The 57,671-nt window shown below is 63.8% G+C and carries 48 protein-coding genes (2 of these 48 cut by a window edge); 26 read left to right on the forward strand and 22 right to left on the reverse strand.

The features are described 5' to 3' along the window. Both EAH73_RS08355 and EAH73_RS08360 read right to left on the reverse strand, forming a co-directional pair. Window positions 1-1,440, reverse strand: partial view of a glycoside hydrolase family 3 N-terminal domain-containing protein gene (locus EAH73_RS08355; RefSeq protein WP_140466043.1) — the 5' portion only. It extends 1,146 nt beyond the left edge of the window; only the first 1,440 of its 2,586 coding nucleotides appear in the window; the start codon lies at window positions 1,438-1,440; the stop codon falls past the left edge of the window. A gap of 337 nt (window positions 1,441-1,777) precedes the next feature. Further along, the gene (locus EAH73_RS08360) at window positions 1,778-2,602 is read right to left on the reverse strand and encodes a polyphosphate kinase 2 family protein (RefSeq protein WP_140466044.1); all 825 of its coding nucleotides are present in this window, start codon (window positions 2,600-2,602) and stop codon (window positions 1,778-1,780) included. Window positions 2,603-2,800: 198 nt separating this feature from the next. Here EAH73_RS08360 and EAH73_RS08365 point away from each other — a divergent pair, with 198 nt between their 5' ends. The 4 genes from EAH73_RS08365 to mutM all read left to right on the forward strand — a co-directional run bounded on the left by EAH73_RS08365 (window position 2,801) and on the right by mutM (window position 7,425). After that, on the forward strand, window positions 2,801-3,733 hold the full coding sequence (locus tag EAH73_RS08365; RefSeq protein WP_140466045.1) for a membrane-binding protein: 933 nt from the start codon (window positions 2,801-2,803) through the stop codon (window positions 3,731-3,733). A 71-nt stretch (window positions 3,734-3,804) separates the two neighbouring features. After that, window positions 3,805-5,976: a S9 family peptidase gene (locus EAH73_RS08370; RefSeq protein WP_240047187.1), complete on the forward strand. Its 2,172-nt coding sequence runs from the start codon at window positions 3,805-3,807 to the stop codon at window positions 5,974-5,976. 68 nt (window positions 5,977-6,044) lie between these two features. Further along, entirely contained in the window at window positions 6,045-6,482 is a 438-nt protein-coding gene (locus EAH73_RS08375) for a hypothetical protein (protein ID WP_140466046.1), read from the forward strand. Window positions 6,483-6,573: 91 nt separating this feature from the next. Continuing rightward, a complete protein-coding gene (mutM, locus tag EAH73_RS08380; protein WP_140466047.1) occupies window positions 6,574-7,425 on the forward strand; it encodes a DNA-formamidopyrimidine glycosylase in 852 nt (283 codons plus the stop codon). A gap of 150 nt (window positions 7,426-7,575) precedes the next feature. Here mutM and EAH73_RS08385 read toward each other — a convergent pair whose 3' ends face one another. The 7 genes from EAH73_RS08385 to EAH73_RS08415 form a co-directional block, all read right to left on the reverse strand. Continuing rightward, the gene (locus EAH73_RS08385; protein WP_240047188.1) at window positions 7,576-9,753 is read right to left on the reverse strand and encodes an alpha-N-acetylglucosaminidase; all 2,178 of its coding nucleotides are present in this window, start codon (window positions 9,751-9,753) and stop codon (window positions 7,576-7,578) included. A 97-nt stretch (window positions 9,754-9,850) separates the two neighbouring features. Next, entirely contained in the window at window positions 9,851-10,174 is a 324-nt protein-coding gene (locus EAH73_RS08390; protein ID WP_140466049.1) for a hypothetical protein, read from the reverse strand. A gap of 23 nt (window positions 10,175-10,197) precedes the next feature. Continuing rightward, window positions 10,198-10,488, reverse strand: a complete 291-nt coding sequence (locus tag EAH73_RS08395; RefSeq protein WP_140466050.1) for a hypothetical protein — start codon at window positions 10,486-10,488, stop codon at window positions 10,198-10,200. Window positions 10,489-10,806: 318 nt separating this feature from the next. Beyond that, a complete protein-coding gene (locus EAH73_RS08400; RefSeq protein ID WP_140466051.1) occupies window positions 10,807-12,210 on the reverse strand; it encodes a radical SAM protein in 1,404 nt (467 codons plus the stop codon). A 72-nt stretch (window positions 12,211-12,282) separates the two neighbouring features. Next, entirely contained in the window at window positions 12,283-13,410 is a 1,128-nt protein-coding gene (locus EAH73_RS08405; protein ID WP_140466052.1) for an acyltransferase family protein, read from the reverse strand. 147 nt (window positions 13,411-13,557) lie between these two features. Beyond that, window positions 13,558-14,328 carry a prolipoprotein diacylglyceryl transferase gene (locus EAH73_RS08410; RefSeq protein ID WP_140466053.1) on the reverse strand — a complete coding sequence of 257 codons (771 nt, stop codon included), beginning with the start codon at window positions 14,326-14,328 and terminating at the stop codon, window positions 13,558-13,560. Window positions 14,329-14,639: 311 nt separating this feature from the next. Next, window positions 14,640-15,719, reverse strand: a complete 1,080-nt coding sequence (locus EAH73_RS08415) for an SDR family NAD(P)-dependent oxidoreductase (RefSeq protein ID WP_140466054.1) — start codon at window positions 15,717-15,719, stop codon at window positions 14,640-14,642. A 201-nt stretch (window positions 15,720-15,920) separates the two neighbouring features. Here EAH73_RS08415 and EAH73_RS23015 point away from each other — a divergent pair, with 201 nt between their 5' ends. The 9 genes from EAH73_RS23015 to EAH73_RS08460 all read left to right on the forward strand — a co-directional run bounded on the left by EAH73_RS23015 (window position 15,921) and on the right by EAH73_RS08460 (window position 30,296). Next, window positions 15,921-16,382, forward strand: a complete 462-nt coding sequence (locus tag EAH73_RS23015) for a hypothetical protein (protein ID WP_161599481.1) — start codon at window positions 15,921-15,923, stop codon at window positions 16,380-16,382. A 229-nt stretch (window positions 16,383-16,611) separates the two neighbouring features. Then, window positions 16,612-18,567 (forward strand): 7TM diverse intracellular signaling domain-containing protein, encoded by a 1,956-nt coding sequence (locus EAH73_RS08425; protein WP_161599482.1) that lies wholly within the window; start codon window positions 16,612-16,614, stop codon window positions 18,565-18,567. A gap of 591 nt (window positions 18,568-19,158) precedes the next feature. Further along, entirely contained in the window at window positions 19,159-22,323 is a 3,165-nt protein-coding gene (locus EAH73_RS08430) for a SusC/RagA family TonB-linked outer membrane protein (protein WP_140466056.1), read from the forward strand. Window positions 22,324-22,350: 27 nt separating this feature from the next. Continuing rightward, window positions 22,351-23,901 carry a RagB/SusD family nutrient uptake outer membrane protein gene (locus EAH73_RS08435; protein WP_140466057.1) on the forward strand — a complete coding sequence of 517 codons (1,551 nt, stop codon included), beginning with the start codon at window positions 22,351-22,353 and terminating at the stop codon, window positions 23,899-23,901. A 33-nt stretch (window positions 23,902-23,934) separates the two neighbouring features. After that, window positions 23,935-24,741 carry a PKD domain-containing protein gene (locus EAH73_RS08440; protein ID WP_140466058.1) on the forward strand — a complete coding sequence of 269 codons (807 nt, stop codon included), beginning with the start codon at window positions 23,935-23,937 and terminating at the stop codon, window positions 24,739-24,741. Between the two features lie 44 nt (window positions 24,742-24,785). Next, complete coding sequence (locus EAH73_RS08445) at window positions 24,786-25,685, forward strand: family 16 glycosylhydrolase (protein ID WP_140466059.1); 900 nt, start codon at window positions 24,786-24,788, stop codon at window positions 25,683-25,685. A 261-nt stretch (window positions 25,686-25,946) separates the two neighbouring features. Further along, the gene (locus EAH73_RS08450; protein ID WP_140466060.1) at window positions 25,947-28,013 is read left to right on the forward strand and encodes a cellulase family glycosylhydrolase; all 2,067 of its coding nucleotides are present in this window, start codon (window positions 25,947-25,949) and stop codon (window positions 28,011-28,013) included. A gap of 102 nt (window positions 28,014-28,115) precedes the next feature. Continuing rightward, window positions 28,116-29,168 (forward strand): bile acid:sodium symporter family protein, encoded by a 1,053-nt coding sequence (locus EAH73_RS08455; RefSeq protein ID WP_140466061.1) that lies wholly within the window; start codon window positions 28,116-28,118, stop codon window positions 29,166-29,168. 72 nt (window positions 29,169-29,240) lie between these two features. Beyond that, on the forward strand, window positions 29,241-30,296 hold the full coding sequence (locus EAH73_RS08460) for an LLM class flavin-dependent oxidoreductase (protein ID WP_140466062.1): 1,056 nt from the start codon (window positions 29,241-29,243) through the stop codon (window positions 30,294-30,296). On the opposite strand, the gene EAH73_RS08465 is transcribed toward EAH73_RS08460, so the two are convergent. Further along, the gene (locus tag EAH73_RS08465) at window positions 30,184-31,050 is read right to left on the reverse strand and encodes a sulfite exporter TauE/SafE family protein (RefSeq protein WP_140466063.1); all 867 of its coding nucleotides are present in this window, start codon (window positions 31,048-31,050) and stop codon (window positions 30,184-30,186) included. The two genes, EAH73_RS08460 and EAH73_RS08465, sit on opposite strands and share 113 nt — an antisense overlap. A gap of 195 nt (window positions 31,051-31,245) precedes the next feature. After that, window positions 31,246-32,883, reverse strand: a complete 1,638-nt coding sequence (dnaB, locus tag EAH73_RS08470) for a replicative DNA helicase (RefSeq protein WP_205012982.1) — start codon at window positions 32,881-32,883, stop codon at window positions 31,246-31,248. A gap of 203 nt (window positions 32,884-33,086) precedes the next feature. Between dnaB and EAH73_RS08475 the strand changes: the two genes are divergently transcribed. Beyond that, window positions 33,087-34,493, forward strand: a complete 1,407-nt coding sequence (locus EAH73_RS08475; protein ID WP_140466064.1) for a UDP-N-acetylmuramate--L-alanine ligase — start codon at window positions 33,087-33,089, stop codon at window positions 34,491-34,493. Window positions 34,494-34,595: 102 nt separating this feature from the next. Further along, window positions 34,596-35,360 carry a hypothetical protein gene (locus tag EAH73_RS08480; RefSeq protein WP_140466065.1) on the forward strand — a complete coding sequence of 255 codons (765 nt, stop codon included), beginning with the start codon at window positions 34,596-34,598 and terminating at the stop codon, window positions 35,358-35,360. A 56-nt stretch (window positions 35,361-35,416) separates the two neighbouring features. Here the strand turns inward: EAH73_RS08480 and EAH73_RS23875 are convergent, their stop codons facing one another. Genes EAH73_RS23875 through EAH73_RS08490 form a run of 3 tightly spaced genes read right to left on the reverse strand, consistent with a single transcriptional unit; the run spans window position 35,417 to window position 36,921 of the window. Beyond that, window positions 35,417-35,539: a hypothetical protein gene (locus tag EAH73_RS23875; RefSeq protein WP_262711077.1), complete on the reverse strand. Its 123-nt coding sequence runs from the start codon at window positions 35,537-35,539 to the stop codon at window positions 35,417-35,419. 10 nt (window positions 35,540-35,549) lie between these two features. Continuing rightward, entirely contained in the window at window positions 35,550-36,095 is a 546-nt protein-coding gene (locus EAH73_RS08485; protein ID WP_140466066.1) for a hypothetical protein, read from the reverse strand. A gap of 34 nt (window positions 36,096-36,129) precedes the next feature. Then, window positions 36,130-36,921 (reverse strand): M48 family metallopeptidase, encoded by a 792-nt coding sequence (locus EAH73_RS08490; protein WP_140466067.1) that lies wholly within the window; start codon window positions 36,919-36,921, stop codon window positions 36,130-36,132. Window positions 36,922-37,090: 169 nt separating this feature from the next. Here EAH73_RS08490 and EAH73_RS08495 point away from each other — a divergent pair, with 169 nt between their 5' ends. The 5 genes from EAH73_RS08495 to EAH73_RS08515 all read left to right on the forward strand — a co-directional run bounded on the left by EAH73_RS08495 (window position 37,091) and on the right by EAH73_RS08515 (window position 42,399). Next, a complete protein-coding gene (locus tag EAH73_RS08495) occupies window positions 37,091-37,705 on the forward strand; it encodes a fumarylacetoacetate hydrolase family protein (protein ID WP_140466068.1) in 615 nt (204 codons plus the stop codon). A 70-nt stretch (window positions 37,706-37,775) separates the two neighbouring features. Beyond that, window positions 37,776-39,812, forward strand: coding sequence for a M23 family metallopeptidase (locus EAH73_RS08500; RefSeq protein ID WP_161599483.1), 2,037 nt, complete (start codon window positions 37,776-37,778; stop codon window positions 39,810-39,812). Between the two features lie 26 nt (window positions 39,813-39,838). Further along, window positions 39,839-40,288 carry a thioredoxin-dependent thiol peroxidase gene (gene bcp, locus EAH73_RS08505; RefSeq protein WP_140466070.1) on the forward strand — a complete coding sequence of 150 codons (450 nt, stop codon included), beginning with the start codon at window positions 39,839-39,841 and terminating at the stop codon, window positions 40,286-40,288. A gap of 148 nt (window positions 40,289-40,436) precedes the next feature. Beyond that, the gene (locus EAH73_RS08510; RefSeq protein WP_240047189.1) at window positions 40,437-41,849 is read left to right on the forward strand and encodes a vWA domain-containing protein; all 1,413 of its coding nucleotides are present in this window, start codon (window positions 40,437-40,439) and stop codon (window positions 41,847-41,849) included. Window positions 41,850-41,868: 19 nt separating this feature from the next. After that, on the forward strand, window positions 41,869-42,399 hold the full coding sequence (locus tag EAH73_RS08515) for a GldL-related protein (protein ID WP_140466072.1): 531 nt from the start codon (window positions 41,869-41,871) through the stop codon (window positions 42,397-42,399). A 38-nt stretch (window positions 42,400-42,437) separates the two neighbouring features. On the opposite strand, the gene EAH73_RS08520 is transcribed toward EAH73_RS08515, so the two are convergent. Further along, window positions 42,438-43,034, reverse strand: coding sequence for a hypothetical protein (locus tag EAH73_RS08520; RefSeq protein WP_140466073.1), 597 nt, complete (start codon window positions 43,032-43,034; stop codon window positions 42,438-42,440). Between the two features lie 160 nt (window positions 43,035-43,194). Between EAH73_RS08520 and EAH73_RS08525 the strand changes: the two genes are divergently transcribed. The 4 genes from EAH73_RS08525 (at window position 43,195) to EAH73_RS08540 (ending at window position 46,201) form a co-directional block, all read left to right on the forward strand. After that, a complete protein-coding gene (locus EAH73_RS08525) occupies window positions 43,195-43,740 on the forward strand; it encodes an RNA polymerase sigma factor (protein WP_140466074.1) in 546 nt (181 codons plus the stop codon). Between the two features lie 52 nt (window positions 43,741-43,792). After that, complete coding sequence (locus EAH73_RS08530; RefSeq protein WP_140466075.1) at window positions 43,793-44,269, forward strand: hypothetical protein; 477 nt, start codon at window positions 43,793-43,795, stop codon at window positions 44,267-44,269. Between the two features lie 15 nt (window positions 44,270-44,284). Then, window positions 44,285-44,794 (forward strand): hypothetical protein, encoded by a 510-nt coding sequence (locus EAH73_RS08535; protein ID WP_140466076.1) that lies wholly within the window; start codon window positions 44,285-44,287, stop codon window positions 44,792-44,794. A gap of 201 nt (window positions 44,795-44,995) precedes the next feature. Next, the gene (locus tag EAH73_RS08540; protein WP_205012983.1) at window positions 44,996-46,201 is read left to right on the forward strand and encodes an aspartate aminotransferase family protein; all 1,206 of its coding nucleotides are present in this window, start codon (window positions 44,996-44,998) and stop codon (window positions 46,199-46,201) included. 3 nt (window positions 46,202-46,204) lie between these two features. Here EAH73_RS08540 and EAH73_RS08545 read toward each other — a convergent pair whose 3' ends face one another. The 4 genes from EAH73_RS08545 to EAH73_RS08560 form a co-directional block, all read right to left on the reverse strand. Then, window positions 46,205-46,942: a LytR/AlgR family response regulator transcription factor gene (locus EAH73_RS08545; protein ID WP_140466077.1), complete on the reverse strand. Its 738-nt coding sequence runs from the start codon at window positions 46,940-46,942 to the stop codon at window positions 46,205-46,207. Continuing rightward, on the reverse strand, window positions 46,921-48,048 hold the full coding sequence (locus tag EAH73_RS08550) for a sensor histidine kinase (protein ID WP_161599484.1): 1,128 nt from the start codon (window positions 48,046-48,048) through the stop codon (window positions 46,921-46,923). The genes EAH73_RS08545 and EAH73_RS08550 overlap by 22 nt, the downstream gene beginning before the upstream one ends. A gap of 136 nt (window positions 48,049-48,184) precedes the next feature. Continuing rightward, on the reverse strand, window positions 48,185-50,620 hold the full coding sequence (locus EAH73_RS08555) for an outer membrane beta-barrel protein (protein WP_140466079.1): 2,436 nt from the start codon (window positions 50,618-50,620) through the stop codon (window positions 48,185-48,187). A 198-nt stretch (window positions 50,621-50,818) separates the two neighbouring features. Beyond that, window positions 50,819-51,265, reverse strand: a complete 447-nt coding sequence (locus EAH73_RS08560; protein WP_140466080.1) for a TerB family tellurite resistance protein — start codon at window positions 51,263-51,265, stop codon at window positions 50,819-50,821. A 233-nt stretch (window positions 51,266-51,498) separates the two neighbouring features. Here EAH73_RS08560 and pfkA point away from each other — a divergent pair, with 233 nt between their 5' ends. Continuing rightward, window positions 51,499-52,470, forward strand: coding sequence for a 6-phosphofructokinase (pfkA, locus tag EAH73_RS08565; protein ID WP_140466081.1), 972 nt, complete (start codon window positions 51,499-51,501; stop codon window positions 52,468-52,470). A 101-nt stretch (window positions 52,471-52,571) separates the two neighbouring features. Here the strand turns inward: pfkA and miaA are convergent, their stop codons facing one another. The 3 genes from miaA to EAH73_RS08580 form a co-directional block, all read right to left on the reverse strand. Beyond that, window positions 52,572-53,504 (reverse strand): tRNA (adenosine(37)-N6)-dimethylallyltransferase MiaA, encoded by a 933-nt coding sequence (gene miaA, locus EAH73_RS08570; RefSeq protein ID WP_240047190.1) that lies wholly within the window; start codon window positions 53,502-53,504, stop codon window positions 52,572-52,574. 165 nt (window positions 53,505-53,669) lie between these two features. Further along, window positions 53,670-55,358: an amidase gene (locus EAH73_RS08575; protein WP_140466082.1), complete on the reverse strand. Its 1,689-nt coding sequence runs from the start codon at window positions 55,356-55,358 to the stop codon at window positions 53,670-53,672. A gap of 95 nt (window positions 55,359-55,453) precedes the next feature. Further along, window positions 55,454-56,671 (reverse strand): glycosyltransferase, encoded by a 1,218-nt coding sequence (locus EAH73_RS08580; RefSeq protein ID WP_140466083.1) that lies wholly within the window; start codon window positions 56,669-56,671, stop codon window positions 55,454-55,456. Window positions 56,672-56,756: 85 nt separating this feature from the next. On the opposite strand from EAH73_RS08580, the gene EAH73_RS08585 reads away from it, so the two are divergent. Next, on the forward strand, window positions 56,757-57,671 hold the beginning of the coding sequence (locus EAH73_RS08585) for a PAS domain S-box protein (protein ID WP_140466084.1). 2,883 nt of this gene lie beyond the right edge of the window; 915 of the gene's 3,798 nt are visible here — the first part of the coding sequence; the start codon lies at window positions 56,757-56,759; its stop codon lies off the right edge, out of view.

Raw genomic sequence — 57,671 nt, forward strand, 5'->3', positions numbered from 1 at the left:
ACGGGCCCGCATGAAGGCCTCGCCATGCGCTTTCACGCCCATGGCGTAGGCCGCCACGATGGGCCCGGCCGCGTTGTTGCCGCCAAACTGGTCGGCGCCCGCCATCAGGATTTTGTAGTGGCGCTCGGCCACCGTGCGGCCTTCCATGCCCCAGGGCTTGCCGCCGAAGATGGCGGGCGTGGCCCCCTCGTCGTTCGTAATGCCCCAGTCGGTGCACACCACCCCGTCGAACCCGTAGCGCTGGCGCAGCAGGTCGGTGATGAGGTACTGGCTGTAGCCGTTGCCCACCGACTCCTTGTTCTTGGCATCGACGCCCGACGAAACCGTGTAGTAGGGCATCACTGCCGCCGCCATCTTCGTCTTGCCGTTGAGTTTCAGGGCCCCGTCCACGAAGGGAATCAGGTGCTCGTCGAAGTTGTGGCCCGGGTACACGGCGTACTTGCCGTAGGCGTAGTGCGCGTCGCGGCCGCCTTCCTCGGGGCCCCCACCGGGCCAGTGCTTTATCATGGCATTCACGCTGTTATACCCCCAGCCGTCGGCAATTTCGGCGGCGCCCGTGGAGGTCTGGAAGCCGTCGACGTAGGCGCGGGCCATGTCGGCGCTCAGCTGGGGGTCTTCTCCAAAGGTGTCGGCGATGCGCGACCAGCGGGGCTCGCTGGCCAGGTCAATCTGGGGCGATAAGGCCGTGGTGATGCCCAGGGCGCGGTATTCCTGGGCCGCGATGGTGCCAAACTGCTGGGTAATGGCCGGGTCGAAGGTGGCGGCCAGCCCCAGCTCGTCGGGCCAGTGCGACAGCTGCCCGCCGGCGCCGGCCGTGTACTCCACCCCCGAGTTGGTGCCGTGCCGGGGGTCCGAGCTGTTGTTGGCCGGGATGCCGAGGCCCGCGCCTTCCACCAGGGCCTGCACGTTGTTGTTCCAGCGGGCGGCCGTTTCGGGGCTTTGCACCTGCGTCAGCAGCACGTGGCGCAGGTTGTCGTCGAGCAGGAACTTGCGCTGCTGGTCCGTCACCGCCGCCGCGTCGGTGCTGCCCTCCGCAAACGGCTTGCCCTGGTAGGTGCCGGCGGCAAAGGGCCCCGCCTTGGCCGGAACGGCCTGGTGGCCGCTGTAGAGCATCAGGCCGGCAATCTGCGCCACCGACAGCTGGGCGGCCAGGTCCAGGGCGCGCTGCTGCGCGGGCAGCCGCCAGTCTTCGTACTTGTCGAGCTGCCCGTTCTTGTTCAGGTCCTTAAAGTATTTGCCCTCCCGCTCCAGGATTTTCACCCCCGATTCTGCCACGTGGCCCAGCGTGGCCCCCCCGGGGTTGCGCACGTAGATGACGACGGGGCCCTCGGCGCGCGGCCCACGCGCGGGCGTTTCGGATTTCATGCCGAGCAGCAGGGCACCCAGGCCACTGGCACCGGCCGCCAACAGTAGCAGCGAAAGCGAGGAATTCTTTTTCATGGGAAATGGGGAAGAGTAGGGCCAGTCAGCCGCAGCAGGTGTTCGCCGGCCAACAGGGCCGCTACTTTACTGATTACGTGACTGATTAGCAAAAGCTGGCTCAATGTAAAGCGCCACCGTTAATTTGGATCGCAACCGGGTTGAAAACCCGAAACCGAGGGCCCCGGCGCTTACCTAAGCAGCGCTGCCCCCCGGCCCTTTCCCCACGTTACACCCACCCACAGAGGCCGTACCTGGCCCCGGCAACGCCAGTGGCACCAAGCCACACTGGCACCGCCGGGGCCCTAAACAGGGGCCCCAACGGTGCCAGTCAGGTTATAGCTCGGCGCTGGGCGGGCTACTTAATTACCTGCGCTTTCAGGTCGAAGTCGGCCTTGGGGGGCTGGGGGTTCATGTCTTCCAGCGTGGCCACTACGATTTCGGCAATGGCTAGGTCGCGGGTCCACTTGTGGTCGGCGGGCACCACAAACCAGGGCGCGTCGTCGGTCGAGCAGTGGGCCAGCGCGTCGCTGTACACGTCCTGATAATCGTCCCAACGGGCGCGCTCCTTGAGGTCGCCGGGCTCAAATTTCCAGCGCTTGGCCGGCTCGTCGAGGCGGTCCTGGAGGCGTTCGGCCTGCTCTTCTTTGGAAATGTGCAGGAAAAACTTGAGGATGCGCGTGCCGCTGCGGGTCAGCAGCTGCTCGAAATTATTGATGTCGTCGAAGCGCTGGTGGGCCGTTTTCTTGTCTATCAATTCGTGCACGCGGGTCACGAGCACGTCTTCGTAGTGCGAGCGGTTGAACACCCCGATGTGGCCCCGCGACGGTGCTTTGAGGTGGATGCGCCACAGGAAATCGTGCGCCAGCTCGGCCGCCGATGGGGCCTTGAAGGAGGCCACCTGCACGCCGGCCGGGTTCACACCCGTGAGCAAGTTGCCGATGGCCCCGTCCTTGCCGCCCGTGTCCATGGCCTGAAACACCAGCAGCAAGCTGCGCTGGTGCTCGGCGTAGAGGTTTTCTTGGAGCTCAACCAGGCGTTGGCGCAGGGCGGCCAAGCGTGGCTGCGCCGATTCCTTGTGGGCGTAGGTTTCGCCAAATACGCCTTTGTCTTTGGTGGACACGTCGGCCAGCTTGAAGTGCTTGTTCTTGACGAGCACGGCGGGGGTTTCGGGGTATTTCATGGGCCGTATTACGGGAATATTATTCGGGCCGCCGTAGGTGCGGGCCGGGGGCCCTAAAAAATAAACGAAAAGCCCTCCGTTTTGCGTTAGTATACCGGAGGCCCGCCCGGCCGCCCTGGGGGCCCGACCGGTTTTTTCTGGCTGGTTGTTTGCCTCCCTTTCTTCACTGCTTTCCCTCGCTTTATTCCACCGTTCGCTATGCCGACGCCCGTATCCCGTTTTCTTCGCCGCACGGCCCTGGGGCTGCTGCTGGCGCTTTGCTTCGCTGGGGCCGCCGGGGCCCAAACCGAGGCCCCGGCGGCCACCGGCATCATCCAGGAAATTACCAACGTGGTGGGCCTGCAGCCGCGCTTTGAGCTGCGCGCCACCCGCGACGTGGACAACGCCGCGGCCGTGGTGTACGGCGGCAAGCGCTACCTGCTCTACAATCCCGATTTCCTGGCCGCTGTGAACCGCGCCGGCCGCACCGACTGGGCCGGCATCAGCATTCTGGCCCACGAAATGGGCCACCACCTCAACGGCCACACGCTGCGCGCCGGCGGCTCCAACCCGCAGGACGAGCTGGAGGCCGACGAATTTTCGGGCTTCGTGCTGCGCAAGCTGGGCGCTAGCCTGGCCCAGGCCCAGGCCGCGCTGGCCGCCGTGGCCGACGACCAGGGCTCGGCCAGCCACCCCGGGCGCACGCCGCGCCTGGCCGCCATCGGCACGGGCTGGCGGCGCGCCGAAACCCAGATTGCCGCCAGCCGCCAGGGCCCCACGCCGTCGGCCGCACCCGTGGCCATTGCCCCGGCCGTGCGCCGCGCCGTGGGGGCCCCGGCCCGCCGCAGCCAGGCCGATGAGGCTGACAACGAAGACGATGACAACACCAGCGCTTCTGCTACGCCGGTGCGCCTGGTGGGCCAGCTCACCTTCCGCAACCACCCCGACCAGCCCTACTACCTCACCAGCGGCCTGAACGTGGTGCGCGTGGCCGACGACGACACGCCCGTGGTGGTGGGCCACCTCACGCGCACCAACAGCACCGATTTCCCCTACGTGCTGGTGGACGGCCGGCAGCGCCGCTTGTTCATTGCGGCCGGCGGCGACGTGTACGACACCCAGGGCCAGCGCGTGGCCACCCTCCGCCAATAGGGCCCCGGGGCCGGCGGTGTCGCGCGGGGGCCCTAATTTCAGGCCCTCAAACCCCTCCCCTTTTCTCACGCATGATACAATACATTGCCCGCCGTGCGGGCATGGCCGGGGCCCTGCTGCTGGCCGGCACCGCCGCCACGCAAGCCCAGGTGGGCCCCGGCACCCAGTGGACCAAAGACGGCTACGGCTACTTCCAGGTACAGCAAGACGAAGTCGTGCAGCTCGACGCCCGCAAGCCGGGCGCGGGCACCACCCTCCTCAGCAAGCAGCAGCTCACGCCCGCCGGCCAGTCGGCCCCGCTAAAAGTGCGCCGCTTCTCGCTTTCTGACGATGGCCAGCGGGTGCTGCTGAACACCAATACCAAGAAAGTGTGGCGCTACGACACCCGCGGCGACTACTGGGTGTACGACCTGAAAGCCAAGCAGCTCGTGCAGCTCGGCAAGGGCCGGCCGGAGTCGTCGCTGATGTTCGCCAAGTTCTCGCCCGACGGCGGCAAGGTGGCCTACGTGAGCGAGCACAACCTGTACGTGGAGAACCTGGCCGACCACGCCATCACGCAGCTCACCACCGACGGCACCGACCGCCTCATCAACGGCACCTTCGACTGGGTGTACGAGGAGGAGCTGGACTGCCGCGACGGCTTCCGCTGGGCCCCCAACGGCCAGAGCCTGGCCTACTGGCAGCTCGACGCCACCAAGACGCGCAACTACCTGATGCTGAACACCACGGCGGCGCTCTACCCCTACACCGTGCCCGTGGAGTACCCCGTGGTGGGCGAAGACCCCAGCCGCTGCCGCGTGGGCGTGGTGCCCGTGGCCGGGGGCCCCACTAAGTGGATGGAGGCACCCGGCGACGCCGTGCAGCACTACCTGCCGCGCATGGAGTGGGCCGGCCCCAACGAGCTGATCATGCAACAGCTGAACCGCCGCCAGAACGAGAGCAAAATCCTGCTTTGCAACGCCACCACCGGGGCCGCCAAGGCCATTTACACCGACACCGACAAGGCTTGGATTGACGCCAAGGACGGCGCCGTGGGCTGGAACTGGATTGAGGGCGGCAAGAAGTTCGTGTGGGCCAGCGAGAAGGACGGCTGGCGCCACCTCTACGCCGTGGACCGCGCCGGCCACGAGCAGCTGCTCACCAAGGGCAACTACGACGTGATTAGCCTGGAGGCCATCGACGAGCGCGGCGGCACCGTGTACTTCATGGCCTCGCCCGCCAACGCCACCCAAACCTACCTCTACCGCGTGCCGCTGAAGGGCGGCGTGGCCACCCGCGTGACGCCCGCCGCCGAGGCCGGCACGAACGGTTACGACATCTCGCCCAACGGCAAAATTGCCCTGCACAACCACTCCAGCGCCAGCGCCTTCCCCACCGCCGACGTGGTGAGCCTGCCCGCCCACCAGCGCCTGAGCGGCGGCGAAGTGCCCGAGCAGGCCAAGAGCTTCAAGCTCCCCAAAACGGAGTTTTTCCAGGTGAAAACCGCCGACGGCGTGACCCTGGACGGCTGGATGGTGAAGCCCACCAACTTCGACCCCGCCAAGAAATACCCCATCGTGTTCATGGTGTACGGCGAGCCCGCCAGCCAAACCGTGGTCGACCGCTTCGGCACGGGCCTCAACCGCCTCTACCAGGGCAGCATGGCCGACGACGGCTACATCTACGCCTCGCTCGACAACCGGGGGGCCCCCGCGCCGCGCGGCCGCGAGTTCCGCAAGGCCATCTACCACAACATTGGCAGCCTCAACATCCGCGACCAGGCCCTGGGGGCCCAGGAAGTGCTGAAGAACAGCTTTGTGGACACGAGTCGCGTGGCGGTGTGGGGCTGGAGCGGCGGCGGCTCCAGCACGCTCAACCTGCTGATGCAGTACCCCAAAATCTACCAGACCGGCATCTCCATCGCCGCCGTGGATAACCAGCTGAATTACGACAACATCTACCAGGAGCGCTACATGGGCCTGCTGCCCGAAGACCGGCACTTCTTCGTGGATAATTCGCCCCTGGCCCACGCCAAAGACCTGCGCGGCCACCTACTGCTCATCCACGGCACCGGCGACGACAACGTGCACTACAACAACGCCGAGCAGATGATCAACGAACTGGTGAAGAACAACAAAACCTTCCAGCTGATGAGCTACCCCAACCGCACGCACAGCATCTCAGAAGGCGAAGGCACCAGCCGCCACCTCTCCAGCACCTTCACCAAATTCCTGCGGGAAAACTGCCCCCCCGGCGGCCGCTAGGGCCCCCAGCGGCGGTAATTCCGGGGCCCCACTTGGCAGGCTTAATTAATTCTCAAACCCTTCATTCAATGCTGATGGATTTCATTCAGAAAGTCGTCGTGGCCACTGGCTTGGTCCTCTTGCCTACCGCAACGTTTGCCCAGCATTCGAAGGCGCTGGTTTACGAGAAAACCCAGGTTGAGCCCGACCAGGAAAGCAGCCCGTTGGGGGTAGCAACCGATGAATTCAAAGGAATCCACGTCATCTCCACCAGCGTGCGGGGAGTGCGCGGAGCCAACGGCGTAGTTTACTGGGTGAGCAAGGACAAGGCCACTTTGTCGGCGTATGAGGGCGAACGGCTGCTCTGGCGCACCAATGTGGGCAAGGCTTTCAAAGCTGATTTTGCGCAGCCACAAATTGAGAAGTTGGTTTTCGCGTCAAACGTGATTTTCGTATCCGTTAATAACAATGGATTTGCTGAAGTTGACCGCAAAACCGGGCAAGTAGGCAGCAAAACGGTGGATTAAAGCAGCTGCGGCGGGTGGTTGAGCAGAAAGCGTGAACAAAGCCGTTCGCCTTTCTCTTAACCACCCGCCGCTGCTCTTTTATTCCTTCCCAATGCCCGAATTACCCGAAGTCGAAACCTACCGCCGTTTTATTGATGAAGTGGCCGTGGGCCAGACCATTACCGGCCTCGCCGTGAACGACGCCCACGTGCTGGCCGTGCCCGAAGCCGAGCTGCGCGCCGGCCTGCTGGGCCGCACCATCACCGGCACCAGCCGCCTGGGCAAAAACTGCTTCGTAGAGCTCGACAACGGCCGCCTGCTGGTGCTGCACTTCGGCATGACCGGCGACATTGGGGCCTACCGCGACGCCCCCGACGCCCCGCGCTTCACCCGCGTGGCCTGGCACCTGAGCGACTCGGGACTCAATCTGGCCTTCATCGACCCGCGCAAGTTCGGCCGCATCCGCTTGGCCGACAGCGCCGAAGCGTATCAAAAAGCCAAGAAACTAGGCCCCGACGCGCTGCAAATCACCGCCGCCGAACTATACGCGAAACTCAGCCGCCGCCGGGTGTTCGTCAAGCCGCTGCTGCTCGACCAGGGCCTCACCGCCGGCCTCGGCAACTGGATTGTGGACGAGGTGCTGTTCCAGGCCAAACTCCACCCCGAGCGCATCGGCAACTCGCTGATCGAAAAGGAAGTGGGGGCCCTGCACGCCGCCATCCAGCTGGTGCTCACCACCGCCATTCAGCACGAGGCCAACTACCGCAACTTCCCCAAGTCGTTCCTTATCCACGCCCGTGAGTGGGACGAGTCAGCCACGCCGGGCTCCGACGCGCACACGTTTTGCCCCCGCCACCCTAAGGTGAAAATTGAGAAAACCTACGTGGGCGGCCGGGCCACCTACACCTGCCCCAAGTGCCAGCCCACGCCGGTTGCAGCAGCCGAGAAAAGCGGCGCGTCTTAATTAATTTTCAGGAATACTCTATCGCAGCAGAACGTCACACAGAGCGCAGCATCTTTCCCGCGGCAGTAATTAATCACGCGGGAAAGATGCTGCGCTCTGTATAACGTTCTAATAACTTCCTGAACGTGTGTGGTCTGCCACCTCAGTTCCCTATCGGTAAGCGGCGGCTACCTGGGTGCGATACTTTTTATAAACTCGCTGCGCCTCCGCAATGCTTTGGCCCGAAGTGGCGGTGGGGAAGTCTTTGCGGGTATTCACCCAGCGCCATTCCCAGGCTTTAATTTGCTGCTCAAATAATTTAATATCCGCCGGCTTGCCGGTTGCCAGCGAATTATTCAGCACCACAAAAAACTGCTGCCACCGGGCTTTGTAGAAATCGGTTAATAACCCGCTCCACTGCCGGTTCGAGTATTCGTTCAGGGGGCTTTCCGCGTCGCCCCACAGCGTAATTAAATCTTTGGCGTTTCGCTCGTACAGCGCCTTTTCGCTGGGGGTAGTTCCCCACTTGCGGGCGTCGGCCACCCAGGGCCCCAGCAGAAAATCTTTGCGAGTAGCCAGCAGCCGGTCCTCGTCGTCCATCAGCGCCAGAAACTGCGCGCTGTATTTCTTAAAATCAGCGGCATTTTTCTGTTGGTACGCCTGCGCCAGCCGCTGTTGCAACGGCAGCGCATAATTGGCCAGCACCTGCCGCGACACGTCCACCAGATCGTACTGAAAACCGTCGCTTTTAGCGCAGGCCGGCGCGGCTTTTATTAAATAATCCCAGGCCGGCAGCAGGCTTTTGGGTGCGTAGTTAAGCGTCGTTTTCGTCCACCGGGCCACCGAATCCAGCGTGGGCCGGCCCACCATAATGGACTCCGCACCATCCCGGATTTTCTGCCCATTGTAGGCCGTGGTCCGCAGTATTTGCCACGCAGCCAGCCCGTTGGCATCGTCGTGGCCGTAGCGGTTGCGTACATAGCCGCTCAGCCAATTAGTTAATTCGGGGGCGGCAGTTTGCCAGGTGTGCTCGGTCATCAGCTCGTACAGCACCGGGTTCTGCTCAATTCCTTCCATCGTCAGGCCGATGCCCACCATTTTCCCCGCGGCGTCGTCGTGCAGGGCGGCTGGGGGGCCCTGGGCCACGCCGTCCATACGGCCAAACATGCTGATGTTGCCGCCGAAATTGTGCAACATGTTCCATATCCAGGGCTTGCCATAAAACGCATTCGTCCGCTTCCAGATGGGCTCAATTTCCGCCGCCAAATCGAGCAGAATCATCTTATCGTCCGGCACCGCTTTCAGCAGCGCCTCAATTTGCGGTGCTTTCCAAAACTTCCGGTCGCTGTAAAACAGCCAGCCCTGCATCACCCACACCGCCTGCGGGTCGGCGCGCCGCATGCCTTCGTAAATGCGGGCGCTCAGCTTGCCCAGAAACTCTGGGTTGTCCGACGGCGGCTCGTTCTCATTGAACGTGTCGGCCGAATACAAATGGTCGGTACCGTAAAGTTTGGTTTGCGCCTCCAAAAACCGCTTCCCCACCTCGGCAAACAGCGGGTCCTCCGAATCGAGGATGTACGTATCGGCGAAGCCGTTCGTCCAGTTGGTTTGCTTAAGCTTGGCGTTGGGGTAGCGCTTTTTGAACGCGGCGGGCACGTGGCCCGTAAAGGCCGGCAGCACCGGCGTCATGCCCAAAGCGCGCTCCCGGGCCAGTATTTTCTGCTGCAGCTCCCGGTGGCTGGTCATCCAGCTCTGGGGCAGGGGCCCGCCCCAGCCGTCGAGGTTGCCCATGTAGAACCAGCCGAAATAGGCAGGCCCGCTAAAAAAACCCTGCAAATCGTCGGCAGTAAAGCCCATGTCCTGGTACACCTGCTGCCACACGTACTCTTGCCCGGTGATGGCCAGTGGCATGTTGATGCCGTGCAGCGCCATCCAGTCGATTTCTTTTTCCCAGCGCGCCCAGTCCCACCAGCTCATGCTGTAGCTGTAGGTACAGTAATTTAAATAATAGCGGTAGGTGTACGGCGTGGCCTTGTGCACCTTCGCCGGCACGCGGGGGAGCACCGCTGGCAAGCGCATGTTCACGCCGTTCCAGGTGATTTGGCAGTGCGCGTACTCGCGCAAATAATAATAAAGTGCCGAGCCAATTACGCCGGCATCGTTGCCGCGTAAAACTATCTTATCGCCTTTGCTCTCAATCTCAAAAACGTCTTTCCCCTCAGCAGCGGGCAGCTCTTCGACCACAAAATTGGCCGCTTTGGCCAACACCGTGCGCGCAATGAGCGAATCCGCCGCATTTTTGTTTAACTGCCCGTAGGCCCGGGGCCCTAAGCACAAGCCAACGAGCAAAGAGAGGAGAAGAGTAGTTTTTTTCATGCAGCGCAAATTTTCTTTTTTCTACAAAAGTTATTTCTATTCAGCAAATATGGCAGCTAATTGTGCAGCTTCATAGCATGTAGGCGCACGAGCCCAGCCCAATCAAAAACACCAACAGGCCCGCTAGCGCAAAGCCGTTTACCCAGCGCGGGCGCCGCAGCAGCGCCGCCACAAAGAGGGCCAGCAAGTCGAACCCGCCCAACCCCAGCATTGCCAGAAACATGCCGTAGGCCACGTCGCGCGGGTGCGGGTCCCCGGTCATGTGGTCGGGCTCTGCCAGGGAGCGCACCAGGGCCCCAAGCAGCAGCAGCAGCGCGGCGTTGAGCAGCAGCGGCACCCACAGCCCGCGCTTGGATTCCGGTGGTTTGGCAGGGTCGGCGGCGGGATTCGGCATGCGTAATTAAATTACGTAATCAATTAGTGCATCCCGCCCAGGCCCGACAGCATCAGGCTGCAAATGCCCAAGCCAATTAGAAAGACCAGCAGCGCCGACAGCAGAAACGCCGCTACCCAATTCAGGCGGCCGAAAATTGCCATAAAAAACGCCGCAATGCCGTTGACCACGGCCAGCGCCACCACGGCTCCGAATAGCACCACCGGCTCGCCCTGCGACACCACCGCCACCAGCAGCAGCAAACCCAAATTGACGGCTATTGGCCACGTTTTCGACGATTTGCCGTTGGGTGCAGGTGGTTGGGGATCGGCCATATTTCACTTGGTAACTGGGTACAAAACAGGCTCCAATCGACTACTATCAGTTGAGCGCGAACACATACCGAAACCTATCAGCAGCAAGAGCAAAAAAGATAGAAAAAAACCACCCGCATAGCCAACGTCTCGCCTTCGCTCTGTTATAAGAAAAATGAATCCTATAAATGCGTTAACAAGCGCCAAGATCACACCGACAAATGCGCCAAAACCTACATTGGAGATAAGAACGGTTAGCAGCAGCAAACTTAAATTAATGGCAACCGGCCAGACAATGGTTTTCTTTCTGCTAGGSGGGGGGGGGGGAATCGGGTACATTCATATGCCCGTGCGCTCGGCCCGCAGCTCCTCCAGCCGCGCCAGCTTCTCGGGGTCGCGGTAGAAGATGTTCATGGTTTCGAAGGGGATGATTTTTAAATCCTTGCTCACGATGTGCACGCAGGATTTCTTCACGGCGCGCACGTCGAAATTCCAGGCGTCCATGAATTGCAGAATAATTATCCGGAACAGGTTATCGTAGCCCAAATTAGGGGCCTGGACCTGGGGCAGGCAGCACAGCAGCTGGTTGATTTCGGGCACTACCGCGTCTACGGTGTTGGCCGTGCTGAATAGCTTAAGCATGTGCTGGCGCAGGCGCGGGTCGCGCTCGTACACAATGGTATTGCCGCCGTTGCTGAGCAGGTCGGCGGGGTCAATGTAGCGGGTAAGGGGGATGACTTCACCGTCGATTTTCAGGGCGTAGGCCATCGCCAGCGCGTCGGGGTTGCATGGCACAGGCAGCAGGTCGGCGGCCGTAAATACCGGGCTTTGGGCGATGATGCCCTGGCGCACTTCGGTGAGCGAAAACGAGTCGGTTTCGGGGTTGAAATTATCGAGCCGGCCGGCGGCCTGGGTGGGCTGAAACGTGACGCCGCGGATGCACTTTTGCTTAAGCGCGTAGTCGATGATGTCGCCCATCTCGTCGTCGTTCAGGCCCTTTTGCAGCGTCACGACCAGCGTGGTACTCAGGTTGTATTTGTTCAGGTGCGCAATGGCCTGCTGGCGCACCTCGCGCAGGTCGCGCCCGCGCATGGCCAGCAGCACGTTTTCGCGGAACGAGTCGAACTGCAAATACACCTCGAAGGCCCCCGAATAGGTGGCCAGCCGCGCCACAAAGGCCTCGTCTTTGGCCAGGCGCACGCCGTTGGTATTTACCATCAAGTGCTTGATGGGCTTGCGCTTGCACATGTCCAGAATTTCCCAGAACTGCGGGTGCAGCGTGGGCTCGCCGCCCGAAATTTGCACCACGTCGGGCTCGCCCTCGTTGGCCACCACCAGGTCCACCATGGCTTCTACTTCCTCCAGGGTGCGGTGCCGGCCGTGGGTGGGGCTGCTTTCGGCATAGCACGTGGGGCAGGTGAGATTGCAACGGTCGGTTATCTCAATCACCGTCAGGCAGCTATGCTGCTCGTGGTCGGTGCAGAGGCCGCAGTCGTAGGGGCAGCCGTAGTGCGTGGGCGTGCCGAAGCGCAGTGGCGTTTCGCTGGGCTTCACGTAGTTGCGGATGCTCTTGTAATACTCCACATCGGTGGCAATGCGCACTTTCTGCCGCCCGTGCTCGGGGCACCGCTTGAGCATGTACACGTTCCCGTCTTCAAAAACGATTTTGGCCTCGATGCGCCGCAAGCACTGCGGGCAGAGGCTGATGGTGAAATCGTAGTAGGTGTAAGGGCGTTCGGGCATTGGACAATCTTTACTGGTTAATCGAAAATTGTTGTGCAAATATTCCCTCGGGCAGATGCTTATTTTAACAGGTTATATTTTAATGTAAATCCTCCTCTTATCAAGTACGTACGCCACCACCCAGCACAGGAGCATATAGCTCATGGCAAAGACGAAGGCGCCCAGGGAGCCGGGGAAAATTCGCTGATAAAAGACCTGATTTATCCAATCAAAAAAGCTCAATTCGGGGCGAACCCACAGCAATTGGAGCGGTGCCAGCAACAGCTCTGATAGCAGATAAATGGCTAGCGGGTTCCTGCCGAAAATAAGAAAGAACGATGTACCCTTCCGTATGTCCTTGATTTCAATGGCTAAAATCAGGCAACCTAACGTGGCCAAGTCGATTCCAATGGTAAGCAAAGAAAATGAGCTTGTCCACATTTTCTTTGCTATGGGAAAAAACTGACCCCAGAAAAGTGCGGCACAGATTAGCAGTGCGCCACATACAAGGAGCATTGCCACGGACTCGTAATTCTTGCCTTTTTTTTGAAGATAGGATCCGGCTAGAAAGCCGCCAATCACGTTCACGATACTGGTCATCGTACTCAGTAAGCCCTCCGGATCGAAGGCAATTGGCCCGCCGCCCTTGTGGTACAGGTGCGCATCGCCAATTATTAGCTTATCTAGCAGAGTGCCCGCGTTGCCAAGCATGGTGTATTCCTTGCCAACTTCGCCGAAATACACAAAAAGCACCCAATAGCTAATTAATAGCAGGGCGGAAATAATAACGGCCGTTTTTTGGGTGCAATAATGCACGATGAGCGACCCGAAAAAGTAGCACAGCGCAATGCGCTGCAGCACGCCCATAATGCGGGTATTTGCTACGGAGTTGAATACCCATTCATTATCAACGCGGTGAAAGAAGGGGAACCAGTACATGAGGTAGCCAAGCAAGAAGATAATGACCGTTCTCTTAAATACCTTGGCTAGGAATGTGGTATTCGATTCGTACTTCGCTTTGGAAAAACTCAAGGCATTACCAACCGCGAAAAGAAAGGAAGGGAAAACCAAATCGGTGGGGGTGAAACCAATCCAGTCGGCGTGGTTGAGGGGCCCCCAGGCAGCGGCTCCTGAGCCGGGGGTATTTACGATAATCATGAAACACACCGTCATGCCCCGAAACACATCCAGCGAAGTAAATCTTTCAGCAGTTTTTGCCATTTCAACGATGTTATTAGGTACCCTTTTTATGCTCAAAAAAAATACTTGTGCATGCTATGCGAAAAGTCTGGCATTTAAAATTGAACGCCAGATGAGCGTACTACTTCGGCGGCTTCCTGAGCAGCACCAGCAATAGGTTGAACGCCTTTACTGTGCTTCCGCCGGCGCACTGTGCTGCCGGGTGCTACTGCGCCACCACCCCCAAACATAGTACCCCAGCCCGGCCGCGCACGCCCACTGAATGGCGGTGAGGCCCAGCCCCGGCAGGGCCGGCGTGGGCTTGATGAATTCTACCAATAAGCGAAACAGTAGGTACCCGGCCAGAAACAACTCGAAGCGCCGGCCGTTGGGCAGCGGGCCGCCACGCTCCAGGGCCCCCAGCAGCAGCGCCAGGGCCCCCAGCAGCAGGATTTCGTAGAGGTTGGTGGGGTGTCGGGCCACACCGTCGCCGAAGTTGATGCCCCAGGGCAGGGCGGTGGCAGTGCCGAAGGTGCCGTCGGCGAGGCCGCTGAAGAAGCAGCCGACGCGCCCGATGCCCAGGCCCAGCAGCAGCGGAAACACCATCAGGTCGCCGGACGAAGCGGTGATGCCCAGGCGCTTTTTCACCAGCTCCACCCCCACCAGGCCGCCCAGGAAGCCACCCACGATGGTTTTGTTGGTGAAGTAATAGAGCCAGCCGCCGGGCGGGTGCAGCAGCAAATCGGGGTGTTCGAGCAGGCCCAGCAGGCGCGAGCCGAGCAAGGCCCCGGCGGCGGCCCCCACAAAAATCCACTGCCGGCCCTCGTCGCTGATGCGGTCGGCGGTGCGGGCGCGCAGGTAGGCGTAGAGGCGGTAGCCCAAGGCGTAGGCCAGCGTTTCGCAGAGCAGGTGCACGGGCAGCCGCACGGGGCCCCAAGCCAATTCGACGGGGAATTGCATGGGCGAATATGGGGCGGAATTGCGGTTGCGGCCCCAAGCCCGGGCTGGCCCGGGCAGGCAGCTGTGCGCCAGTTGGCCCATTTACCGCTGCACCAACGGAAAACTGAGGAGCCGGCCAATACTGCCCGGGGCCCCTAACGCGGCTGTGGCAGGATGGGCACCTTGGTACACAGATGGGTTCAGATGTGCATCCTTGCGCCTCCCACCAGGCGGCTATCGTTCGGCGAGGAGACGCCATTACACCCACCCAACGCTATCCTGCCGAAGCAGCTTTCAGCGCCCGGCGCTGAGACTAGCCGGCGCTGGGGGCCCTATTCCAGCTCGTTGTTGTCACGGGCGGCTTTGCGGGTGAGGGCGGTGAGGAGCGAGCGGGTGACGGCCGACTCGCTTTCGTAGCCGCGGCGGCGCTCGTTGGCGGCCTCGCTCTCGCCGGTGGCGGGCAGGGCGCGGTTCATCCAGCTCAGCACGTCGGTGGTGATGCCGGGCAGAATGCCGTGGAAACCCGCCAGGAACTTGGCCGGTAGCGAGAGGATGATTTCGCCGTCGCCGCGCCGGGTGGCGTTCCAGATTTGGCGCGAGGCCTGCTCGGCGTCCATCGAGAAGCCGGGCAGCGCATCGGCCACGCTGAACCAGGCAAACTCTTTTTTGTGCTGCCCCTTCACGATGGCCTGGCCCTGGCTGCCGGTGCGCAGCAGCCCGGGGCACACCGTCGTAACGCGGACGCCCTCCTGTCGCAGCTCGGCCCGGAAGCCTTCGGAAAGGCCCACGAGAGCAAACTTGCTGGCGCTGTAGGGCACCATGTGCGGGATGGCCACCTTGCCGCCCAGGCTCGAAATATTGACGATGCGGCCCTCGCCGCGCCGGCGCATGCTGGGTAGCACGGCCTGCATGGCGTGCAAGGGGGCCCAAAAGTGCGTGTCCATCGAGTCCTCAAAGTCGCGCAGCTCCATGTTGTCGAGCGGGCCGGCGGTGATGATGCCGGCATTGTTCACGAGCACGTCCACGGGCCCCAGGCGGTTTTCTACCTCGGCCACCATCGTGCGCACTTCGTTGGCATCGGTGAGGTCGCGGGCCAGGGTGAGCACGTCGCGCTCGGCCGCCCCGTAGGAAATCAGGTCCAGCCGGGCGCGCTCCAGTTCGGCCTCGTCGCGGGCGCAGATGGCCACCCGGGCCCCCTCCACCACCGCCTGCCGGGCCAGCACGAGGCCCAACCCACGCGAGCCGCCCGTGATGAGCACCACCCGCCCGGTGAGCTCATAGCTGCCGCGGCGGTTGGCCCACAGCGTGGCGGCCACGGCGACGGCCCCCAGGCCGGCGGCCAGCAGCCAGCTGCTCGTGGAGGAGGAAGAATTGGGCGAGGCGGGGGCGGGATTTTCGGGCGCGTGGTTCATGCAGGATAGTATGGAAAGCGGGCCCCAAAGGTTGCGCTGGCCAGCTGATTTTGTGCGGGGCCCGGGCCCGGCCCACCCCGGCCACGGGGCCCCCGGGCGGGGCGGGGCGGGCCCGTGGCACGTTTTTGGCCCGATATTTACACCTGCGGGCCGGCCACCCGGTTTTCGTGGGGCCCCGCGGGTTCGTCTTATCTTATTGTTATGAAGCGCTTCTTACTACCAGCCCTGCTGGCGGCCCTGGCCGCGCCGGCCGCCCAGGCCCAGGCCGTGGGCAAACCCAAGGCCAAGGCCCCCACCGCCCCGGCGGCCCCCGCCCAAATTCCGGGGCCCACCCCGGCTGGCACCGAGGCCCGCGCCAACGCCCTCACCACCAACATGCAGCAGAACCTGGGCCTCTCGCCCCAGCAAACCGAAAAGGTGCGCGCCATCAACCAGCGCGGCGTGGCGGCGGTGGAAAGCGGCCGCGTGCGCTACCGCACCGACCCGCGCAAGCTCCAGGGCCTCGTCGACGCCGTGGGGCAGTCGCGCCTGGAGGCCCTAAAGGAAGTACTCACCCCGGCGCAGTTCGACAAGTACCAGCGCAAGCGCGAGGAGAAAATGGGCGTGCCCAACGTACAAGGCGTGCAAGGAAATGCGGCCCCCGGCCTGGGCGGCAACGAGTAAGCAACTGGTTTGCTGCGACTTGCGAAGCGTCGGGGCCCTGGGGCCCCGGCGCTTTTTTGGTGCCTGCGGCCCGGCAGCCCCGCCGGGGCCTCGGGCCGCAAGCACAAGGCCACGCTCATGCGGCATGGGCTTGGTTATCTTGCAATCGTTTGTCGTATTTCATTTCGAAGCCCCGATGGCTTGTTTTTCACCACGCCTCCCTTGGGGGCCCTGGCTTCGCACAGCTTGGGTGGGCCTGCTGCTAGTGCTGGCACTGGCCCACACCGGCCATGGGGCCCCGGCTGGCGACACACTGCGCATCCGCGCTGGCGCTGACGAAATACTGGTTAATCCATTGTTTTACAGCATACTGGAAGACCCCACCGGCACCCTCACGCTGGCCGACGTGCAGCGCCCCGCCAACGCCCGCCGCTTTGTGCTGGGGGCCCGCACGGCCAGCAGCATGCAGCACGTGGGGGCGGCGTACTGGGTGCGGCTGCCCGTGAGCAACCAGGATTCGACCGGCCGGCACTGGTACCTGGAGCTGTTCGACTCGCACATCAACGACATTACCTTTTACGCCCCCGGTGGCCCTCGGCGCACGGGGGCCGACGTGCCGTTCAACAACCGCCGCTTTCGCTACAAAAACTACCTGTTCCGGCTGCCGCTGGCGCCGGGCCGTGCGCAGGTGTTCTACCTGCGGCTGCAATCCAATTCCAAGACTAGCTTCCTCAGCCAGCTACGTACCGAAGAGATTCTGGCCAGCCACTTCCAAACCGAATACGGCCTGCTCGGCCTGTTCTATGGGGTGCTGCTCATCATGGTAGTATACAATTTATTCATCTACCTGCTCACCCACGACCCAACCTACCTGCGCTACGTGCTGTATGTGCTGAGCTGCGGCCTACTGTTCCTGTCCGAGGATGGCCTGGGGTTTCAGTACCTCTGGCCCGAGCTGCCCTGGTTCAACCAGGCCGTCATCGCCGGGGCCCCCATCCTACTGCTGCTCACCTTCAGCTACTACGCTCGCTATTTCCTCGACGCGCCCCAGCGCCTGCCGCGCCTCGACCCCGTGGTGCGGGCCGTGGTGCTGGGCAGCGCCATCCTGTTGCTGGCCGATGCTGTGTGGGTGCGCTCGGGCCTTGGCTTCTGGCTGTATTTGCTGCCCTACGGCCTGGTTTATTACGAAGCTGCCCGTGCCTACCAGCTCGGGTTTCGGCCGGCGCGCTTGTTTTTGCTGGCCCAGGCCCTGGTGTCCGCCAGCCTGTTGTTCCTCATCCTACGTAAGTTAGGTATTGATGCCCTGACCAATACGTTCACCGTATACAGCCTCAACATGGCGTTTGTGGCCGAGGTCGTGGTGCTGTCCTACGCCTTGGGCGATAAGATCAAGGCCATCAACGACGACACCATCGAGGCGCAGCAGCGGCTGGTGGAGCAGTTGCGCAGCAAGCACGTGGCCCAGGGACTGCTCGTCGAGCAGCTCCACCAAAACGAAGTGCTCAAGGACCGGCTCAACTCTGAGCTGGAAGCTTTAGTGGCCCAGCGCACCACGGAAATCAAGAACAAAGGCGAAACCATTGCTGCGCAAAACCGGGAGTTGCTCGAAGCCAACGGCTTGCTTTCGTTGCAGTCCGCCGCCATCACCAAGCTCAACACCGACCTCCAGGCCGACTTGCACCACGCGCAGGAAGCGCGGATTACGGCCCGCGAAATGGATTTTGGCGAATTCAGCCAGCTCTATCCTGACAAAGATGCCTGCCTGGCCTACCTCGCCAACCTGAAGTGGGCAGCTGGCTACCAGTGCCGCAAGTGCGGCCACGGTAAGTACTGCGAGGGCCGTGAGCTGTACGCCCGGCGGTGCACCCGCTGCCGCTACGCAGAATCGGCCACGGCCTACACGCTGCTCCACAAGTGCAAGTTCTCGGCGGTGAAGGCCCTATACGCCGTGTTTCTGCTGCACACTCATAAGGGCCAGTATCCCATCGCCGAGATGAGCCAGTTGCTAGACCTGCGGCAAGCTACCTGCTGGAGTTTTGGCCAAAAGACAATCGATGCCATCCATCGTCGGCGCGCCAGTGCAGACTATGACGAGCAAGAAGACTGGACGCATGTGTTGCTTGCCATTGCTGAGGAAGCCGATGATGCTCCGACAATTCACCCCATACCTATTGCATCGATTGCAGAAAAGGCAGCTGATACGTAGCGCGGGCCGCAGCTTGTTAATAAATTATTGCCTAATGACATGCTTACCGCGTTGTTTTTTAACAATTTTTCATCTTCGCCTATTACTCTTCAAGACCCCTCAGGCCAGGTAACACGCTTCGCTGCGTGTGCTGTAAGCGTATTGATTACTTGTTACCAAAGCTAAAAAAAGCCCTTTGGGGGCTTTCAGACAAATTTTTGGTTTGCGCATTTGCAACAAGTCAAAATATCTTTGGTACTCTCAACCATTGAGAAGTTTACTATTAGGCTGTTTTCACAGAGTTGTTCTCACTTCTCAAAGCCTGCGTTCTTTGCCGCTTACTTCGAGGCGTGGTCTAAATGATTTTGCGGTTACTGCTTTTACAGGTTGTAGCCATTCGAGTAAGCGTGCCAGCACAGATTACAAGATCGAAGCGCTTCTGCAAGCCTTGAGCAACTGAGATTAACCGTCCAAAATCGAAATAGTATTAATTGAAAGCAATCGATTGTGTATACCGAATGCACTGCTGATTTTTAAGCATCTGGCAGGTTACACCAAAGTTCTTACGCATCCATTTACCTCCTCCCTTATCCACCCACCCTCTCATTTTTTATGGATCAAACCCGCTACTTTTCCAATTTTCGCAAAGCTGCGCTGGTAGCTGCTTGCGGATTGCCGGTCTTGGCCAGCTCAGCCGCGCCGGTGCCCCACCTAGGGCCCCAAAGCGCCCGAAAGTCTACCTCGGTGCGACCACCGGTGACCGTTACGGGCCGGGTGATGCAGGCCAACGGCGAGGGCCTGCCCGGGGTGACGGTACTCGTCAAGGGCACTGCCCAGGGCGTCAGCACCAATGCCAACGGTGAATTCACGCTCGACGCCCCTGAAGGCGGGACCCTAGTATTCAGCTACGTGGGTTTCGTTCGGCAGGAAGTGGCCATCTCCAGTGCCCGCAACCCGCTCAACGTCGCGTTAGTAGCTGACGTAGCCGCGCTGAACGAAGTGGTGGTGGTGGGCTACGGCACCCAGGAGCGCGGCAGCATCACGGGCGCCATCTCGTCGGTGAACGGGGCCGAGCTGGTGCGCCAGCCGGTGGCCGACGCTACCCAGGCCATTCAGGGCAAGGTGTCGGGCGTCACCATTACCTCCAACGGCGGGGCCCCCGGCGGCGCGGCTGGTACGTCGGTGCGGATTCGCGGCATAACGTCGGCCGGCAACAACAACCCGCTGTATGTGGTCGACGGCTTTCCGCTGCCCGATAACGGCGACAGCCAGCTCAACAACATCAGCCCGAACGACATCGAAACGATTGACGTGCTGAAGGATGCCTCCGCTACCGCCATCTACGGGGTGCGAGCGGCCAACGGCGTCGTCCTCATTACCACCAAGCGGGGCAAGGCGGGCAAAACCACCGTCAACCTCGACGGCTACCGCGGCGTGCAGTCCGTGGCCCGGCGGCTGGATCTGCTCAACGCGGAGCAATACGCCGTAATCAACAACGAGGCCCGCATTGCGGCCGGCCAGCCCATTGCGCTGGATAAGCTGCGCGACCCGGCCGCCCTCGGCCAAGGCACCGACTGGCAGGACTTGCTGTTCCGCCGCGCCAAAATCCAGAACTACTCCCTCTCGGCCACCGGCGGCAGCGAGAAAGCCCGCTACGCCCTCTCGGGCACCTACTTCCAGCAGGATGGCGTGATCCTGGGCTCTAATTTTGAGCGCTTTACGCTTCGCGCCAACGGCGACGTGCAGCTGAGCCGCATTTTCAAGATTGGCAACAGCATTTCGCTCACCCACTCGGAAGACCGCCAGATTACGAGTAACAACGGCGAGTACGGGGCGGTACAGCAGCTGCTGCGCATTCCGCCCACCGTGCAGGCCTACCGGCCCGATGGCTACTGGTACCAGCCCAACAGTGCTTCGGATAACTTTACGGAGGAAAACCCATTGGCTACATCCCTGCGGGCCAACCAGAAGTTCACCCGCAACCGGGCCACTACCACGTTCTACGCCGAGCTGGAGCCCCTCAAAGGCCTGCGCTTCCGCACCAACGTGGGGGCCGACCTGGTCTTCGAAAACTTCAATCAGTTCTCGCCCAAGGGCCCCGAACTGGCCGGCTACACCCAGCGCTACATCACGGCCGGCGCGGGCGCTACGGCCGGCTACGCGCCGAGCTACCTGATTGAGAACACCGCTACCTACGACCGCACCTTCGCCGAGAAGCACCACGCCACGCTGCTGGTGGGGCAGTCGGCGCAGGAATTCAACTACAGCAACGTGGAGGCCTACCGCACGGGCTACCTGCGCAACGACCTGCAAACCATCAACGTGGGACCCATCAATACGCTGCTGGCCAACGCCGGCACCATTGACCCCGCCCGCCACCTGGCCAGCTACTTCGGCCGCCTCAACTACGACTACGCCGGCAAGTACATCTTCCAGGCCACGGCCCGCTACGACGGCTCCTCGCGCTTCCAGGAAGGCCAGAAGTTTGGCTTCTTCCCCAGCGCCTCGGTGGGCTGGCGCATTTCGGAGGAGGAATTCCTCAAGGGCAGCAACACCATCAGCAACCTGAAGCTGCGCGCCGGCTACGGCCGCGTGGGCAACGAGCTGAACGCCGGGCGCTTCGCCTACTTATACTCCATCAACTTCGGCGCCGTCTATCCCTTCGGGCCCGATGGTACCATCAACACGGGTGGGGCCCCCACCCGCCTGGCCAACCCGAACCTGCGCTGGGAATACAACGACCAGGCCAACATCGGCTTGGAAATGGGCTTCCTCGGCAACCGCCTGGAGGCCACCATCGACCTCTACAACCGCAACTCGCCCAACCTGATTGCGCCCGTGCCGCCTTCCCTCGTGTCGGGCACCTACGAGTCGGTGAACGCCAACGCCGCCAGCGCCTACAACCGCGGCATCGACTTCTCGCTGACCTCGCACAACTTTGTGGGTTCGGGCGGGGGCCTCACCTGGACGACGACCTTCAACGTGTCGGCCTACAAAACCCGCTTGGTGTCGCTGGGCGCCGGCGTGCCCTACAACGGCCTGGGTTCGTTGAGCGGCACAATTGTGCGCTACGACGCGGGCCAGGCCTTCGGGGCCTTCTACGGCTACACGGCCGATGGCCTGATCCAGAGCCAAGAGGAGCTGAATGCCCTGAACGCTGGGGCCCTGGCCGGCACGGCCAAGGCGAATAACTACCAGAACGCGGGCACTGCCCCCGGCGACATCAAGTTTAAGGACATCAACGGCGACGGCGTGATTACCGACGCGGACCGCACGTTCATCGGCAACCCGAACCCGAACTACACCTTTGGCCTGACCAACACCTTGGGCTACAAAGGCTTCGACCTGAGCTTCTTCATTCAGGGCGTGCAGGGCAACGACGTGTACAACCTCAACCGCTACATCACGGAGAGCGCCCTGTACAGCACCACCAACGGCACCACCAACGTGCTGAACCGCTGGACCGGCGCCGGCACCAGCAACGACGTGCCGCGGGCCATCGTGGGCGACCCCAACAACAACCTGCGCGTATCGACCCACTACATTGAGGACGGCTCCTACGTGCGCCTCAAAAACCTGACGCTCGGCTACACGCTGCCCCGCAGCATCATGGGCCGCATCTCGGCCTCGCAGCTGCGCGTGTACGTCACGGCCCAGAACCTGGTGACGCTGACCAAATACACCGGCTACGACCCGGAGGTGAGCGCCAGCGGCGTCGACCTGGGCATCTACCCCCAAACGCGCGTGTTCATGGGCGGCGTGAACATCGGGTTTTAATCCTCTCTACTTTCCACTTATCGCGTCATGACTATCTCAAAATTTACGTGCGGAGCGTTTCTGCTCTCGCTCGGGCTACTGGGCGGCTGCACGGCCAAGTTTCTGGACGAGGCCCCGGCCGACCAGATCACCGACAATAACTTTTACCAAACCCAGCAGGACGCCATCCAGGCCGTAACGGCCGCCTACAGCGAGCTGACCAAGGAAGGCCAGTACAACGCAGCCCAGTGGGCCTTCGACATGTGGGCCGACATTTCCAGCACGGGCGGCGACGACGGCAACGACGGCATCGAGTTCAAGCAGCTCGAAGCCTTCAGCATTCCGACCACCAACTTCATTGCTACCCGGCTCTGGGGCGGCTCGTTCATTGCGCTGCAACGGGCGAACATCGTCATTCAGAAAGTGCCGAACATTGCCAACATGGACCCCGCCATCCAGCGGCGCTGCCTCGGCGAGGCGCAGTTCCTGCGGGCCAAGATGTACTTCGACCTGGTGCGGGCCTACGGCGACGTGCCCCTGTTCACGGCCCCGCCCACCAGCCCGTCGGCCGTGAACATCCCCCGCACACCCGCGGCCGACGTGTACAAGCAGATTGAGCAGGACCTGACCGATGCCATTGGCAACCTGCCGGCTTCGTACAGCGGCGAAGACCTGGGCCGGGCCACCAAGTGGGCCGCCACGGGCCTGCTGGCCAAGGTGTACATCACCGAAGGCAAGAAAACGGAGGCCGCCCAGCGGGCCCGTGAGGTCATCAACAACTCGGGCAAAACGATGTGGGCCAGCTACGCCGACAACTTTAAGATCGAGAACAACAACAACAACGCCAAGGAGTCGCTCTTTGAAATTCAGTACGTGAGCGGCCGCAATCAGTACGACCGCAACCAAGTGGGCTCGGCCATGAACGAGTTTTTTGGGCCCCGGGGCGCCAACCAGACGCCCGGCAGCGGCTACGGTTTCAACATCCCGGACCCCGATTTTGTGGCCGGCTACGAAACGGGCGACACCCGCAAAACCGCCACTATCTGGGCCCCCGGCGACACTTACCCCGACGGCAGCAAAGCCGCCGCCAAGGCCACCGGCTCGCCGTTTGGCTACAACTGCAAGAAGTGGTTCATCGGCAAGGTGAACACCAACATTTGGGACTCGGGCCTGAACGTACCCGTGCTACGCCTGGCCGAAATGTACCTGATTGTGGCCGAGGCCGTGGGGCCCACCACGGAGGGCCTGGAGGCCATCAACAAGGTGCGTCGCCGCTCGTTTGGCCTCGACTACAATACGCCCTCGGCGGCCCACGACCTGACGGCGGCCAGCGCTAACTTCACCAACCTGGTGCTGCGGGAGCGCAAGTACGAACTGGCGTTTGAATTCGACCGCTGGTTTGACATGAAGCGCGCCGGCACCCTGTACCCCACGCTCACGGACCACGCCTTCATTCCGCGCATGACGCAGCAGGCGGCCACCCTCCGGGGCATTGCCCCCAACGTGCACGGCATCCCCACCCAAAACAACCTGGTGCTGCCCATTCCGCAGTCGGAAATCGACACCAACCCCGGCTTGGTTCAAAACCCGGGCTACTAGCCTTTTATCCTCGCCTATTCAGCCTGATTTAGTATGAATTACATTCGCAACAAGGCGGCCTGGGTCTTAGTGGCCAGCCCGCTCCTCTTCACCGCCTGCGATAAAAACGACAAGGGCCAGCTGAACGGCCCCGTGCCCACGGCCACCTTCACCACGTCGACGCCCAAAGCGGTGGGGCTCACCACCTCGGTCACCTTCACGGCCACCGCCACCGACGCCGCGTTTTACGAGTGGGACTTCGGGGACGGCACGCGGGGCACGGGCCAAACCATCACACACACCTACAACACCGGGGGCACCGTCAAAACGCAGCTCATCACCTCGGGCAAGGGCGGCACCGGCGTGTCGGCCGTCACCGACCTGGTGCTGCCCCCGGTGACCGACGCGGTGAAGCTGCTGCTGACCGGCGGCTCCTCCAAAACCTGGCTGGTGGACAACTCGGTGGCGGCCGCCATCGTCGTGGGCCCCAGCGACGCCAGCCCCGACGGCTACTACGCCGGGGGCCCCGCTGGTAGCCTACCGGCCTGCCAGGCCGACGACGAATACACCTTCTCCAACGCCAATACCTTCACCTACGACGCCAAGGGGCAGACCTTTGTGGCCGGCAACGCGGGGGGCTGTTCTGCGCCGCGGTCGGGCACGTCCACCTTCACGTTTGGGTCGGCCGTGGGGCCGGGCATTGCCATGTTTGAGTTTCAGAAAGCCGGCACTTTCATCGGGGTGACGGACGCCCCCGACCTGACGTACCGCATCATCAGCATCGACGCCACGCACATGGTACTCCGAGCTGGCAAGTCCACCGCCGGCACCATTTTCCAGATGAAACTGGTGGCCAAATAGCGGGTGCGCCCGGCCTACCTCTCACCCCCAGCGTTGCTTAATTTATGAAAAACTTCCTTTCGCGCCGCCACTTGTTCCGGGCCAGCTTTGCGCTGGCCCTGGGCCTGGGGGCCTGCACCGAGAACAAGTCGGCCCCGGCCCCCACGCCGGTAACGCCCACGCCTGCTACGCCTGTAACGCCTACGCCGGCGGCCGCCAACGCTGAAGCCCGGGACTATGCCCAGTACACGGAGCTGATGTGGAGCGACGAGTTCGACGGCGCGGCCATAGACGCTACCAAGTGGGGCTACGACCTGGGCAGTAACAACGGCTGGGGCAACAACGAGCTGGAGTACTACACCAACTCGACCGAAAACGCGGCCCTGAGCGGGGGCAACCTCGTTATTCAAGCCAAGAAACAGTCCCAAGGGGGCCGCGAATACACGTCGGCCCGGATGCTGACCAAGGGCAAGCAGGATTTCAAGTTTGGGCGCGTGGACGTGCGGGCCAAGCTGCCCAAGGGCCAAGGCATCTGGCCAGCCATTTGGATGCTGGGCTCCGACATCGACCAGAACAACTGGCCGAAGTGCGGCGAGATTGACATCATGGAGCTGCGCGGCCAGGCCCCCAACAAGATTCTTTCGACCATGCATTACCCCGACGCCACCGGGGCCCACAAATACAAAGGCATTGAGCCGGTTACGCTGCCCAACAACGCCAGCTTCGCCGACGACTTCCACGTTTTCAGCGTGGTGCGCAGCCAAGACAAGATGCGGTTTTTCCTCGACGGCACGCTCTACTACACGTTCACGTCCAGCGACGCTTCCATCTACCCGTTCAACAACCCCTTCTTTCTGGTACTGAACGTGGCCGTGGGCGGCGATTTCCTGGGCAACCCCGATGCCACCACCGTGTTCCCCCAGCAAATGACGGTGGACTACGTGCGCTACTACCAATACAAGTAAGTCTTTTTGGCGGCGGTATAAAACGGGGTGGTCCGGCGACTTTTTTCGTCGTTGGGCCACTCTCACTGAAGAACAGGGCCCCTGTTCAACTATAAGCGTGGCCCGACGAAGCCCTTTGGGCAATTCGCCGGGCCACCCCGTTTTAGGCCACCGCCAGCCTTTTTTCTGCGCTGGCCCACCGCCTGCTGCTCCCGTTGCGGGCCAGCCGGGCGGTGGGCCTTGGCTTGCCACCCCCTTCCACTTCTTCCACCTTTCTGCCCCATGCGCCGCTTCCTTTCGCTTTCTTCTGTGCCCGCGCCGCTAGTGGCTTTGCGGGGCACCCTGCGCCTGCTGGCGCTGCTATTGGTTTTGCTGGGCTGCCCCACTTCGGCTTTTGCGCAGAGCTTTTTGCACGCCACGGGGCCCAAAATTTTGAATGCCAACAACCAGGAAGTGCTGCTGAACGGCGTGAACCTGGGCGGCTGGGCTTTGCAGGAAGGCTACATCGTGAAGCCCACCTGGGCGGGCATCAACGGCAAGCAAACCCAGGGCACGGTGAAGCAAACGCTCTACAACGCCGGCATGACCGACGCCGCTGTGGAAACGTTTTACCAAGGCTACCGCGATAACTTCATCACCAAGCCCGACATCGACTACTTGGCCGCCCGGGGCTTCAACTGCGTGCGCCTGCCGCTGCACTACGACCTGTTTCTGACGCCGGCCCAGCGGGCGGTGCGCAACAACGTGATGCGCGGCACCACTACGTACGAATCGTACGTCAGCGCCCTCACCGGCTGGTACAACGGCAACCAGCTGTTTGCCGACCCGGCCAACCTGGAAGCTTTCCGGCTGATTGACAACACCCTGGCCTGGTGCGCGGCCAACGGCATGTACGTCATCCTCGACCTGCACGCCGCGCCCGGCTCGCAGGGCACCGACGTGAACATTGCCGACGCCCTCCAGCCCCTGGACTTGTGGAACCGGGCCATTTACCGCGACATGACCGTGCGGCTGTGGGAGGCCGTGGCGGCGCGCTACAAGAACGACGCCCGCGTGGCCATGTACGACCTGCTGAACGAGCCCAACAACGTGCCCAGCAACCCGCCCATCCACGACCTGTTGCAGCGCCTCATCACCGCCGTGCGGGCCCAGGGCGACAACCACCTGCTGCTGATCGAGGGCAACGGCTACGGCAACGACTTCAACTACCTGGAGCCCTTCACCTTCGCCAACGCGCCCAACCTGGTCTACAACTCGCACCGCTACAGCGCCGCGGGCTACCTGATGGACAACAACGTGAGCTCGACGGAGGGGGGGCCCAACAGCCTGCGCTTCATCGGCAACCTTCAGAATTTCCGCGCCCGGTACAGCGTGCCCATTTGGGTGGGCGAAACCGGCGAAAACACCGCTGGCTGGATGCACGAGGCCGCCACCAGCCTCAACTCGGTGGGCATCGGCTGGTGCCACTGGACGTACAAGCGCTTCGATACGGGCCCCAACGCGGCCCTCTCGCGCATCACCCCGCCCTTTATTGTGGACGGCCCCGGCGGCCTGGCGCAGGTGCTGGAAAACATCAAGTTTGCCAACTGCGTCCCCAATCCCAGCGTGGTGAACGCCCTGGCCCCCAACCAGAACGGCATTGTGAACTACCCCGCCGGCGGTAACTACAACGGCACCACCGGGGCGGCGCCCCCCGTGGGCAGCACCGTGTGGCTGCGCGGAGCCAATGGCAAGTACGCATCCGGCGAGAACGGGGCCCAGCCCATGACCTGCGCCCGGGCCGCCTACGGGGCCTGGGAGGTATTTTTGGTGGCCGCCGCCAGCGGCTCCAAGGTAACCCTGCAAAACCAGGGCAAGTACGTGTCGTCGGAGAACGGCACGGGGCCCATGACCTGCGGCCGGCCCTCCATTTCGGGTGGGGAAGTGTTTGAGTGGCTGGGCAATGCCGACGGCACCGTTTCGCTGCGCGGCACCAATGGCAAGTACGTATCGAGCGGCGACGGCACCCAACCCATGACCTGCGCCAGCGCCACCATCACCAGCACGGAGGTGTTCGGCTTCGGCTTGGTGCCGGCAGGCACGGTGCTGGCTGGCCGGGCCGCCGGCGCGGCCGCCGCGGGCTTCTACCCCAACCCGGTGGCTGGCCGCCTCACGTACCAGTTGCCCGCCGGCGGCCAGGCCCACCGCCTCACCGTGCTCGACGCCGCCGGCCGCCAGGTATTCAGCCGCGCCTACGACAACACCGGGGCCCAAAATACCGTCGACCTCTCGGGGCTGAAGAGCGGGTTTTACCTGGTCCACCTCACGGGCGCGGCCCTGGATACCAGCTTCAAAATCAGCAAGCAATAGCCGCGCCCCGGCCAATCCGCTGGCCGGGCTGCCCGGGGGCCCAACGCGGGGGCCCATCGGCTGGGCCCCTAGTTCGGGCCGGCAGGCCGTATTTTGCCCGCTATGGCTGATTCTTCCGCACCTGCCCCCACCCGCCTGGGGGCCCTGCTGGCCCGGGCCGGGCTCGACTGGTTTTTGCTGGCCCTGGCGGCCGTGGTGGCCCTGGCCTACGCATGGCCCACGCTGGGCAGCCCGGCCAGCCCCGTGCCGTGGAAGCTGGTGACGACCACGGGCGTGGCGTTGGTATTTTTCTTCTACGGCCTGAAGCTGAGCTTTGCCCAACTGCGGGCCGGGCTGCGCAACTGGCGGCTGCACACGCTGGTGCAGCTGGCCACGTTCGGCCTGTTTCCGGTGCTGGCGCTGCTGGTGCGGCCCCTGTTCGGCGGGGGCCCCAGCGACCTGCTCTGGCCGAGCCTGTTCTTTCTGTGCGCGCTGCCCAGCACGGTTTCCACGTCGGTGGTGATGGTGAGCATTGCGGGCGGCAACCTACCGGCGGCCATCTTCAACGCCAGCGTTTCCAGCCTGTTGGGCATCGTGCTCACGCCGCTGCTCACCAGCCTGGTGCTGCGCACCGGCACCGATGCCCAGCACCTGGGGGGCCTGGCCACGCAGCTGCTCTGGCAGGTGGTGCTGCCGGTGGGGGCGGGCATTGCCCTCAACAGCCGCCTGGGGCCCCTGGCCGACCGGCACCGCACGGCCCTGCGCATATTCGACCAGGTGACCATCCTGCTCATCGTGTTCACGGCTTTTTCCGACTCGTTTGCCGAAGGGATTTTCCGTAGCTACCAGCCGGCCAGCGTGCTGGCGCTGGGGGCGGGCCTGGCGGGGCTGTACCTGCTGGTATTCGGCCTGGTGTGGGGCTTGGGCCGGGCGCTGCGCTTCTCGCGGGCCGACAAGATTGTGGCGGTGTTCTGCGGCTCCAAGAAGTCGCTCGTGCACGGCAGCGTAATGGCCAGCCTGCTGTTTCCGGCCGCCGCCACGGGGCTCATCCTGCTCCCGCTCATGCTCTACCACTCGGTGCAGATTGTGCTGGCCAGCAGCATGGCGCAGTGGCTGGGCCGCCAGCCACCCGAGGCGGCGGTGGCCGAAACCAGGGCCCCCGCGGCGGGCCGCTAGCGCCGGGGCCCTACCCCCGCGAACCGGAAGCGCTGGCTGTTGGTTCTAAAAAGATACCTCAGCCCCACCGCCATGCCCACGCCCCTCCGCCTCAGCGTCCTCGACCAATCGCCCATTCGCCCCGGCGCTACTGCCCGCCAGGCCCTGCTCGAAACCACTGAGCTGGCCCAACTGGCCGACCGCCTCGGCTACACCCGCTTCTGGGTGAGCGAGCACCACAACACTGGCACGCTGGCCGGCTCGGCCCCCGAGGTGCTGCTGGCCCACCTTGGCAACCACACCGACCGCATCCGCCTGGGCTCGGGCGGCGTGATGCTGCCCCACTATTCGGCCCTGAAAGTGGCGGAAAACTTCCGCCTGCTCGAGGCCCTGTTCCCGGGCCGCATCGACCTGGGCATTGGGAGGGCCCCGGGGGCCGACCGCCTCACAGCCCACGCCCTGAACCCGCACAACACGTTCAGCGACCAGGACTTTGCCGAGCAGTTGATGGACTTGCAGGCTTACCTGCGCGACGACAAGGTGCCCGATACCATCCACGAGCGAGTGATGGCCATTCCGCAGTCGGCCACCCAGCCGGCGCTGTGGCTGCTGAGTTCCAGCGGGCAAAGCGGCCTGTTTGCGGCGCACGTGGGCGCAGCCTTCACGTTTGCCCAGTTCATCAATCCCAACGGGGGGCCCCAGGCGGTGCGCACCTACCGCGAGCGGTTCCGCCCCTCGGCCGAGCTGGGGGCCCCAGCGGCCAACCTGGCCGTATTCACCATTTGCGCCGACACCGAGGAAAAGGCCCGGGAGCTGCGCGCCTCCATGGACTTGCAGCTGCTGCGCTTCAACAAAGGTGAGCGCCTCACCTTTCCCACCGCCGCCGACGTGCGCGCTTACCAGTTCACGGTGGAAGACGAGTTCCAAATGGCGCAGAGCCGCGGCCGCGTGGTGAGCGGCACGCCCGCGCAGGTGAAGGCCGAGTTTGAGCGCCTGGCCGAAGCCTATGGCATCGACGAAATCATCGCCGTCACCATCACGGCTGAGTTTGAGGACCGGCTGCGCTCGTACGAGCTGCTGGCGGAGGCGTTTGCGCTGCCGGCGGCGGCGCCGTTGGCGCTGGCTGAAATGTCTCCCAGCCTAGCTTGAGGATGAACGTGCTGACGATGACCAGGAACAGCACCCGCACGAAGCCCGTACCGCGCCGCAACGCCACCTGAATGCCCAGCGTGGCCCCCAGCACGTTGCACACCGCCATCGGCAGTGCCACCTGGTAGATGACCTGCTTCGTGTACACGAAGTAGGCCAGCCCGGTCACGTTGGTGGCCATGTTCACGAACTTGGCCGAGGCCGAAGCCGTCAGGAAATCGTAGCCGAACAGGCCCACGAAGGCAAACAGCAGCAAGCTGCCCGTGCCAGGCCCAAAAAACCCGTCGTAAAACCCGATGGCCGCGCCCAGCACCACGCCCACCAGCACCTCGCGGCGGCCGTGCAGGCGCGGCGCGTGCGTGCTCCCGAAGTCCTTGCGCCAGAGCGTGTAGGCGGCCATCAGCACCAGCAGGGCCAGCACCAGCGGCCGCACGGCTTCCTTGTGCAGCCCGCTCACGGCCCGGGCCCCCAGCAGCGCAAAGCCACCCGCCACCAGCGCCGTGACGGCCACCGTGCGCCAGCGCAACGGCACCGCTGTGGGGCCCGTGAGGTAGCGGCGCAAGGCTGCGGTGGTGCCCGCCAGGCTGGCCACTTTGCCGGTGCCCAGCAGCGTGGGCACCGGCACGCCGGGCAGCAGCAGCAGCAGCGCCGGCAGCTGAATCAGTCCCCCGCCGCCCACAATGGCGTCAATAAAGCCGGCCAGGAACGTAAAAAAGCACAGCAGGGCGATGGTCGCTACCGAAATTGTTTCCATGAATTCTAAACTCAGTACCTAACCAGTCAAGCGCACAAAGGCGTGGCCATAGCGCGCCATAAAAACGGTCATGCCGAACGAGGTGAAGCATCTCTCCCGCGCCGGCAAATAATTACTGCCGCGGGAGGAATGCTTCACTTCGTTCAGCACGACCGTTTTTAGTATCACAAACAACCTGTGGGCCAGCCGATTATTCTAGAAAGGCGGCTCCTCGTACTTGTTCAGGTTGCCTTTGGGAAATGGCACTGGCGACTCGTTGATTTTCGAGCCCAGCCGGATGGTATTGGGCGCGAAGCTGTTGCCGCTGGGCTCGTCGTCGAAGTTGCTGGCCGGCAGGCCCTGGGGCTGGTAGCCGCCCGCATCGCCGAAGCCCCCGCCGAAACCGCCACCATTTTCGCTGTCGAGGTCGGCAAACTTGGTGAAGCGGCCGATGAATTTGAGTTGCACGGTTTCGAGCGAGCCGTTGCGGTGCTTGGCGATGATGACCTCGCCCATGCCCTGCGTGGGGTTGCCCTCGGCGTCCTGGTCGAGGCCGTAGTACTCGGGGCGGTAGAGGAAGATTACCATGTCGGCGTCCTGCTCAATTGAGCCCGATTCGCGCAAGTCGCTCAGCTGCGGCTTCTTGTCGCCGCCCCGGGTTTCCACCGAGCGCGAGAGCTGCGACAGGGCCAGCACGGGCACGTTCAGCTCCTTGGCGATACCCTTCAGGGCCCGCGAAATGCTGGCAATTTCCTGCTCACGGTTGCCGCCGCGGCCGTCGGTGTTGCCGCTCATCAGCTGCAAGTAGTCCACGATGATGAGCTGCACGTCCTTCTGCGAGCGCAGGCGGCGGCACTTGGTGCGCAGCTCGCGGATGCTCAGGGCCGGCGTATCGTCGATGTAAATTGGGGCCGCCGAAAGATCGGTGATCTTGTGGTTAAGCTGCTGCCACTCGTGGTCGGCCAGCGTGCCCTTCTTGATCTTGTCCGAATCCAACTCCGCCTCCGCCGAAATCAGACGATTGACCAGCTGGAGCGACGACATTTCCAGCGAGAAAATGGCCACCGGCCGCTTAAACTCCACCGCCGCGTTGCGCATGGCCGACACCACGAAGGCGGTTTTGCCCATGCCTGGCCGCGCCGCAATGATCACTAGGTCAGAGGGTTGCCAGCCGCTGGTTACGCGGTCAAGGGCGGTGAAGCCGGAGGGTACGCCGGTGAGGCCGTCCTTCTGGTTCTTCTTCTCTTCCAGCTCTTTGATGGCCTTGCCCATCAGGCTGCGCATGTCGTCGAAGTTCTTGCGAATGTTCGATTCCGACACCTCGAACAGGGCCTGCTCGGTTTGGTCGAGCAGGGCGAATACGTCGGTGGTGTCTTCGAAGGCGTCGCGCTGGATTTCGCTGGAAATGCGAATCAGCTCGCGCTTGATGGCGGCCTCCGTGATGATGCGGGCGTGAAACTCGACGTTGGCCGCCGAGTTCACCTTCATCGTGAGGCCGGCCACGTAAAACGCACCGCCGCAAGCCTCTAGCTCGCCCAGCTCGCGCAGCTCGTGCACCACGGTGAGCTGGTCGATGGGCTCCGACTTATCAAACAGGCTGATGATGGCCTTGAAAATACGCTGGTGCGAATCCTTGTAGAAGCTTTCGGGGCGCAGGATGTCGATGACCGAGGTGAGGGCGTCTTTCTCCAGCATCAGGGCCCCCAGCACGGCCACCTCCAGCTCCAGGGCCTGGGGCGGCAGCTTGCCGGCGGCGCTGGCCTGGAACGGCTGCCCGCTGGTACCACGCCCTGCCCAAGCGGCTTTGGCGCGGGCAGCGGATTGCTTGACGCGGTCGTCCATTTCGTCTGGCATTTGATAATGAAGTAATTGTAAATAAACGCCAGGGAATTGGCAAAAACTACGGCGGGCCCGAATAACAAAGCTAACCCCGGATGGATGGAAATCGGCGCATAAAATCATGACAAACCGGGGCCCCGGGCCCGGTTTGGCGGGTAGTTTTTGTACTTTCGCGGCCCCAAGCCGGGCCCGGGGCCCGGCTCGCTCTTTTCCTTCGCATGACCGATTTGACTTCTTCCGATTCTGCGCCGCGGCGCGTGCACCTCATCGCCGTGGGCGGCAGCATCATGCACAACTTGGCGCTGGCCCTGCACCGCCAGGGGGCCCACGTGACGGGTACCGACGACGAGATTTTTGAGCCCGCCCGGGGCCGCCTGGCCGCCGCTGGCCTGCTGCCCTCGCAGGAGGGCTGGGACCCGGCCCGCATCACCCCCGAGCTCGACGCCGTAATTGTGGGCATGCACGCCCGCCCCGACAACCCGGAGTTGCTGCGGGCCCAGGAGCTGGGCCTGAAGGTCTATTCCTTCCCCGAGTACATCTACGAGGCCAGCCGCGACAAGCAGCGCGTGGTCATCGGCGGCTCGCACGGCAAAACCAGCATCACGGCCTGCATCCTGCACGTGCTGCGCTTCTACGGCCGCAAGTTCGACTACGCGGTGGGGGCCCAACTGGCGGGCTTCGACCTGATGGTACAGTTGACGGACGACGCGCCGGTCATCATCATCGAGGGTGACGAATACCTGTCGTCGCCGGTCGATAGGCGGCCCAAGTTCCACCTCTACCAACACCACATCGGCGTGATTTCGGGCATCAGCTGGGACCACATCAACGTGTTTCCGACCGAGGAAATTTACCGCGAGCAGTTCCGCATCTTCGCCGACATGACGCCCAAGTCGGGCGTGCTGATTTACGACCAGGACGACGAGCAGACCCAGCTCATCGCCGTGCCCACCAACCCCAGCGTGACCTACATCGGCTACGGGCCCCACGAGAGCGTGGTGCGCGACGGCCAGACGTTTTTGCTAACCAAGAAGGACGAGGAGGTGCCGATTCAGGTGTTTGGCGAGCACAACTTGCGCAACATTTCGGCGGCGCGCGAGGTGTGCAAGCAGCTGGGCATCAAGGGCAAGGATTTTTACCGGGCGGTGGCGTCGTTCCCCGGGGCAGCGCGGCGGCTGGAGCTACTGGCCCGCGGGGCCACCTCGGTGGTGTACAAAGATTTTGCCCACGCGCCCAGCAAGCTGCGCGCCACGGCGGGGGCCCTCAAGCAGCAGTTTCCGCAGCGGCGGCTGGTTGCCTGTTTGGAGCTGCACACCTTCAGCTCGCTCAACCCCGATTTCCTGCCCCAGTACGCGCACTGCTTCGACGCGCCCGACGTGGCGGTGGTGTACTTCAACCCCCACGTGCTGGAGCACAAGCGTTTGCCGCCGCTGCCGCCCGAGGCTGTGGCCGCTGCCTTCCAGCGCCCCGACCTGCGCGTCATCACCGACAGCCACAAGCTGGCCGAGTTTCTCCACGCCCAGCACTGGGACGATACGAACCTGCTGCTCATGTCGTCGGGCACGTTCGACGGGCTGGACCTAGCCGTGCTGGCGGCCAAGGTGGTGGGGCTGGAAGCGCGGTAGCCGGGGGCCCCGGGGGGCCCGGCATGGCCAGGCAAAAAACGGCTACCTTTAGCGGGGCCCCAGCACCGGGGCCCCACTCCCCCCCTTTTCCCAGCCCCGCTTATGCGTTTCGTTTCCTCGTTTTTGCGTTTGTCGGCCGCTGCGGCCGGGGGCGCGCTGCTGCTGGGCTGCTCGGCCAACGGCACTGCTAACGCCAACGCCGACCCCAAGGCCACGGCCGTGGCCGACCGCGTAATGACCGCCATGGGCGGGGCCGATGCTTGGAAAAACACCCGCTTCCTGGCTTGGGATTTTTTTGGTGGCCAGTACCAGATTTGGGACAAGCAGACCGGCGATTTCCACTGGGAAAAGGATACGCTGGTGGCCAACTACAACCTGAACACCAAGCAGGGCCACGTGTACAGCCGTGGCCGCGATATTTCGGCCTCGCCGGCCGGCCAGCAGGTGCTCGAAACACTCACGCCCACCTGGATTAACAACTCCTACTGGCTGGTGATGCCCTTTAAGCTGAACGACCCGGGCGTGAACCTCACCTACAAAGGCGAGGGCAAAACGATGGACGGGGCCCCTGCCGACGTGCTGGGCATGACCTTTAACAAGGTGGGCGTGACGCCCGACAACCGCTACGAAGTGCTGGTGAACCGCGCCACCGGCCTCGTGGACGAATGGGCGTACTTCCCCAAGGCCACCGACGCGCAGCCCGCCTTTCGCCGCCACTGGAACGAGTACGCCCGCCACGGCCAGCTGCTGCTGGCTTCCGGCCGCAGCGAGGCCGACAAGCCCGCCCAGCTGGACCACATCGCCGCGGCCCAGACCGTGCCCGAAGGCGTGATGACCAGCCAAATGCCCGTTACCAAAATCCAGTAGCCACGGCGGCTACCCGCGGCACGGCCGCGGGCAATTGGTACGCAAAAAAAGCCCGCCTATTCGGCGGGCTTTTTGGTGGGCGGGGGCCCCGGCTTGGGGGCCCGGCGCTTGTCGGTGGTGAGCAGCACGGCCAGGGCCGTGAGGGCGGCGCGGAGCAGCCATTTTTGGGCCGGCTTCATATGGCAGTAGCTATTTGGGGAAGAGCGTGTTGCCGGGCAAGCGGCGCAGGTCGCAGCGGCCGCCGCCGGGGTTGCCTTCGCAGAGCGTGCCGATGATGCGGTCACCTTCGAAGTTGAAGAAGCACGACGAGCAACCCACCCCGGTGATGACGTAGCGGTTGGCCGTGGGGCTGAGAAACACCGTGTTGTCGCCACCGCCGAGCAGCGGCAGGGCCATGGCCCGGAACATGCCGTTGCGCAGGCCCAGGGCCACGAGGTAGTACACCACGGGCTCGTTGGGTTCGGGGGGTGCTTTGTGCACCATCACCCGGTCAATCACGGTGCCGTCGCCAAACTCGCGGATAAAGGCCGTGGCCAGCTCCGACTGCGACACCTTGAAGTCGATTTTCTCGCCCCCCGTTTGCGCGATTTGCTTGTTGGGGACGGTGGGTTTGGTGTTGTACTCGGGCATGGTCAGCTCGTTGGTGCTGCGGCGCGAGGTTTCGCAGGCCCCCAGCAGCAAGCTTACCAAAAGGGTGAGCAGGCCCAGGCCTACCAAACGGGGAAGAATCGACATAGCGTAAGATGCGGAGGTTAAGCGAGGCAACGGGTTAGCGGGGTTTGTAGTATTTCTGGGCCTCGGGCAATAGGCGCTCAATGTCGGCGATGCGGGTGGCATCGGCGGGGTGGTCGGAGAGGAACTCGGGGGTGCTGCTCTGATTTTGGGCGGCCATGCGCTGCCAGAACGGCAGGGCCCCCTTGGGGTCGTAGCCCGCCATCGCCATAAAGATCAGGCCCAGGTGGTCGGCCTCGCTCTCCTGGGTGCGGCTGAACTTGAGCATGCCCACCTGGCTGCCCACGCCCACGGCCTGCATAAACAGGCTTTTGGTGGCAGTGGGGTTTTGCGAGAGGGCCGTGCTCAGGGCTGTGCTCAGGCCCTGGGCCACGAGCTGGTCGCTCATGCGCTCGGCGCCGTGGCGGGCCACGGCGTGCGAAATTTCGTGGCCCAGCACTACGGCCAGTCCGTTTTCGTCGCGCGTGAGGGGCAAGATGCCGGTGTACACCACCACTTTGCCGCCGGGCATGCACCAGGCGTTCACTTCTTTGTTATCCACCAAATTGAACTCCCACTGGTAGCCATCAAGCTGGCCCTGCATGTTGTTTTGGGCCACGTACTGCTCCACAGCGTGCTGGATGCGTTCGCCCACGCGCTTCACCATGGCCGCCTCGGCGCTGTTGTTGGAGAGCTTGTTTTCGGTAATGAACGTGCGGTACTGCGTGGTGGCCAGCGAGTTCATCTCGCTACCGCTCACCAGGCTGAGCTGGCGGCGGCCGGTGATGGGCACCGTGGCGCACGAGGCCAGCAACACGAGGCCGGCGAGGAGAGTTGTTTTGCGAAGCATAGAAGGAATAGTTTAGGAAAGGTAGAACAGGGGCCCCGGGGCCGGGCGCTTTTTAGACCAAAGCCCGGCTGGGGACCCTCAACATACGCAAACCAGCCGGCCAAGTGTTCGGCGGGGGCCGCCGGGGGCCGTAGTTTTGGGCTTTCGCCACTCCCTGCCCGCGTTTGTTATGAAAATTATCTGCATCGGCCGCAACTACGCCGACCACATCGCCGAGCTGCAAAACGAAACGCCGTCCGCGCCCGTCATCTTCCTCAAGCCCGAAACTGCGCTGGTGCAGCGCGGCCAGCCGTTCTTCTACCCCGATTTCTCGACCGACGTCCACTACGAGTTGGAGTTGGTGCTGCGCATCTGCAAAAACGGCCGGCACATCGACGCGGCCTTCGCCCACACCTACTTCGACGCCATCGGCCTGGGCATCGACTTTACGGCCCGCGACTTGCAGAGCGAGCTGAAAAAGAAGGGCTTGCCCTGGGAGCTGGCCAAGGCCTTCGACGGCTCGGCGCCCATCTCCCCCACCTTCCGGCCGGTGGCCGAATTCGCGGATTTGGCCAACATCAACTTCCACTTAGAAGTGAACGGCGACACCCGCCAGACTGGCAACTCCAGCCTGATGCTGCACCCGTTCGCCCAGATTATCAGCTTCGTCTCGCGCTACATCACCCTCAAGCAGGGCGATTTGCTCTTCACCGGCACGCCGGCCGGCGTGGGCCCCGTGCAAGTGGGCGACCAGCTAGTGGGGTACCTGGAGGGCGAAAAGCTGCTGGAAGTGGCGGTGAAGTAGGGGCAAAACCGGGCGGGCGGCGATGAGCCGGCCGCCCGGGCCAAATATTAAAAGTATAAACAAGTTGGTTTTGAGGGTATTGCAGATTACGAAGATGGCCTGCCGGCGGTGGCGGGCCTGGGGGCTGGTGGTGGTGGGGGCCCTGGGCCTCGGGGCCCTGGCCCTGCCCGCCGGCGGGCAGGAAGCCGACACGGCCGACGAGCGCCGGGCCGCCCGGCCGCAGCCCGCGGGGGGCCGGCCGGTGGTGGCCCCGGGCTACTTTTTGTTTCCCATCGCCCCGGGCACCCAAAGCTTTTTGGCGGGCAGCATGGGCGAGCTGCGGCCCAACCACTTCCACGGCGGCCTCGACATCAAGACGGCCGGCGGGGTGAACCGGCCGGTGTACGCGGCGGCCGACGGCTACGTGTCGCGGCTCAAGCAGTCGTCGTTTGGCTACGGCAACGTGCTCTATATCACCCACCCCAACGGGCTAACGACGGTGTACGGCCACCTCAACGAGTTCCGGGGCCCCGTGGCGGCCGAGCTGCTGCGCCGCCAGTACGAGCGGCAGTCCTACGAAACGGAGCTATTTTTTGCCAAGGACCAGTACCCCGTGCGGCGCGGCGAGGTGGTGGCCCTCTCGGGCAACACCGGCGGCTCGGCGGGGCCCCACCTGCACTGGGAAGTGCGCGACGCCCAGGACCGCCAGTACAACCCCTTGCAGTGGGGCGGCTTCAGCGAACTGCAAGACCACGTGGCCCCCACCCTGCAGGCCTTTGCCGTGGAGCCGCTGGGCATTGAGGCGCGCGTGGCCAACCGCTACGACAAGAAGGTGTTTGTGCCCCGCGTGCAGCCCGGCCCGGGCGTGGCCACCACCTGGCCCGATACCATCAACTGCTTCGGCACCATTGGGTTGCTGGTGCAGGGCTTCGACCGCTTCGACGGGGCGTGGAACAAGAACGGCATCCAGCGGGTGGCGGTGCAGGTGAACGGCCAGCCCTACTACCAGCACAACATCGACGCCGTACCCTTCCCCGTGGGCACCCGGCAGGTGGCCAACTTTGTCGATTTCCAGTACCAGCACACCCTGGGCCGCCTGCTGCAAAAGCTGTGGGTGGACGAGGGCAACGACCTGGCCCTGTACACTGCCCCGGGGCCCCAGCGTGGCCGCCTGAACGTGGAAGCCGGCCAAGTGTACACTGTGGACGTGGTGCTGGCCGACTCCTATAACAACCAGACGCCCTTGCACTTCGTGCTGCGCGGCCAGGCCCCGGCCTACTTCAAAACCCGCGCCGCCGCTGTGAAGCGCCCGGCCCTACGTTACGAAATCGACCGCAACCTGCTGAAGGCCGTGGCCGCCGACCCCGACACGGCGGCCGTGGGCGGCAACCTGGTGATTTACAAAGGCAACCGCCAGCTCGAAGTGCGGCCCAGCTACACCGTGGCCAGCGAGAACGTGTACCTCTACGACCTGCGCGCCGGCCTGCCCGACTCGCTGCAATTCCGGGGCGTGACCAAGGTATTCGACCGCCAGGCGATGATTCCGGTGGGCAAGGAAATGAGCTACTCCACGGCCCACGTCAACTTGCAGTTTGGGCCCCAGACGCTGTTCACGAACCTGTACCTCGGCACCAATTTCCGGCCCGAGGCCACCGGCAGCGGCTTCTGGACGGTGGGCAACCCCATCGCGCCGCTCTACTATCCGCTGCGCCTCACGCTGAAGCCCGCCGCCCCGCCCGCCGATTTGCGCCGCTCGGCCATTTACTCGGCCACGCTGAAGGGCGGCCGCGCCTACGTGGGCGGCCAGTGGGACGAGCAAGGCCAGATTTCGGCCATCGTGAAGCAGTTTGCCTCCTACCGCATCCTCACCGACGAGAAGGCCCCCACCGGCAGCCTGGTGGGCCGGCCGGGCGGCCAGGTGCTGTTCCGCGTCGGCGACGACCTCTCGGGCCTGGCCAGCTACAAGCTGCTGGTGGGCGGGCAGTTCCGGCTGCTGCGCTACGAATACAAAAACGCCACGCTGTTCAGCGTGCCCACCGACACGCTGGGGCCCCGGCTGCGCGGCCCCGCCGAGCTGCACCTCACCGACCAAGCCGGCAACGAGCGGGTGATTCCGCTGAATTTGTAACTTACGACTTTCCCATCCTTACCGCCATGTCCCTCGCCCCCGGCCAGCCCGCCCCCGATTTCTCCGCCCTCGACCAAGACGGCAACACCGTTTCGCTCGTCGCTTTGCGCGGCCAGCGCGTGGCGCTGTACTTCTACCCCAAGGACGATACGCCCGGCTGCACCGCCCAGGCCTGCAACCTGCGCGACCACCAGGAAGAACTCAACACCCACAACATCAAGGTTATCGGCGTGAGCATCGACGGCGAAACGGCCCACAAGAAATTCGCCCTTAAGTACGACCTACCCTTCCCGCTGCTGGTGGACGCCGACAAAAAAATCGTGGAAGCCTACGGCGTGTGGCAGGAAAAGAAGAACTACGGCAAAACCTACATGGGCACCGTCCGCACCACGTTTTTGATTGACGCTGAAGGCATTATCGAAAAGGTCATCAAGAAAGTAGACACCCAGGACCACGCCGCGCAGCTGCTGGCGTAGGGCTTGGCCACATGGGGCCCCTGGGTTCCCGCGCTGACGCGGTTTGCCCGGGGCCCCTGCTCGCGGACCCGCCGCCCCCGCGCTACATTCGCGCCGCCCGCAGCGTTGCAGTTTCCCGCGGCTCGCCCCGATGTCACATAAGAGCCCATTGCTTTTTATTCGCAGAACCAGCGCGTTAGGGGCCCTGTGGCTGGGCGCACTGCTGGCGCTGGGCCCGGGGGCCCGGGCCCAAAACGCGCCGCCCGAGAAACCTAAAACCACCCGCATCCTCTTCCTACTCGACGCCTCGGGCTCGATGATGGCTCCGTGGGAAGGCCAGCCGCGCTGGGAGGTGGCCAAGCGCATGCTGGGCAAGATGGCCGACTCGCTGAACGCCTACCCCAACCTGGAGCTCGGCCTGCGCGTGTACGGCCACCAGTTCCCAAATAGCGCCAAAAACTGCGAGGATTCGCGCCTCGAAGTGCCGTTTGCGCCGCGCAACGCCGCGGCCATCAAGGCCAAGCTCACCACGCTTAAGGCCCAGGGCAACACGCCCATCACGTATTCGCTGCGGCAGTCGGCGGGCGATTTTCCGGCCGACAAAACGGCGCGCAACGTGCTGCTGCTCATCACCGATGGCCTGGAGTCGTGCAACGCCGACCCGTGCGCCGCCTCGCTCGACTTGCAGCGCAAGCGCGTGTTCCTCAAACCGTTCGTGATTGGCATCGGGGCCGAAAAGGAGTTTGGCAAACAACTCGAATGCCTGGGCCAGTACTACAACGCGGCCGAGGTGAAGACCTTCCGCACGGTGATGAACGACGTGATTGCCCAAACGCTGGCCAAAACCACCGTGGCCGTGAACCTGACCGACGCCGACGGCCGCCCGGTGGAAAGCAACGTCAACCTCACGTTCGTCAACAACGTGACTGGCCAGCCCGAGTACAACTACGTGCACTACCGCGACGCCCAGGGCCGCGCCGACGTGCTGGCCATCGACGCCCTGCAGAGCTACGACCTGGTAATCAACACGGTGCCGGCCGTGCGCCAGGCCAACGTGCCCATCCGGGCGGGCAAGGCCAACGTGCTGACCTTCAAAACGCCGCAGGGCACGCTGTTTTTGCAGCCGCCACAGCTCACGCCTAGCCCCTACGGTGCGGTGCAGGCCGTGGTGCGGGCTGCCGGGGCCCCCGGCACCGCCGTGGCCCTGCCCTTCGGCGCCCGCCAGAAGCTGCTGGCCGGCGCCTACGACGTAGAGCTGCTGACGCTGCCGCGCCTGGTGCGCCGCGTCAGCATCCGCCAGGGCCAGGAGGTGGCCGTGACCTACCCGGCCCCCGGCACGCTCAACATAACCGCCGATTTGAAGGGCTACGGCTCCATTTACCAACTCAACAACGACGAGTCGCAAACCTGGATCTACAACCTGCCCGACGGCGGTAGCAGCAAGCTCAACCTGCCCCTGCAGCCGGGGGCCTACCGCCTGGTGTTCCGCACCAAAACTGCGCTGGGCAGCAAGTTCACCGATGTGCGCAACTTCACCATCCGCTCGGGGCAGACGACGTCGGTGGGCATTTTTGGAAAGTAACCTACTGCACAACAACTCCTTGGAAAAGCAACTGAACGCCGTTGAAAAGATCGCCTGGCCCGCGGCGCTGCTGGGCCTAGCGGCTAAGTGGGCCCTGGTGCCCGCCGGCAGCTACTTGCTAATTCTGGGGCTGGGGGCCCTGGCGGCGGTGTATCTTATGCGCTCGTACTTGCTCGCCGCTCCCGCTGCGGGCCCATCTACTACCGCCGCATTTATGGACGACTACTTGCGCAAAGTGACGGGCATCAGTGCGGCGGTCACGCTAGTGGGCACCTTGTTCAAGCTGATGAATTGGAACAGCGGCAACACCATGCTCGTGGTGGGCGTGGCCACCATGGCTTTAGTGGTAGTACTATCCGCGTTCAGGCAACGCCTAAGCCTGTTTACCATGGCCATTGCGGCGGCCGGGGGCCTGGCGCTGTACGTTCCCTCCGAAACCCTGATCCGGCAGTTCCATCGCAACGACCCAGCCCTGGTGGAAAAACTGGTGTACCAGCTGCACCACCCACGCGACCGCGCCGCCGCGGGAGCCGTGCAACGACATCAGTAGGGCCCCAGGTGAGGAAGATCAGGGCACTTGGCTTGCCTTCACCCGATGGCCGTCAACAACAGCTTTTTTTCTACCCCCACGGGGGCCCCGTTTGCACCGGCCATAATTTCAAAGCCCATCTTTTTATAGAAAGCCTGTAGGCGGTCAAAGTGTCCCAAATCAACCGAGCTGATTGCGCCGTGTATCGTTTCAACGGCTTCCTTTTTTGCTAGGATAAGTAAATAATTCACCGCCAATTCGCCGTGGCCTTTGCTGGCACCGCCTTGAATATCTTGTATGTAAAGCGAGGCATTCGGTTCTTTTTTGGCCCACAGCACCAGTTGGCGGTTTGCGCTACAAGTTGGCGCCACGAGGTCGAAGATTTCTATTTCTACTTGCCCGCTGCCATCAAAGGCACCAACTACTGACAGCACTTCAACGCCCTTGGCGGTTCGCTCCACCACGCAACACGCGTTCGGCTTAACCCTGTGGCTTAGTAAATATTCTATTCGTTTTTGCTTGGCTTCCAATGCTGCTATTTTCTGTCCAAGGCTTATATTTTCCTCCCTTGCTTGGTAAAGCTGCTGCCGCAGCGTAGCCTTCTCACTCTCATTTTTTCGGCGCTCTTTTTGGAAGAGAAAACTGAATACGCTCATGGGCGGGGGAATTTGTTTGGCGCGGCGCAGGTCCGGGCGAGAAGCGGCGGTTTTGGAGTTGAAGCAAGCACAATTTAGCACTGTTGACGGCGGACGTTAAACTTGCTCAGTGCGGCGGCGTCCAACCGCCACTTTCCCGCTCACCCCCCGGCCTCCCCGTTTGGAAGACCACGAAATCCTCCGCCTGTTCCACGACCCCGCCAGCCGCAACCTGGCATTTAATCAGCTGGTGCGCAAGTACCAGCGGAAGGTGTATTGGCACGTGCGCAAGATGGTGGTGGACCACGCCGACGCCGACGACCTCACCCAGGACGTGTTCGTGAAGGTGTGGAAGCACCTCGAAAACTTCCGCCAAGACGCTCAGCTTTTCACCTGGATTTACCGCATCGCCACCAACGAGTGCCTAAGTTTTTTGGGCAGCAAGCGCCGCCGGTTCCTGCTGCCGCTGAACGACGTGGGCGCCGAACTGGCCGAAAAACTAGAGGCCGACCCGGCCCTGGCCGGCGACGAAATCGAGCTGACCTTGCAAAAAGCCATCCTGCAACTTCCTGACAAGCAGCGCCTGGTGTTCAACCTGCGCTACTACGACGAGATGCCCTACGAGCAGATGGCCGAGGTGACCGGCACCAGCGTGGGGGCCCTAAAAGCGAGCTACCACCACGCCGTGAAAAAAGTAGAAGACTACGTGACCCGCGCCAGTCAGTAAGATTTTTTCAGGACCGGGTTAAACGATGCCGAACCCCATTCATCCAACTGCCATGAAAACTGCCTTTAAGCTGGATGCGCACCCCCGGCGGCCCCTGCCGCCGCTGAGCGCGCCGCCGGCGCACTACTTCGACCAGCTGCCCACCCGCGTGATGGACCGCCGCCCGGCCCTGCCCCGGGCCCTGGCGGGCGGCGCGGCCTGGTGGGCCCTGCTGCCCGGGGCCCTGCGCACAGGCCTGGCCTCGGTGGCGGTGTTGGGCGGGTTCGCGGGCTCGTTTTGGCTGAGCGGCTTGGGCAGCCCGGGGGCCCCCGCGGTGAGCGCCCGTGCCGCTACGGCCGCCCTTGATGCGGTGCCGCAAACCGAGCTGGTGGCCTACCTGCTGCGCCCCGGCGCTAATCTTGACGCCACCGATCTGGCCCCCCTGGTGGCGGCCCGCCCCGGCATGGCCGAAACCTTCTTGCAGCCCTCGCCCGCCGAACTTACCGAAGCCCTGGATGCGCAAGCCGCCGAGGACGCCCACTACCTGTAGCCTTTTGCTTTGCCGATGAACCCGTTTGCCGCCTTTTTTTCCATCATTGCCGCCCCGCGCCGACTGGCCTTGGCGGGGGCCCTGTTGCTGGCCGCTGGTGGCCACGCCCAGGCCCAGGGGCCCCGCCAGCAGCTGCGCGCTGCCCGGGCCGAGCGCCTGAGCCAGCTCGACAATGCCCGCATTGCCTTCTTCACCAGCCGGTTGTCCTTGACGCAGGACCAGGCCCAGCGCTTCTGGCCGGTGTACAACGAGTTTATTACGCGCCGCCGGGCGCTGAACCGCGCCAGCCGGTCCCTCAAGCGCGAGCAAATCGAGGGCCTCACCGACCAGCAAATCCGCGAGAACCTGACCCAGACCTACGCCACCCGCCAGCAGGAGCTGAACCTGGAAAAGGAATACTTCGACAAGTTCCAGAAGGTGCTCTCGCTGCGGCAGGTGGCCCAGCTGCTGGCCGCCGAGCGCGACTTCACTAAGGAGGTCATCAAGCGGGTAGCGGGGACCCCGGCGATGGGCGCCCCGGAATAAATCCGCCGTCTTGGATTAGAATGCTCCTTTTGCGGGGCTGCTGCGCCCCCGCAGCGGCCCCTTTATTTTTGCCAAATAATCGAAACGGGCCGGCGGCGGTTACCATGTTTCGCCGCGGCAACGGCGCGGCGCCCGTTACGCATTTTGCCCGGCGCGGGGCCCCTAAATCTTCGCGCCGGCTCGTTAAATCCTGCTTTCTCTGTGGTCCTCACTCCCCGCCAGCTTTTCCTGAAACACCAGGCCCAAACCTCCGATTTTCCGCTGCTGCTAGAAATTGAGCGGGCTGAAGGCGTGTACATGTACACGCCCGAAGGCCGCCCGATCCTCGACCTGATTTCGGGCATCGGCGTGAGCAACGTGGGCCACCGCCACCCGCGGGTGCTGGCCGCCATCCACGCCCAGCTCGACAAGTACCTGCACCTGATGGTGTACGGCGAGCTGGTGCAGGCCGTGCCCGCCCAGCTGGCCGAGGCCCTGCACCAAACCCTGCCCGTGCACCTCGACTCGGTATACTTCACTAACTCGGGCGCCGAGGCCATCGAGGGGGCCCTGAAGCTGGCCAAGCGCCACACCGGCCGCACCGAATTGGTGTCGTGCATGAACGCCTACCACGGCTCCACGCACGGGGCCCTGTCCATCACCGGCTCCGAAAGCTTCAAGAACAGCTACCGCCCGCTGCTGCCCAACGTGCGCCACATCCGCCACAACGACTTCGCTGACTTGGCCCTGATTACCGAGCGAACGGCGGCCGTGGTCATCGAAACGGTGCAGGGCGAGGCCGGCGTGCGCCTGCCCCTGCCCTACTACCTGCCGGCCCTGCGCCGCCGCTGCCGCGAGGTGGGGGCCCTGCTTATCCTCGACGAAATCCAGTGCGGCTACGGGCGCACGGGCACCATGTGGGCCTTCGAGCAGCACGGCATCGAGCCCGACATCTTGGTGTGTGCCAAGGGCATGGGCGGCGGCATGCCCATCGGGGCGTTCATTTCCACCACGGAAATCATGAGCGGCTTCAAGACCAACCCCATCCTGGGGCACTGCACCACCTTTGGGGGCCACCCGGTGAGCTGCGCGGCGGCCCTGGCCACGCTCCAGGTCATGCAGGACGAAAACCTGGCCGCCGGCGTGGCCGAAAAAGCAGCCCGGTTCAGGGTGCAGCTGCGGCACCCGGCCATCCGGGCGGTGCGCGGCAGCGGCCTGCTGATGGCGGTGGAATTTGACTCGTTCGACGTGCTCAAGCCCATCATCGACAGGGCCCTGGCGCACGAAAGCATCCTCACCGACTGGTTCCTGTTCTGCGACAACTCGCTGCGCCTAGCCCCGCCCCTGGTCATCACCGACGCCGAAATTGACGCCGCTTGCGCCGGCCTGCTGCGGGCCATTGAGTTTGTGGCGGGGGCCGCGGCGTAGGCCCTACAGCACGCCTTTGTCGGTCATTTGGCGGATGGTTTCGCGGTAGTTGATGCCTACGGGGACTTCCATGCCGTTCACGATTTCGATGGTGTTGCCGTGGATGGCCTTGATGGCGGCTTTCTGCACGAGGTACGAGCGGTTCACGCGCAGGAAATCAGCGGCGTCGAGCAGTTCCGCCATCTTGGTCATGGTCATGTGCGCGACGACGACTTCAGCTTTCGTGTAAATTTTGAGGTAGTCCTTCATGCCTTCCACGAACAGCACGTCGTCGACGGACACGCGCAGGAACTTCTTGTTTTCCTTGATGAGCAGCATGCGCTGGCGCTCGGCCGGGGGCCCCGGCGGCGGCTCGGGGGCCCCGGCGGGCGCTAGCTGCTGGCGCGCCTTGCCAATGGCCCGCGCAAACCGCTCGAAGGTGATGGGCTTGAGCAGAAAATCCACCGCGTCGTACTCAAAGCCCTGCACGGCGTACTCGGAGTAGGCGGTGGTGAAGATGACGGCCGGCCGCCAGCGCGTGAACGTGTTGAGGAACTCCAAGCCGTTCATTTCCGGCATGTTCACGTCGAGCAGCACCAAGTCGGGCCGCAGCGCCTCCACCCGGGCCAGGGCCTCCACGGCGTTGTCGAAGGTGGCCAGCAGCGCCACGAAGCCGAGGCGGCCGAGGTACTTCTGGAGCAGCTCCTGGGCCAGGGGCTCGTCGTCGATGATGACGCAGGTCAGCCGTTGTGCGGGGGCCATAGGCGGAGCAGGATGTCGAATTGGGTGGCGGTGTGGCTGGTTTGCAGCGAGTAGGCACCGGGGTACAGGAGGTCGAGCCGGCGGCGGGTGTTGCGGGTGCCGATGCCCTCGCGGACGTCGGCGCCCGCCTGCACCGGCCGGGCGTTGGCCACCGCGAAGCAGAACGTGCCCAGCTCGTCACGGTAGGCGCGGATGCGCACCCAGGCATCGTGGCGCAATTTATCCACGCCGTGCTTCACGGCATTTTCTACGAAGTTGATGAGCAGCAGCGGCGGGATGCGCTGGGGCCCCAAATCGGGCGCAATTTCCAGCTCCACTTCCAACCGCCGCCGGTGCCGAATCTGCTGGATTTCGATGTAGTTCTGGATGAAGGCCAGCTCCTTGGCTACGTCCACTTCGGTGGTGGCGGCGTCGTACAGCGCGTAGCGCATCATGTCGGAGAGCGACACGATGATGAATGCGGCGGTCTTGTCCTTGTCCTCAATCAGCGAGTACACGCTGTTCAGGGTATTAAACAGAAAGTGCGGGTTGATTTGCGCCCGCAGGAATTCCAGCTCCAGCTTCAGGTTGTCTTTTTCGAGGGCAATGGCCTTGATACGCGACCGAGCAGCCCAGCGCCCCAGCTTGATAATGACGGGAATGAACAAGCCAATGTTCAGTTGCAGGAAGTGCAGGTAAAAGGCATTCCTGTCGTACAAAAATGTCCAGGGGCCCTTTACAGAAATGCCTTTTACGATGTTATGAAAATAGGTCGGCAGCTTCGGTACGGTGTCGTTGATGTAGTTGTACAAGTAATAGGAAACCAGGTCATAGCTCACTATGGTGAGGCACCACGCGGTTGCTACCAGCAGCAGTTTCAGCAGCGGGGAGTACGCGCGGTGGAGGACGTACATCGTGGCGTAAAACGCCCCGGCGATGACCCCCCATTTGCTTAGGGCAATAAGCACTGTGCTGCGGGGGTGCTCGTCGCCGGTAAACCACCGGCTTTGGTAGAAATAAAGGCAGTACAGCGCCGCCCAGAAGGCAACGTGCAACAGCACCGTCGCGCGCCGGCTGGTATTAATGCCCAACAGGATATTTGCAAAACCCGCCGATGTTTTCGACATAGAGAAAGGACTAACGGGAGGCCCGGCCTGTTGCTGGCCGCGGCTATTCGCCGGCAAAGCAACGCCCTGAGCGCGGTACGCGGCTCCCGCTAAAGTACTCCCGTTTGCCCCGGGGGCCCCGGCTAGGGCCCCGGGCTCAATTGATGCGGCCTTCTTCATCGCCCGATACGTTGCGGTTTTTGTTGGCGGCCTTCACCTTCTGGTTGCCCAGTTGGTAGGTGAGCGTGGCCACGAAGTAGTTGGAATCCCAGCGGTAGGTGCTGTTGGTGCGCAGGTTAGCGAACTCGGTGCGCGTGACGGAGCGGGCCGAGCGGAAGATGTCGCTGTAGGTGACGCGCAGGGCGAGGCGGTCGTCGAGGAACTTCTTTTGGGCCCCCAGGTAGGCCGAGGCCTGGCCGCGGGCCTGCGCCACGCCCCGGGGCATGGGGCTCTGGAAGTAGCCCGACGCGCTGAGCACCCAGCCGCCCTTTACGGCGAAATCGTTGGCGATGCTGTACACGCCGCCGACGCCCTGCACGGTGCGCGGCGCGTTGGCCACCGAATTCAGGAAGAACGTGGCGTAGCTGACGTTCAGGGCGTTGGTAATCGTCCACCACTTCCAGGGCGAGTAGGGGGCGGTTACGGTCAGCGTCCACTCGCGCTGGCGGTCCAGGTTTTCGGCCCGCGACTGCGTGACGAGCGAGCCGGGGCCCGTGCGCTGCGTCACCCACGAAATCACGTCCGTGGTTTGTGAGTAGCCCAAGGCAAACACGTAGGCGCTGCGGGCGGTGTAGGTGAAGTCGAGGGCGTGCGCGTACTCGGGGCGCAAAAACGGGTTGCCCTGCGAGTAGGTGTACACGTCCTGGAAGTAGATAAACGGGTTGAGGCTCTGGTAGCTGGGCCGCTGGATGCGGCGGCCGTAGGCCAAGCTCACGAAGTCGTTTTTGCCCACCGCCCGGCTCACCAGCGCCGACGGGAAGAGGCTGGTGTAGTGCCGCGCGTTTTGCTGGCCGGTGGTGCGCAGCTCGCCCAGCGAGTTCGTGTTTTCGAGCCGCAGCCCAAACCGGTAGTCGAGCCCGTAGCGCTTGCCGGCGAAGGTGGCGTAGGCCGCCGACACGTTTTCGCGGTACGTGAAGTAATTGGTGCGGCCCGCGTCGTTTTGCCACTCGCCGGTTTGCAGCAGCTCGTAGCGGGCGTCGTTTTCCGAGGCCACGTAGCTGTGCTTGGCGCCCAGCCCGAGGGTGCCGCCGCCCAGCCGCCGCTCGTAGTCCACCTGCCCGGCCACGATGCGGATGCCCGTGGGCAGGTAGTTGCGCAGCTGCAGGCCGCGGTCCGGCACGGGGCCCTGGGCGGTATAAAAAGTGTTGGTAATCTGGTTTTCGCCCGCCGATTGGTAGCGCGAAACATCCAAGTCGGCGGTGAGCGTGCTGGCCGAATCCAAGGTTTGCTTGAGCCCCAGGTTGCCCGAGAACTGGGTGGAATTATAGGCGGTGTTGGTTTGGCTGTCGAGCGTGGAATCGGCGGGGGCCCCGGGGCCGCGCAGCAGCTGGGTGGCGGCGCTGGTGACGCTGGTGCGGTCGGTGCGCAGGCCGCGCAGGTACAGGTTGAGGGCGGTGCGGGGCCCCACTTGCCAGTCGAGGCCGGCCTTCACGTTGTGCGCCAGCTGGCGGGTGGGCGTGGCCGAGGTCAGCAAGTGGGTGGCCGTCACGTCGGCGCCGGGGCCCCCGAGGTAGTCAATCTGCGACTCGTCGCTCACCCGGGTTTGGCGGCCGGCCAGGTTGTAGCCGCCGTACAGGGCCAGGGCCCCGGCCTTGTGGTTGAGGGAAAGGCCGGCGGTTTGGCGGCTGTTGGTGGTGCCGCCCGCGCCCAGCGTCAGGCTGCCCTTGGTGCCGTTCTGGAGGCTTTTTTTGGTGACGATGTTCACCACGCCGCCGGGGCCCTCGGCGTCGTACTTGGCGCCGGGGCTGGTAATCAGCTCCACCTTTTGCAGCTCCTGGCTGGGCATGCCCTTGAGGAACACGGCCAAATCGGCGGCCGACATGTAGGTGCGCTTGCCGTCCACCACCACCAGCGTGCCCTTACCGTTCAGCGACACCGTTTCCGTGCGCGGGTCCACGTACACGCCGGGCGCGCGGGCCAGCACCTCCAGGGCGGTGTAGCCGGCGGCGAGCGGCGTGCTGGCCACGTCCATCACCAAGCGGTCGGGCAGCTGGGTGATGCGTGGGCGCAGGGCCGTCACCTGCACCTCGCCCAGCTGCTGGGGCGCCGGGCGCAGCACCAGCTGCACGGGCGCCGGCGGGGCCCCGGCGGCCACCGCCAGCCGCTGCGTGCCGGGCAGCCAGCCCACAAACGAGGCCCGCAGCCGGTAGGGCCCCGGCGCCACGCCGCGCAGCACAAAGGCGCCAGCGGCGTCGGCCACGGTGGCCTGCACGCCGCTCGAATCTTGGGCGCTGAGCAGCACCACGGTGGCAAATTCCACGGGCTGCCGGGCGGCGTTTAGCACGGTGCCGCGCACGTCCACGCCCTGGGCCCAGCCCACGGCAGCAGTTTTCCACAGAATAAAAAAGAGGAGCGTAGAGATTCGAAGCCGCATAACGTCGCTGAATAGGTTCGCAGCGAAGTACCGGGGCCCCGGGGCCGGGCCGAAATTTTTTCGACCAGCTCGCGCCGGCTGTAGACGTACTCGACGGCGGGGGCCCCTTGATGCGGGGGGCTGGGCACAAAAAAGCCCGGTTTGCGCGGGCCGTTTAGGGCCCCGGCGCAAACCGGGCACTGCCAACCAGGCCGGTGCTTATTTAGCGGGCAAGTCGTTGTAGTTCAAGAACTGCAGGCTCTCTTCCTTGATGCGGTCTTCGGGCAGCCCGTCCTTCACGCCCTGCGAGATTTTGCGCACCAGCACCCCCACAATGGCCTTGCGGAAGCCCAGCTTCTCGGCCATCCCAATGCAGAAATCCATCTCGTTCTCGTCCACCACGCCGTCGGAGAGCATCATGTCCACAAGGTCAAAAATCTGGTCAAATCGCTCCGAATCGGTGGTGGGCAGGTCGGACACGCCGTTGGTGTTGCCGGCCACAATTTTGCGCACGTCGGAGGCGCCCATCCCGTTTTTCTTGCCCACCGTGATGATGAAACTCATCTCGCGGTCGTCGATGTGGCCGTCGGCTTTGGCCAAGGCCGCGAGGTTGCAGAGGTGGCCTTTGATTTTTTTGGCCTGCTCATTTTCGAAAAAACCGAACATGGGACGATAAATTAAGGGTAGGACGCGGGTGGGAAGCGAGTTTTGGCAGTTGCCGACGGTAAGTTACAGGAATTTACCGAATTTTTATATCTCTTTTGGCAAAATACCGGCGGCCAGGGCCCCTGGGCCGGACGGGGTTGCTAACGGCAAAAAGCTAGGTTTGTTCCGCTGAAACGCGCACCTTTGCGCGGTTTGCACTGAAAAAGGGGCGAAACAGGATTTTTCGAATTATTATGAAGCGAATCGGAGTTTTTACCAGCGGTGGCGACTCGCCGGGCATGAACGCGTGCATCCGCGCGGTGGTGCGCACGGCCACCTATCACGGCATTGAGGTATACGGCATCATGCGCGGCTACTCGGGCATGATGCGGGGCGAATTTGTGAAGTTGGACTCGGCCTCCGTATCGAACACCGTGCAGAAAGGCGGCACCATCCTCAAGTCGGCCCGCAGCCACTCGTTCCGCACCAAGGAAGGCCGCCAACAGGCATTCGATCAGCTTGTTAACAACGGCATTGAGGGCCTGGTGGCCATCGGCGGCAACGGCACCTTCACCGGAGCCATGGTCTTCGAGCAGGAGTTCGGCATTCCCACGGTGGGGGCCCCGGGCACCATCGACAACGACCTCTACGGCACGGACTACACCATCGGCTACGATACGGCCGTGAACACGGCCCTGGAGTGCGTGGACAAAATCCGCGACACGGCCGACTCGCACGACCGCTGCTTTTTCATCGAGGTGATGGGCCGCGACTCGGGCTACATTGCCATTCCGTGCGCCATCGGCGGCGGGGCCGAAATCGTGATGGTGCCCGAAACGCAGATGAGCGTGGAGGCCGCCATCGAAACGCTGCGCAGCGGCTGGCAGCGCCACAAAACCTCGTTCATCGTCATCGTGGCCGAGGGCGACGTGGAGGGCAACGCCCACCACGTGGCGGCCCACGTCAAGGCCGCCATCCCGCAGCTCGACACCCGCGTGACCGTCATCGGCCACATCCAGCGCGGGGGCTCCCCCACCGCCGCCGACCGCCTGCTGGGCTCGCAAATCGGCATCGCCGCCGTTGAGGGCCTCATGAACGGCATGAAGAACGTGATGGCCGGCATCATCGACCGCAAGCTGGTCTACACGCCGTTCATCGACACCATCAGCAAGAAAAAGCCCATCAACCAGAGCTTCATGCGCATGGTGGAGATTTTGAGCGTGTAGGTTTTATAGGGGAAGAGGGTGTGGGGGTAGGAGGGTAAGAGTTGCGCAACAAGCGAAAAACTCCTACCCTCCTACCCCCACACCCTCTTCCCCTATAAAACCTACCCCAGCTCCACCCACTGGTAGGCCGCGTCGCGGCGCAGCCACGTGAGCTGGCGCTTGGCGTAGCGGCGGGTGTTGCGCTGGAGCAGGCGCACGGCCTCGTCCCAGTCGTATTCGCCGTCGAGGAAGCCGAAGATTTCCTGGTAGCCCACGGTTTGCAGGGCGGGGCGGGCGCGCTGGGGCAGCAGGCCAGTTACCTCGGCTAGCAGGCCGTCGGCCAGCATGTTGTCCACGCGCTGGTTGATGCGCTCGTAGAGCACGTTCCGTTCGCGGGTGAGGGCTACTTTGACGACCCGGAAGGGCCGGGCGGCGTCGCGGGCGGCCGTGTCGTGGGTATGGTAGCTGGAGAAAGGGCGGCCCGTGCCGCGGGTAATTTCCAGGGCCCTGAGCACGCGCTGGGGGTTTTGCGGGTCGATGCGGGCGTGGGCCACGGGGTCGGTGGCGGCCAGCTCGGCCACCAGGGGCCCCAGGCCGTGGGCCCCCAGCTCGGCTTGCAGCTGGGCGCGCACCTCGGGCAGCACGCCGGGCAGCTCATCGAGGCCATCGGTCACAGCTTGCACGTACAGCCCCGAGCCGCCGGTGAGGATGACCACGGGGTGCGTTTGGAACAGCGCGTCGAGCGTGGCCAGCGCATCGGCGGCAAACCGGCCGGCGCTGTATTCTTCGGCAACGCTATGGCTGTCAACAAAATGATGCGGCACGCCGTCCATCTCGGCCGGCGTGGGCTTGGCCGTGCCGATGCTCATCTCGCGGAAAAACTGGCGCGAGTCGGCCGACACGATTTCGGTGCCGAAGTGCTGGGCCAGGCGCACGCACAGGGCCGTTTTGCCCACCGCCGTGGGCCCGGCCACCACCAGCAGCACCGGGCGCGCATCATCGGCCCGGGGCCCCAATTGGGCCAGAATATCGGCGGGCAGTAAGTCAGTTAGCAATGAACAGGTGGCAAGGAGTAAGTAACAATGAGACAGTCATGCAGCGCGCAGCGACGCATCTTCCTAGCGGTAACAATCAGGATTAGTAACGCGAAATAGATGCTTCGCTGCGCGCTGCATGACGGTCTAGTGGTTCCCCACTTGTACAAAGAAACTGCTCACCGCTCACTGAAAAAGCGGCGGGTGCTGCTCATCGAAGGCGGTGGCGTCTTGGTAGGCCTTGGCCAGGGCCAGCAGCTTGGCCTCGCCGTAGAGCTGGCCGGTGAAGGTGATGGTGGCCGGTAAGCCGTTGGGCCGCATGCCGTTGGGCACCACCACGGCCGGGTGCCCGGTGAGGTTGGTGATGACCAGGCTAGGGCTATTGAACGAGGGCCCCACGTAGGCGTCGAGGCCCCGCAGGCGCTTGTCCACGTCCTCGATGAGCACGCGGCGGGCGCGCTGGGCCTGGATATATTCCACGGCCGGCACGAAGCGGGCGGCCCGGAACGTGGTGGGCCAGGCGTTGCGGCCCTGGTTCACCATGAGCGCGTCGCGGCCCGAGCGGGTGAGGTCGTCGAAGGCCGCCGCGCCCTCGGCGCTGAGCAGGAAGGTGAGCTCGCCGCCGGGCAGGTTGTGCAGGTCGAGGGGCACCAGCTCCACGCCCAGCTTGCGCAGCGCGTCGAGGGTGGCCTGGTCGGTGCCTTTGGAGGGGTACGTTCCATCAAAATCAGCCTTGAGGTAGCCCACGCGCAGCTTTTTCACGTCGGTGTCGAAGGCGCAGCGGAAGTCGGCGGCGGCGCGGGGGCGCAGCAGCGTGGCCACGTCGCGCGGGTCTTCGCCCTGAATGGCCCGGAACACCAGGGCGCAGTCTTCGGCCGAGCGGGCCAGGGGCCCCACTTTGTCCATGCTCCAGCTCAGGGCCATGGCCCCGGCGCGGCTCACCTGCCCGAAGGTGGGGCGCAGGCCGGTGGTGCCGCAGGCCGTGCTCGGGCTCACGATGGAGCCCAGCGTTTCGGTGCCCAGCGCGAACGGCACCAGCCCCGCCGCCACAGCAGAAGCCGAGCCCGCCGACGACCCGCTGGAGCCCTGCTTAATGTCCCACGGCGAGCGGGTGCGGCCCCCGAACCACACGTCGCCCATCGCCAGCTCACCCAGCGTGAACTTGGCCACCAGCACGGCCCCGGCGTCGCGCAGGCGCGTCACCACGGCGGCGTCTTCGTCCAACGTTTGGTCTTTGTAAGGCACCGAGCCCCAAGTGGTTTTGTAGGTTTTGGTACTGAATAAGTCCTTTACGCCGAAGGGCACGCCGTGCAGGGGCCCCCGGTAGCGCCCGGCCCTTATTTCAGCATCAGCGGCGCGCGCCTGCTGCATGGCCAGCTCCTCGGTGAGCGTGACGACGCACAGCAGCTGCGGCGAATATTTGCGCAGCCGCGCCAGGAAAAATTCCGTCAGCTCGACCGACGATACTTGCTTGGTGCGTAGCAACTCGCCCAGTTGCCGCACGGTGTAAAAGGCCAAGTCGTAGCGGTTGGCGGGCATTTTCACTTTGCCGATGGGGGCCATCCGGTCGGGACCCAGCTTGCCAGCCGGGGCGGCTAGGCGCAGGCGCAGCGGCACGGGGTCAAACACTAGGGCGGGGGCCACGGTATTGGGCAGCGCAATTTTGCGTAGCTCGTCGTAGCTACTGCGGTTGCGCCCGATGGGGCCCCGGGCCGAATCCAGCTGGGCATCGGTGAAGTGCAGCCCCAGCAGTTCCTGGGCGGCGCGCAGCAGCGGCACGGTCACGGGCTCGGCGGCGGTGGGGCGGGCCACCAGGGCCCCCGCGCCGAAGCCGGCGGCGCCCAGCAGCAAGGCGGGCAGTAGTTTTTTCAGCATATAAAATCGGCGGCAAGTGCTACGAGCAAAGCTAGCGGAGTTTGCCGGTCGCGCGGAATGCAGCGCGGTCTATAGCGCGGACTACAAAGTCCGCGCTACAGGCCGGGGCCCCTGAACAGGTCGGCGTACAGCGCCAGCAGCACTTTTTCTTCGTGGGCCCAGCTGAGGTGCGGGGCAGCGCGGCGGCAATTGGCGGCCAGCTGCCGGGCGCGGGCGGCGTCGCCGCCGGGCAGCAGGCGGTTGAGGGCCGCGGCCAGGGCCCCGGGCTCAAGGTCGGGCACGAGCTCGGCCACGTCGTGGGCCTCGTTCAGGGCCTGGTACTCAGGGAAGTCGATGAGCACCTGCGGGATGCCGGCGTGCACGTAGTCGAAGAACTTGTTGGCCAGCGAGTAATAGTAGCTTAGGCCCCGGTTTTCGAGCAGCATCACCCCCACCGCTGCCCGGGCCGTGACGGCCCGCAGCGCCTCGGGCCGCACGTAGCCCCGGAACTCCACCTGCCCCGAGGCCAGTAGCCCCAGGCGCTGGGCCCGGGCCCGCAGCGCGGCCGAGCAGTCGCCCTCGCCGCACAGCACCAAGCGGCCGCGCACCCGCGGCATGGCGTCGAGCAGGGCCTCTAGGCCGCGGCCCACGTTCAGCACGCCCTGGTAGAGCACGTAGCCGCCGGGGCCCCCGGCTTCCTCGGTTTCTGCGGGGGCCCTAGTTTCTGCGGGGGCCCCGGGGCCGGGCGCGACGGCCGCCGGGGGCCCCGGGCGGCTGGCGTTGCGCACCACGGCAAACGGCCGGCCGTGGCGCTCCTCAAACACCCGCGCCAGGGCGGGGCCCACGGTGTAGGCCAGCCGGGCACGGGGCACCACGAAGCCCTCCACCCAGCGCCAGGCCCGCTGCACGGCGGGCCGGCCCACCACTTCGGGCGTTTCCGTAAACAGCTCGTGGGCGTCGTACACCAGCGGCTGGCCGCCCAGGCGGGCGCGCAGCCACACGGGCAGCGCCGTGTCGAGGTCCACGGCGCACCAGGCGTCGGCGCGCCGGCCCAGCAGGTACAGCAGCAGGCGCAGGTTGTATTCGAGGTAAAACAGCTTGCCCGCCTGAAACCAGCCGCGCAGGCGGTGCTGGCGGTAGCTTTGGGCCGGCAGGGGCCCCGAGGCGGGCCGCGCCCAGCCTACCAATTCTACTTGGTATCCAGCATTTTGCAAGCTACTACAGATGCGCTGCATGCGCTGGTCGTGCACCAAATCGGTGGTGGCGGCGAAGAGCAGCCGGGGCCCGCCGGGGGGCCGCGGTGGCGGCAGCTGCTTTTTTGCCGGCGGCATCATATTTTTAGTAGTAATTTAGCCAAACTTACGCCTGGGCGGATTGTGCCGCCCAGGGCCCTATTTCTATTGCTATTCGTTCGTGTCTATGTCGCCTTCCCACACGGTTCAGCCGCCCACGCCCGTTGTTCCCCCGTTGCCCGCGCTGTTTGACCAGCTCGGGCAATCGTACGTGCTGGCCGACCGGCAGGGGCTGGTAGTGGACGTGAACACGACCTTTCTGGCCCTTACCGGCTACGAGCGGGCGCAGGTGCTGGGGCGCTCGTTCTACCGCCTGTTTGTGCCGCCCAGCGAGCGCGCCGCCCGCGAGCAGGCCCACCACGAGTACCTGGAGCGCGAGCGCCTCGACGACAGCCTGGAGTGCGCCGTGCTCACCCGCGCCGGCTACGTGCGCGTGCTGCGCTGGCAGGGCGGCTTCGCCCGCGACGGGGGCGGCCACGTGACGGGCTTGTGGCTGGCGGGCCAGGAAATTGCCGACCGCAGCGCCCCGCCGCCCGTGCTCTCCAGCCACGAGGGCTCGCACTTGCAGGAGTTTCTCGACAACGCCCAGGACCTAGTGATGCACCTGAGCGCCGACAACAACTTGCTCTTCGTGAACAAGGCCTGGAAGGAAAAGCTCGGCTACACCGACGCCGACCTGGCCCACCGCTCCCTCACCGACGTGGTGCACCCCTACTACAAGGCCAAGCTGCTCTATCAGCTGCGCAACTTGTACGAAGGCGAGCCGGTAAACAAGATCGAAACCGTGTTCCTGACCAGCACCGGCAAGCCGGTGCACCTGATTGGTAGCCTCAGCGCCGTGCGCGAGCCCGGCCAGCCGGTGAGCGGCCACGCCATCCTGCACGACATCACCGACCGCATCAAGGCCGAGCGCCTGCAGAAGGTGTACTACAGCATCGCCAACCTGGCCATCAGCGCCAAGGACTTGGCCGCCCTCTACGGGGCCATCCACCGCGAGCTGAGCAAGATCATCGAAACCAGCAACCTGTTCATTGCCCTCTGC

The organism is Hymenobacter nivis (assembly GCF_006439025.1).
Classification (GTDB): domain Bacteria; phylum Bacteroidota; class Bacteroidia; order Cytophagales; family Hymenobacteraceae; genus Hymenobacter; species Hymenobacter nivis_A.

Excerpts from the sequence above, each read along its gene's own strand:
- EAH73_RS08360 (WP_140466044.1), bottom strand. The coding sequence starts at position 2,602 with ATGAAATACCCCGAAACCCCCGCCGTGCTCGTCAAGAACAAGCACTTC.
- EAH73_RS08365 (WP_140466045.1), top strand. The coding sequence starts at position 2,801 with ATGCCGACGCCCGTATCCCGTTTTCTTCGCCGCACGGCCCTGGGGCTG.
- EAH73_RS08370 (WP_240047187.1), top strand. The coding sequence starts at position 3,805 with ATGATACAATACATTGCCCGCCGTGCGGGCATGGCCGGGGCCCTGCTG.
- EAH73_RS08375 (WP_140466046.1), top strand. The coding sequence starts at position 6,045 with ATGCTGATGGATTTCATTCAGAAAGTCGTCGTGGCCACTGGCTTGGTC.
- mutM (WP_140466047.1), top strand. The coding sequence starts at position 6,574 with ATGCCCGAATTACCCGAAGTCGAAACCTACCGCCGTTTTATTGATGAA.
- EAH73_RS08390 (WP_140466049.1), bottom strand. The coding sequence starts at position 10,174 with ATGCCGAATCCCGCCGCCGACCCTGCCAAACCACCGGAATCCAAGCGC.
- EAH73_RS08395 (WP_140466050.1), bottom strand. The coding sequence starts at position 10,488 with ATGGCCGATCCCCAACCACCTGCACCCAACGGCAAATCGTCGAAAACG.
- EAH73_RS08400 (WP_140466051.1), bottom strand. The coding sequence starts at position 12,210 with ATGCCCGAACGCCCTTACACCTACTACGATTTCACCATCAGCCTCTGC.
- EAH73_RS08405 (WP_140466052.1), bottom strand. The coding sequence starts at position 13,410 with ATGGCAAAAACTGCTGAAAGATTTACTTCGCTGGATGTGTTTCGGGGC.
- EAH73_RS08410 (WP_140466053.1), bottom strand. The coding sequence starts at position 14,328 with ATGCAATTCCCCGTCGAATTGGCTTGGGGCCCCGTGCGGCTGCCCGTG.
- EAH73_RS08415 (WP_140466054.1), bottom strand. The coding sequence starts at position 15,719 with ATGAACCACGCGCCCGAAAATCCCGCCCCCGCCTCGCCCAATTCTTCC.
- EAH73_RS23015 (WP_161599481.1), top strand. The coding sequence starts at position 15,921 with ATGAAGCGCTTCTTACTACCAGCCCTGCTGGCGGCCCTGGCCGCGCCG.
- EAH73_RS08430 (WP_140466056.1), top strand. The coding sequence starts at position 19,159 with ATGGATCAAACCCGCTACTTTTCCAATTTTCGCAAAGCTGCGCTGGTA.
- EAH73_RS08435 (WP_140466057.1), top strand. The coding sequence starts at position 22,351 with ATGACTATCTCAAAATTTACGTGCGGAGCGTTTCTGCTCTCGCTCGGG.
- EAH73_RS08440 (WP_140466058.1), top strand. The coding sequence starts at position 23,935 with ATGAATTACATTCGCAACAAGGCGGCCTGGGTCTTAGTGGCCAGCCCG.
- EAH73_RS08445 (WP_140466059.1), top strand. The coding sequence starts at position 24,786 with ATGAAAAACTTCCTTTCGCGCCGCCACTTGTTCCGGGCCAGCTTTGCG.
- EAH73_RS08450 (WP_140466060.1), top strand. The coding sequence starts at position 25,947 with ATGCGCCGCTTCCTTTCGCTTTCTTCTGTGCCCGCGCCGCTAGTGGCT.
- EAH73_RS08455 (WP_140466061.1), top strand. The coding sequence starts at position 28,116 with ATGGCTGATTCTTCCGCACCTGCCCCCACCCGCCTGGGGGCCCTGCTG.
- EAH73_RS08460 (WP_140466062.1), top strand. The coding sequence starts at position 29,241 with ATGCCCACGCCCCTCCGCCTCAGCGTCCTCGACCAATCGCCCATTCGC.
- EAH73_RS08465 (WP_140466063.1), bottom strand. The coding sequence starts at position 31,050 with ATGGAAACAATTTCGGTAGCGACCATCGCCCTGCTGTGCTTTTTTACG.
- dnaB (WP_205012982.1), bottom strand. The coding sequence starts at position 32,883 with ATGCCAGACGAAATGGACGACCGCGTCAAGCAATCCGCTGCCCGCGCC.
- EAH73_RS08475 (WP_140466064.1), top strand. The coding sequence starts at position 33,087 with ATGACCGATTTGACTTCTTCCGATTCTGCGCCGCGGCGCGTGCACCTC.
- EAH73_RS08480 (WP_140466065.1), top strand. The coding sequence starts at position 34,596 with ATGCGTTTCGTTTCCTCGTTTTTGCGTTTGTCGGCCGCTGCGGCCGGG.
- EAH73_RS23875 (WP_262711077.1), bottom strand. The coding sequence starts at position 35,539 with ATGAAGCCGGCCCAAAAATGGCTGCTCCGCGCCGCCCTCACGGCCCTG.
- EAH73_RS08485 (WP_140466066.1), bottom strand. The coding sequence starts at position 36,095 with ATGTCGATTCTTCCCCGTTTGGTAGGCCTGGGCCTGCTCACCCTTTTG.
- EAH73_RS08490 (WP_140466067.1), bottom strand. The coding sequence starts at position 36,921 with ATGCTTCGCAAAACAACTCTCCTCGCCGGCCTCGTGTTGCTGGCCTCG.
- EAH73_RS08495 (WP_140466068.1), top strand. The coding sequence starts at position 37,091 with ATGAAAATTATCTGCATCGGCCGCAACTACGCCGACCACATCGCCGAG.
- bcp (WP_140466070.1), top strand. The coding sequence starts at position 39,839 with ATGTCCCTCGCCCCCGGCCAGCCCGCCCCCGATTTCTCCGCCCTCGAC.
- EAH73_RS08520 (WP_140466073.1), bottom strand. The coding sequence starts at position 43,034 with ATGAGCGTATTCAGTTTTCTCTTCCAAAAAGAGCGCCGAAAAAATGAG.
- EAH73_RS08530 (WP_140466075.1), top strand. The coding sequence starts at position 43,793 with ATGAAAACTGCCTTTAAGCTGGATGCGCACCCCCGGCGGCCCCTGCCG.
- EAH73_RS08535 (WP_140466076.1), top strand. The coding sequence starts at position 44,285 with ATGAACCCGTTTGCCGCCTTTTTTTCCATCATTGCCGCCCCGCGCCGA.
- EAH73_RS08545 (WP_140466077.1), bottom strand. The coding sequence starts at position 46,942 with ATGGCCCCCGCACAACGGCTGACCTGCGTCATCATCGACGACGAGCCC.
- EAH73_RS08550 (WP_161599484.1), bottom strand. The coding sequence starts at position 48,048 with ATGTCGAAAACATCGGCGGGTTTTGCAAATATCCTGTTGGGCATTAAT.
- EAH73_RS08555 (WP_140466079.1), bottom strand. The coding sequence starts at position 50,620 with ATGCGGCTTCGAATCTCTACGCTCCTCTTTTTTATTCTGTGGAAAACT.
- EAH73_RS08560 (WP_140466080.1), bottom strand. The coding sequence starts at position 51,265 with ATGTTCGGTTTTTTCGAAAATGAGCAGGCCAAAAAAATCAAAGGCCAC.
- pfkA (WP_140466081.1), top strand. The coding sequence starts at position 51,499 with ATGAAGCGAATCGGAGTTTTTACCAGCGGTGGCGACTCGCCGGGCATG.
- EAH73_RS08575 (WP_140466082.1), bottom strand. The coding sequence starts at position 55,358 with ATGCTGAAAAAACTACTGCCCGCCTTGCTGCTGGGCGCCGCCGGCTTC.
- EAH73_RS08580 (WP_140466083.1), bottom strand. The coding sequence starts at position 56,671 with ATGATGCCGCCGGCAAAAAAGCAGCTGCCGCCACCGCGGCCCCCCGGC.